The organism is Mucilaginibacter rubeus (assembly GCF_014643835.1).
Lineage (GTDB): Bacteria > Bacteroidota > Bacteroidia > Sphingobacteriales > Sphingobacteriaceae > Mucilaginibacter > Mucilaginibacter rubeus.
The window spans coordinates 115,343-173,013 of the sequence record NZ_BMKD01000004.1 but is presented as its reverse complement, the minus strand read 5'-3'; the positions used below and the strand labels follow the sequence as shown (position 1 = coordinate 173,013).

The 57,671-nt window shown below is 39.8% G+C and carries 54 protein-coding genes (2 of these 54 running past the window's edge); 39 read left to right on the top strand and 15 right to left on the bottom strand.

Annotated features, from left to right (window positions below; translation table 11 throughout):
* The 29 genes from rplJ to IEX80_RS14515 all read left to right on the top strand — a co-directional run.
* Positions 1–513: the 3' portion of a 50S ribosomal protein L10 gene (gene rplJ / locus IEX80_RS14655; RefSeq protein WP_090528670.1), read on the top strand. Its footprint begins 6 nt before the window's first position; 513 of the gene's 519 nt are visible here — the last part of the coding sequence; its start codon lies beyond the left edge, outside the window; it ends in the stop codon at positions 511–513.
* Positions 514–577: 64 nt separating this feature from the next.
* Complete coding sequence (gene rplL, locus IEX80_RS14650; RefSeq protein ID WP_022833154.1) at positions 578–961, top strand: 50S ribosomal protein L7/L12; 384 nt, start codon at positions 578–580, stop codon at positions 959–961.
* 193 nt (positions 962–1,154) lie between these two features.
* Positions 1,155–4,958 (top strand): DNA-directed RNA polymerase subunit beta, encoded by a 3,804-nt coding sequence (gene rpoB, locus IEX80_RS14645; protein ID WP_188833330.1) that lies wholly within the window; start codon positions 1,155–1,157, stop codon positions 4,956–4,958.
* Between the two features lie 145 nt (positions 4,959–5,103).
* Positions 5,104–9,393: a DNA-directed RNA polymerase subunit beta' gene (gene rpoC, locus IEX80_RS14640; RefSeq protein WP_188833329.1), complete on the top strand. Its 4,290-nt coding sequence runs from the start codon at positions 5,104–5,106 to the stop codon at positions 9,391–9,393.
* A 225-nt stretch (positions 9,394–9,618) separates the two neighbouring features.
* Positions 9,619–9,930: a DUF3467 domain-containing protein gene (locus tag IEX80_RS14635; RefSeq protein ID WP_090528662.1), complete on the top strand. Its 312-nt coding sequence runs from the start codon at positions 9,619–9,621 to the stop codon at positions 9,928–9,930.
* A 160-nt stretch (positions 9,931–10,090) separates the two neighbouring features.
* Complete coding sequence (locus IEX80_RS14630; protein WP_090528659.1) at positions 10,091–10,912, top strand: polysaccharide biosynthesis/export family protein; 822 nt, start codon at positions 10,091–10,093, stop codon at positions 10,910–10,912.
* Positions 10,913–10,921: 9 nt separating this feature from the next.
* Positions 10,922–13,321: a GumC family protein gene (locus IEX80_RS14625; protein WP_188833328.1), complete on the top strand. Its 2,400-nt coding sequence runs from the start codon at positions 10,922–10,924 to the stop codon at positions 13,319–13,321.
* 87 nt (positions 13,322–13,408) lie between these two features.
* Positions 13,409–14,650, top strand: a complete 1,242-nt coding sequence (locus IEX80_RS14620; protein ID WP_090528652.1) for an acyltransferase family protein — start codon at positions 13,409–13,411, stop codon at positions 14,648–14,650.
* Positions 14,651–14,677: 27 nt separating this feature from the next.
* On the top strand, positions 14,678–15,448 hold the full coding sequence (rfbF, locus tag IEX80_RS14615) for a glucose-1-phosphate cytidylyltransferase (RefSeq protein WP_090528649.1): 771 nt from the start codon (positions 14,678–14,680) through the stop codon (positions 15,446–15,448).
* Positions 15,449–15,489: 41 nt separating this feature from the next.
* Positions 15,490–16,566: a CDP-glucose 4,6-dehydratase gene (gene rfbG / locus IEX80_RS14610; RefSeq protein WP_090528646.1), complete on the top strand. Its 1,077-nt coding sequence runs from the start codon at positions 15,490–15,492 to the stop codon at positions 16,564–16,566.
* 31 nt (positions 16,567–16,597) lie between these two features.
* Complete coding sequence (gene rfbC / locus IEX80_RS14605) at positions 16,598–17,131, top strand: dTDP-4-dehydrorhamnose 3,5-epimerase (protein WP_090528643.1); 534 nt, start codon at positions 16,598–16,600, stop codon at positions 17,129–17,131.
* A 12-nt stretch (positions 17,132–17,143) separates the two neighbouring features.
* Entirely contained in the window at positions 17,144–18,061 is a 918-nt protein-coding gene (locus tag IEX80_RS14600) for an NAD-dependent epimerase/dehydratase family protein (RefSeq protein ID WP_188833327.1), read from the top strand.
* A gap of 99 nt (positions 18,062–18,160) precedes the next feature.
* Complete coding sequence (locus tag IEX80_RS14595) at positions 18,161–18,757, top strand: acyltransferase (protein WP_167516050.1); 597 nt, start codon at positions 18,161–18,163, stop codon at positions 18,755–18,757.
* A 106-nt stretch (positions 18,758–18,863) separates the two neighbouring features.
* Entirely contained in the window at positions 18,864–19,769 is a 906-nt protein-coding gene (locus tag IEX80_RS14590; protein ID WP_090528633.1) for a glycosyltransferase family 2 protein, read from the top strand.
* Between the two features lie 62 nt (positions 19,770–19,831).
* Entirely contained in the window at positions 19,832–21,259 is a 1,428-nt protein-coding gene (locus IEX80_RS14585) for an oligosaccharide flippase family protein (protein ID WP_090528630.1), read from the top strand.
* 575 nt (positions 21,260–21,834) lie between these two features.
* Positions 21,835–22,515, top strand: a complete 681-nt coding sequence (locus IEX80_RS14580; protein ID WP_139159983.1) for a hypothetical protein — start codon at positions 21,835–21,837, stop codon at positions 22,513–22,515.
* Positions 22,512–23,606, top strand: coding sequence for a glycosyltransferase family 4 protein (locus IEX80_RS14575; protein ID WP_188833326.1), 1,095 nt, complete (start codon positions 22,512–22,514; stop codon positions 23,604–23,606). The genes IEX80_RS14580 and IEX80_RS14575 overlap by 4 nt, the downstream gene beginning before the upstream one ends.
* 208 nt (positions 23,607–23,814) lie before the next feature.
* Positions 23,815–24,531, top strand: a complete 717-nt coding sequence (locus IEX80_RS14570; protein ID WP_188833325.1) for an acylneuraminate cytidylyltransferase family protein — start codon at positions 23,815–23,817, stop codon at positions 24,529–24,531.
* A gap of 62 nt (positions 24,532–24,593) precedes the next feature.
* Positions 24,594–25,511, top strand: a complete 918-nt coding sequence (locus IEX80_RS14565) for a phosphoglycerate dehydrogenase (RefSeq protein ID WP_188833324.1) — start codon at positions 24,594–24,596, stop codon at positions 25,509–25,511.
* Positions 25,512–25,519: 8 nt separating this feature from the next.
* Complete coding sequence (locus tag IEX80_RS14560; RefSeq protein ID WP_090528616.1) at positions 25,520–26,512, top strand: Gfo/Idh/MocA family protein; 993 nt, start codon at positions 25,520–25,522, stop codon at positions 26,510–26,512.
* A gap of 30 nt (positions 26,513–26,542) precedes the next feature.
* Complete coding sequence (locus IEX80_RS14555; protein ID WP_176628050.1) at positions 26,543–27,148, top strand: D-sedoheptulose-7-phosphate isomerase; 606 nt, start codon at positions 26,543–26,545, stop codon at positions 27,146–27,148.
* A gap of 9 nt (positions 27,149–27,157) precedes the next feature.
* Positions 27,158–27,919 (top strand): SDR family NAD(P)-dependent oxidoreductase, encoded by a 762-nt coding sequence (locus IEX80_RS14550; RefSeq protein ID WP_188833323.1) that lies wholly within the window; start codon positions 27,158–27,160, stop codon positions 27,917–27,919.
* Positions 27,912–28,976 carry an AroB-related putative sugar phosphate phospholyase (cyclizing) gene (locus IEX80_RS14545; protein WP_188833322.1) on the top strand — a complete coding sequence of 355 codons (1,065 nt, stop codon included), beginning with the start codon at positions 27,912–27,914 and terminating at the stop codon, positions 28,974–28,976. The genes IEX80_RS14550 and IEX80_RS14545 overlap by 8 nt, the downstream gene beginning before the upstream one ends.
* 7 nt (positions 28,977–28,983) lie before the next feature.
* Positions 28,984–29,436, top strand: a complete 453-nt coding sequence (locus tag IEX80_RS14540) for a NanQ anomerase/TabA/YiaL family protein (RefSeq protein ID WP_090528604.1) — start codon at positions 28,984–28,986, stop codon at positions 29,434–29,436.
* Between the two features lie 84 nt (positions 29,437–29,520).
* Positions 29,521–30,195: a cyclase family protein gene (locus IEX80_RS14535; RefSeq protein ID WP_188833321.1), complete on the top strand. Its 675-nt coding sequence runs from the start codon at positions 29,521–29,523 to the stop codon at positions 30,193–30,195.
* A gap of 35 nt (positions 30,196–30,230) precedes the next feature.
* A complete protein-coding gene (locus IEX80_RS14530; protein ID WP_090528598.1) occupies positions 30,231–31,076 on the top strand; it encodes a 6-hydroxymethylpterin diphosphokinase MptE-like protein in 846 nt (281 codons plus the stop codon).
* A 187-nt stretch (positions 31,077–31,263) separates the two neighbouring features.
* Positions 31,264–32,010: a WecB/TagA/CpsF family glycosyltransferase gene (locus IEX80_RS14525; RefSeq protein ID WP_090528594.1), complete on the top strand. Its 747-nt coding sequence runs from the start codon at positions 31,264–31,266 to the stop codon at positions 32,008–32,010.
* Positions 32,011–32,113: 103 nt separating this feature from the next.
* On the top strand, positions 32,114–33,229 hold the full coding sequence (gmd, locus tag IEX80_RS14520; RefSeq protein ID WP_090528591.1) for a GDP-mannose 4,6-dehydratase: 1,116 nt from the start codon (positions 32,114–32,116) through the stop codon (positions 33,227–33,229).
* 1 nt (position 33,230) lies between these two features.
* Positions 33,231–34,175, top strand: a complete 945-nt coding sequence (locus IEX80_RS14515) for a GDP-L-fucose synthase family protein (RefSeq protein WP_090528588.1) — start codon at positions 33,231–33,233, stop codon at positions 34,173–34,175.
* 202 nt (positions 34,176–34,377) lie between these two features.
* Here the strand turns inward: IEX80_RS14515 and IEX80_RS14510 are convergent, their stop codons facing one another.
* Positions 34,378–35,772 carry an endo-1,4-beta-xylanase gene (locus IEX80_RS14510; RefSeq protein ID WP_188833320.1) on the bottom strand — a complete coding sequence of 465 codons (1,395 nt, stop codon included), beginning with the start codon at positions 35,770–35,772 and terminating at the stop codon, positions 34,378–34,380.
* A gap of 408 nt (positions 35,773–36,180) precedes the next feature.
* Between IEX80_RS14510 and rfbC (IEX80_RS14505) the strand changes: the two genes are divergently transcribed.
* Both rfbC (IEX80_RS14505) and rfbD read left to right on the top strand, forming a co-directional pair.
* On the top strand, positions 36,181–36,735 hold the full coding sequence (rfbC, locus tag IEX80_RS14505; RefSeq protein WP_090528581.1) for a dTDP-4-dehydrorhamnose 3,5-epimerase: 555 nt from the start codon (positions 36,181–36,183) through the stop codon (positions 36,733–36,735).
* A 40-nt stretch (positions 36,736–36,775) separates the two neighbouring features.
* Complete coding sequence (gene rfbD / locus IEX80_RS14500; protein WP_090528578.1) at positions 36,776–37,639, top strand: dTDP-4-dehydrorhamnose reductase; 864 nt, start codon at positions 36,776–36,778, stop codon at positions 37,637–37,639.
* Between the two features lie 76 nt (positions 37,640–37,715).
* Here the strand turns inward: rfbD and cysN are convergent, their stop codons facing one another.
* A complete protein-coding gene (gene cysN, locus IEX80_RS14495; RefSeq protein ID WP_090528575.1) occupies positions 37,716–39,002 on the bottom strand; it encodes a sulfate adenylyltransferase subunit CysN in 1,287 nt (428 codons plus the stop codon).
* Between the two features lie 10 nt (positions 39,003–39,012).
* Positions 39,013–39,918, bottom strand: coding sequence for a sulfate adenylyltransferase subunit CysD (gene cysD, locus IEX80_RS14490; protein ID WP_090528572.1), 906 nt, complete (start codon positions 39,916–39,918; stop codon positions 39,013–39,015).
* A 305-nt stretch (positions 39,919–40,223) separates the two neighbouring features.
* Here cysD and rfbA point away from each other — a divergent pair, with 305 nt between their 5' ends.
* On the top strand, positions 40,224–41,087 hold the full coding sequence (rfbA, locus tag IEX80_RS14485) for a glucose-1-phosphate thymidylyltransferase RfbA (protein WP_188833319.1): 864 nt from the start codon (positions 40,224–40,226) through the stop codon (positions 41,085–41,087).
* A gap of 5 nt (positions 41,088–41,092) precedes the next feature.
* Here the strand turns inward: rfbA and miaA are convergent, their stop codons facing one another.
* The 8 genes from miaA to IEX80_RS14445 all read right to left on the bottom strand — a co-directional run bounded on the left by miaA (position 41,093) and on the right by IEX80_RS14445 (position 49,029).
* On the bottom strand, positions 41,093–42,016 hold the full coding sequence (miaA, locus tag IEX80_RS14480; RefSeq protein WP_308421693.1) for a tRNA (adenosine(37)-N6)-dimethylallyltransferase MiaA: 924 nt from the start codon (positions 42,014–42,016) through the stop codon (positions 41,093–41,095).
* Positions 42,017–42,052: 36 nt separating this feature from the next.
* Positions 42,053–43,141 (bottom strand): mannose-1-phosphate guanylyltransferase, encoded by a 1,089-nt coding sequence (locus tag IEX80_RS14475; protein ID WP_188833318.1) that lies wholly within the window; start codon positions 43,139–43,141, stop codon positions 42,053–42,055.
* Positions 43,142–43,245: 104 nt separating this feature from the next.
* On the bottom strand, positions 43,246–43,905 hold the full coding sequence (locus tag IEX80_RS14470) for an IS1096 element passenger TnpR family protein (protein ID WP_188833317.1): 660 nt from the start codon (positions 43,903–43,905) through the stop codon (positions 43,246–43,248).
* A gap of 41 nt (positions 43,906–43,946) precedes the next feature.
* Positions 43,947–45,359 carry a CCA tRNA nucleotidyltransferase gene (locus IEX80_RS14465; RefSeq protein WP_176628057.1) on the bottom strand — a complete coding sequence of 471 codons (1,413 nt, stop codon included), beginning with the start codon at positions 45,357–45,359 and terminating at the stop codon, positions 43,947–43,949.
* A gap of 336 nt (positions 45,360–45,695) precedes the next feature.
* The gene (locus IEX80_RS14460) at positions 45,696–46,265 is read right to left on the bottom strand and encodes an L-threonylcarbamoyladenylate synthase (protein WP_188833316.1); all 570 of its coding nucleotides are present in this window, start codon (positions 46,263–46,265) and stop codon (positions 45,696–45,698) included.
* Positions 46,258–47,382, bottom strand: a complete 1,125-nt coding sequence (locus tag IEX80_RS14455) for a glycosyltransferase family 4 protein (protein WP_188833315.1) — start codon at positions 47,380–47,382, stop codon at positions 46,258–46,260. The genes IEX80_RS14460 and IEX80_RS14455 overlap by 8 nt, the downstream gene beginning before the upstream one ends.
* A 141-nt stretch (positions 47,383–47,523) precedes the next feature.
* Positions 47,524–48,339, bottom strand: coding sequence for a 2,3,4,5-tetrahydropyridine-2,6-dicarboxylate N-succinyltransferase (locus IEX80_RS14450; protein ID WP_090528546.1), 816 nt, complete (start codon positions 48,337–48,339; stop codon positions 47,524–47,526).
* Positions 48,340–48,606: 267 nt separating this feature from the next.
* Positions 48,607–49,029 (bottom strand): hypothetical protein, encoded by a 423-nt coding sequence (locus IEX80_RS14445; RefSeq protein WP_090528543.1) that lies wholly within the window; start codon positions 49,027–49,029, stop codon positions 48,607–48,609.
* 73 nt (positions 49,030–49,102) lie between these two features.
* Here IEX80_RS14445 and IEX80_RS14440 point away from each other — a divergent pair, with 73 nt between their 5' ends.
* The 4 genes from IEX80_RS14440 to IEX80_RS14425 all read left to right on the top strand — a co-directional run bounded on the left by IEX80_RS14440 (position 49,103) and on the right by IEX80_RS14425 (position 51,340).
* A complete protein-coding gene (locus IEX80_RS14440) occupies positions 49,103–49,276 on the top strand; it encodes a lysozyme (RefSeq protein WP_188833314.1) in 174 nt (57 codons plus the stop codon).
* A 429-nt stretch (positions 49,277–49,705) separates the two neighbouring features.
* Entirely contained in the window at positions 49,706–49,900 is a 195-nt protein-coding gene (locus IEX80_RS14435; RefSeq protein ID WP_090528540.1) for a hypothetical protein, read from the top strand.
* Positions 49,901–49,976: 76 nt separating this feature from the next.
* Positions 49,977–50,921 carry an ADP-ribosylglycohydrolase family protein gene (locus IEX80_RS14430; RefSeq protein WP_176628060.1) on the top strand — a complete coding sequence of 315 codons (945 nt, stop codon included), beginning with the start codon at positions 49,977–49,979 and terminating at the stop codon, positions 50,919–50,921.
* A gap of 5 nt (positions 50,922–50,926) precedes the next feature.
* On the top strand, positions 50,927–51,340 hold the full coding sequence (locus IEX80_RS14425; protein WP_091166679.1) for an RNA-binding S4 domain-containing protein: 414 nt from the start codon (positions 50,927–50,929) through the stop codon (positions 51,338–51,340).
* A 112-nt stretch (positions 51,341–51,452) separates the two neighbouring features.
* Here the strand turns inward: IEX80_RS14425 and IEX80_RS14420 are convergent, their stop codons facing one another.
* The gene (locus IEX80_RS14420) at positions 51,453–51,932 is read right to left on the bottom strand and encodes a nucleoside deaminase (RefSeq protein ID WP_090528535.1); all 480 of its coding nucleotides are present in this window, start codon (positions 51,930–51,932) and stop codon (positions 51,453–51,455) included.
* Positions 51,933–52,056: 124 nt separating this feature from the next.
* Entirely contained in the window at positions 52,057–52,650 is a 594-nt protein-coding gene (locus tag IEX80_RS14415; protein WP_090528531.1) for an OmpH/Skp family outer membrane protein, read from the bottom strand.
* A gap of 575 nt (positions 52,651–53,225) precedes the next feature.
* Between IEX80_RS14415 and gyrB the strand changes: the two genes are divergently transcribed.
* The 3 genes from gyrB (at position 53,226) to IEX80_RS14400 (ending at position 56,283) form a co-directional block, all read left to right on the top strand.
* Positions 53,226–55,184 (top strand): DNA topoisomerase (ATP-hydrolyzing) subunit B, encoded by a 1,959-nt coding sequence (gene gyrB / locus IEX80_RS14410; protein WP_090528528.1) that lies wholly within the window; start codon positions 53,226–53,228, stop codon positions 55,182–55,184.
* Between the two features lie 158 nt (positions 55,185–55,342).
* Positions 55,343–55,954, top strand: a complete 612-nt coding sequence (locus tag IEX80_RS14405) for a YdeI/OmpD-associated family protein (RefSeq protein ID WP_188833313.1) — start codon at positions 55,343–55,345, stop codon at positions 55,952–55,954.
* 32 nt (positions 55,955–55,986) lie between these two features.
* On the top strand, positions 55,987–56,283 hold the full coding sequence (locus tag IEX80_RS14400; RefSeq protein ID WP_188833312.1) for a YciI family protein: 297 nt from the start codon (positions 55,987–55,989) through the stop codon (positions 56,281–56,283).
* 2 nt (positions 56,284–56,285) lie between these two features.
* Here the strand turns inward: IEX80_RS14400 and IEX80_RS14395 are convergent, their stop codons facing one another.
* A complete protein-coding gene (locus IEX80_RS14395) occupies positions 56,286–57,371 on the bottom strand; it encodes an alpha/beta hydrolase (protein ID WP_188833311.1) in 1,086 nt (361 codons plus the stop codon).
* Between the two features lie 114 nt (positions 57,372–57,485).
* Positions 57,486–57,671: the 3' end of a monofunctional biosynthetic peptidoglycan transglycosylase gene (mtgA, locus tag IEX80_RS14390; RefSeq protein ID WP_188833523.1), read on the bottom strand. 486 nt of this gene lie beyond the right edge of the window; 186 of the gene's 672 nt are visible here — the last part of the coding sequence; its start codon lies off the right edge, out of view — the gene reads right to left on this strand; it ends in the stop codon at positions 57,486–57,488.

Below are 57,671 nucleotides of genomic sequence, written 5' to 3'. Positions count from 1 at the left end.
AAAGAAGAAAAATACGACCTTGTTGTAGCCCTAACTGAGCAAATCAAAGAGTATGGTAATTTTTATATCACTGATACCTCTGATTTAACTGTAGCCAAGATCAACAACATCCGCCGTAAATGTTTCGAAAACGACATTACGATGCAGGTAACCAAAAATAGCTTGATCAAAAAAGCTATGGAAGCTGCAGGCGGCGATTTCAGCCCTATATATGATGTATTAAAAGGTTCATCATCAATCCTTTTCTCAAAGTCAGCAACTGCTCCGGCAAAGTTGATCAAACAATTAAGGAAAACAGGTGAAAAACCAATTTTAAAAGCAGCTTATATTGATTCGGCAGTATTTATAGGTGATAACCAGTTAGATACTTTAACCAAACTGAAATCAAAAGAACAACTGATCGGCGAGATAGTTGGCTTACTACAATCACCTGCCAAAAACGTACTTTCTGCACTACAATCAGGCGGAACTACAATTGCAGGCCTTGTAAAAACATTACAGGAAAGAGGTTAACGAACGCCTCGCAAAAGTTCGACAATAACAAACAAAAAGCATTAAAAGTAAAAATTTAAATAAAATGGCGGATTTAAAAGCGTTTGCTGAACAGTTGGTAAACTTAACAGTAAAAGAAGTAAACGAATTAGCTCAAATATTAAAAGATGAGTATGGTATTGAGCCTGCTGCTGCTGCTGTAGCAGTTGCTGCTCCTGCTGCTGACGGTGGCGATGCTGCTCCAGCTGCTGCTGAGCAAACTGCATTTGACGTTATCCTGAAAGAAGCAGGTGGCGCTAAATTAGCAGTTGTTAAATTAGTAAAAGACTTAACTGGCCTTGGTTTGAAAGAAGCTAAAGATCTTGTTGACGGTGCACCAAAAGAACTTAAAACTGGTGTAACTAAAGAAGAAGCTGAATCTTTGAAAAAACAATTAGAAGAAGCCGGAGCAGTAGTTGAGGTTAAGTAATTTAACCTACTGAAATATAGCATCAAGACTCCGACCATAAACGGTCGGGGTCTATTGCTGTTTATAAAGGTTTTGAATTAGATGTGAGATATTAGATATGAGATTTGAGATTTTTCAAATCGCTATTTCATATCTCAGATCTCATGTCTCAAGTCTCACATCTACAAAAATTAATAACTAAAATTTAAATACCTTGGCAAACAATAATAATCAAAGAGTAAACTTTGCAACCAGTAGAAAGGTACTTGATTACCCTGATTTTCTGGATGTTCAGTTACAATCTTTCCAGGAATTTTTTCAATTGGAAACCACTTCCGACAACCGTTATAAAGAAGGGCTGTTTAAAGTGTTTGCCGAAAACTTTCCTATTTCAGATTCAAGAAACATCTTTGTCCTGGAGTTTCTTGACTACTTTATTGATCCGCCCCGTTATGATATACAAGAGTGTATCGAACGCGGATTAACTTACAGCGTACCATTAAAAGCAAAGCTTCGCCTGTCATGTAATGATGAGGAGCACGAAGATTTTGAAACAATTGTACAGGACGTGTACCTGGGTACTATCCCATATATGACGCCAAAAGGTACATTTGTTATTAATGGTGCCGAGCGTGTAATTGTATCACAGTTACACCGTTCGCCAGGTGTGTTCTTTGGTCAGAGCCGCCATACCAACGGTACAAAATTATACTCGGCCCGTGTTATTCCTTTCAAAGGTTCATGGATTGAGTTTGCTACAGACGTTAACAACGTGATGTATGCTTACATTGACCGTAAAAAGAAATTCCCGGTTACTACGTTGCTTCGCGCCATTGGTTATGACTCTGATAAAGATATATTAGAGCTGTTTGAACTGGCCGACGAGGTTAAAGTAAGCAAATCAGGCCTTAAGAAATATATTGGCCGTAAGCTTGCTGCAAGGGTACTTAAAACATGGATCGAAGACTTTGTGGATGAAGATACCGGTGAGGTAGTTTCTATCCCTCGTAATGAGATTATCCTTGAGCGTGAAACCTTACTGGAAGACGACCATATTGATATGATCATTGACTCGGGTGTTAAAACCATTATCCTTAACAAGGAAGACGCTTCAACCAGCGGTGATTATACTATTATATACAATACCTTACAGAAAGATACTTCCAACTCTGAGAAGGAAGCGGTTGAACATATCTACCGCCAGTTACGTAACGCTGAACCACCTGATGAAGAAACAGCTCGTGGTATCATCGATCGTTTATTCTTTTCAGATAAAAGATATGACCTGGGTGATGTGGGCCGGTACCGCATCAACCGTAAATTGAAACTGAGCACTTCGGAAGAAACTAAAGTTTTAACCAAGCAGGATATCATCGCGATTGTTAAATATCTGATCAAATTAATCAACTCAAAAGCTGAGGTGGATGATATCGATCACTTGTCAAACCGTCGTGTGCGTACCGTTGGTGAGCAGCTTTATGCTCAGTTTGGCGTAGGTTTGGCACGTATGGCCCGTACCATTCGTGAGCGTATGAACATCCGTGACAACGAGGTGTTCACACCAACCGACCTGATCAACGCACGTACATTATCATCTGTGATCAACTCGTTCTTCGGAACAAACCAGTTATCACAGTTCATGGACCAAACCAATCCACTGGCAGAGATCACGCACAAGCGTCGTCTGTCAGCCTTAGGCCCCGGCGGTCTGTCGCGTGAGCGTGCAGGCTTCGAGGTTCGTGACGTTCACTATACCCACTACGGTAGGTTGTGTACTATCGAAACTCCCGAAGGTCCGAACATTGGTTTGATTTCATCACTTTGCGTACACGCTAAGATCAACAACTTAGGCTTTATCGAAACTCCGTACAAACGTGTAGTTGACGGTAAAGTTATGGTTGATGAGCCGGTTATCTATTTATCTGCTGAAGATGAAGACGGTAAAACCATTGGCCAGGCAAACGCGGTATATGATGACAAAGGTGAGTTTGAATTGCCACGTGTAAAAGCACGTTTCGAAGGTGACTTCCCGGTTATCGAGCCAGAGCGTCTGGATTTGATGGACATCGCTCCAAACCAGATTACTTCAATTGCGGCTTCGCTGATTCCGTTCTTAGAGCATGATGACGCCAACCGTGCATTGATGGGTTCAAACATGCAACGCCAGGCCGTACCATTGTTGCGCCCTGAAGCGCCAATTGTTGGTACTGGTTTGGAAGGTCGTGTTGCAAAAGACTCCCGTACCCTGATCAACGCCGAAGGCGATGGTGTGGTTGAGTACGTTGATGCTAACGAAATCCGTATTAAATATGACCGTAACGAACTTGATCGTTTGATCTCGTTTGAAGGAGATAGCAAAAGCTACCGATTAACCAAGTTTAAGAAAACCAACCAAAGCACCACCATGAACCTTAAGCCTATTGTTAAAAAAGGCCAGAGGGTTGAAAAAGGTGAAGTACTTTGCGAAGGTTACGCTACCCAGAATGGCGAGCTTGCATTGGGCCGTAACCTTAAAGTAGCGTTCATGCCTTGGCAGGGATATAACTTTGAGGATGCGATTGTAATCTCTGAGCGTGTTGTTTCACAAGATATCTTTACTTCAATCCACGTTGAAGAGTTCGAGCTTGAAGTTCGTGATACTAAACGTGGTGAGGAAGAGTTAACACCAGATATCCCTAACGTATCAGAAGAAGCTACTAAAGACCTTGACGAAGACGGTATCATCCGTGTAGGTGCCGAGGTTAAAGAAGGCGACATCCTGATTGGTAAGATCACCCCTAAAGGTGAGTCAGACCCATCACCGGAAGAAAAACTGTTACGCGCTATCTTCGGTGATAAAGCCGGCGACGTTAAAGATGCTTCATTGAAAACCCCGCCGTCAATTGCCGGTGTTGTTATTGATACCAAATTGTTCTCTCGTGCTAAGAAAACTTCAAAAGCTGAAGAAAAAGCACAGTTAGAGAAATTGGATAACAAGCATGATAAAGCTGTAAAAGATCTGAAAAATACCTTGATCGAAAAGTTATTTGAGATTGTTAACGGTAAAACTTCGCAAGGTGTTTATAACGTTTATAAAGAGTTACAGGTTCCTAAAGGTGTTAAATTCACCCAAAAAATATTAGTTGAGCTTAATTACGATAACATTAACCCAACTAAATGGACTACTGATGACGATAAAAACGATCAGATCAAGATCCTTCTTCATAACTTCAACATTAAGTACAATGAAGAGTTGGGTGCTTACCGTCGTGATAAATTCGCTATCAGTGTGGGTGATGAGCTTCCATCAGGCATCGTGCAAATGGCTAAAGTTTATATCGCTAAAAAGCGTAAGCTTAAAGTAGGTGATAAAATGGCGGGTCGTCACGGTAACAAAGGTATCGTTGCACGTATTGTACGTGACGAAGACATGCCTTTCCTTGAAGACGGAACACCGGTTGATATTGTGTTGAACCCACTGGGTGTACCTTCACGTATGAACTTGGGCCAGATCTATGAAACCGTATTAGGCTGGGCCGGTAAAGAGCTTGGTGTTAAATTTGCTACTCCAATCTTCGACGGTGCAAGCCATGAAGAAGTGGAAGAGTGGATTAAGAAAGCCAACTTACCAGAATCAGGCCGTACTTACTTATACAATGGTTTAACAGGTGATCGTTTTGATCAGCAAACTACTGTAGGTATTATCTACATGCTGAAATTAGGTCACATGGTTGATGATAAGATGCACGCCCGTTCAATCGGTCCGTACTCATTGATCACTCAGCAACCATTGGGCGGTAAAGCACAATTCGGTGGCCAGCGTTTTGGTGAGATGGAGGTTTGGGCACTGGAAGCATTTGGTGCATCAAACATCCTGCAGGAGATATTAACCGTTAAATCGGATGATGTTATCGGCCGCGCCAAAACATATGAGGCTATTGTTAAAGGTGAAAACCTGCCAACGCCATCAGTTCCTGAATCATTCAATGTATTGGTTCACGAGTTACGCGGCTTAGGTTTGGATATCACCTTAGAATAAGGTAAAAGGATAAAGGTGAAAGGTAAAAGATTATGTCCCTTACCTTTCACCCTTTAAAAGTCATTAGATAACAGGAGAAGGAATCGGCAGAAAAGGAAAACCTTTCGCCCTTCGCCTTTCACCTTTAACCTACAAAAAAAGAGATATGTCTTACAAAAAGGATAATAAAATCAAAAGTAACTTTACCACCATTACCATCAGTTTAGCCTCTCCAGAGTCTATCCTTGAGCGTTCAAGCGGTGAAGTTTTAAAGCCGGAAACCATTAACTACCGTACTTACAAACCCGAGCGTGATGGTTTGTTCTGCGAGCGTATTTTTGGTCCGGTTAAGGATTATGAGTGCCATTGCGGTAAATACAAACGTATCCGTTACAAAGGTATCGTGTGCGACCGTTGCGGTGTTGAAGTAACCGAAAAGAAAGTACGTCGTGAGCGTATGGGCCACATCAACCTGGTGGTGCCTGTTGCACACATCTGGTACTTCCGCTCATTGCCAAACAAAATTGGTTATTTATTAGGCTTGCCTACAAAAAGGCTCGACCTTATTATATACTACGAGCGTTACGTAGTTATCCAACCGGGTATTAAAGAAGCAGACGGAATCAACAAAATGGATTTCCTTACTGAAGAAGAATACCTTGACGTATTGGATACCCTTCCAAAAGAAAACCAGTACCTTGACGATAAAGATCCTCAGAAATTTGTTGCCAAAATGGGTGCCGAGGCTTTGGAAGAGTTATTAAAACGCCTCGACCTTGACGAATTATCATTCAGCTTGCGTCACCAGGCAGCAAACGAAACTTCTCAGCAACGTAAAAACGAAGCCTTAAAACGTTTACAGGTTGTTGAAGCTTTCCGTGATGCAAAAACCAGGATCGAGAATAACCCTGAGTGGATGATTGTTAAGATTGTTCCGGTTATCCCGCCTGAGTTGCGTCCGTTGGTACCACTGGAAGGTGGCCGTTTCGCTACTTCAGATTTGAACGACCTTTACCGTCGTGTTATTATCCGTAACAATCGTTTAAAACGTTTGATTGAGATTAAAGCACCAGAGGTGATTTTACGTAACGAAAAACGTATGTTGCAGGAAGCTGTGGATTCGTTATTCGATAACTCACGTAAAGTTAACGCGGTAAAAACTGAAGGTAACCGTGCTTTGAAATCACTTTCAGACATCCTGAAAGGTAAGCAAGGCCGTTTCCGTCAGAACTTATTAGGTAAACGTGTGGATTACTCTGCCCGTTCGGTAATTGTTGTAGGTCCTAACCTTAAATTACACGAGTGCGGTTTACCAAAAGATATGGCTGCCGAGCTGTTTAAACCATTTATCATCCGTAAAATGATTGAGCGTGGTGTGGTTAAAACAGTAAAATCTGCCAAAAAAATTGTTGACCGTAAAGACCCATTAGTTTGGGATATTTTGGAAAACGTATTGAAGGGACACCCTGTATTACTAAACCGTGCGCCTACGTTGCACAGGTTAGGTATCCAGTCGTTCCAGCCAAAACTGGTTGAAGGTAAAGCGATCCAATTGCACCCATTAACCTGTACAGCATTCAACGCGGATTTTGACGGTGACCAGATGGCCGTTCACGTACCACTTGGTAACGCGGCAATTTTGGAAGCCCAAATCCTGATGCTTGCTTCGCACAACATCCTTAACCCTGCTAATGGTACGCCTATTACTGTACCATCTCAGGACATGGTGCTTGGTTTGTACTACATAACCAAAGGCCGTAAAACTGATGAAACACGTGTGGTTAAAGGACAAGGTTTAACTTTTTACTCTGCAGAAGAAGTAATTATCGCTTATAACGAGAAAAAACTTGATCTGCATGCGTTTATTAAAGTTAAAGCTTTAGTTAAAGAGCGCGATGGCAAAATCGTAAACAAAATTATTGATACCACTGTAGGTCGTGTGTTGTTTAACCAGCATGTACCAACCGAGGTAGGTTATATCAATGAACTGCTTACCAAAAAATCACTTCGTGATATCATTGGTGAAGTAGTAAAAATCACCGGTATGGCGCGTGCTGCCCAGTTCCTTGACGATATTAAGGAATTAGGATTTAAAATGGCGTTCCAGGGTGGTTTATCATTTAACCTGAAGGATATCAATATCCCTGCAGAAAAAGTAACCCTGATTGATACTGCTTCTAAACAGGTTGATGAGGTGATGAACAACTATAACATGGGTTTCATTACCAACAACGAGCGCTACAACCAGATCATCGATATCTGGACACGTATCAACAACCGCTTAACTGCTAACGTGATGGACATCCTGAGCAACGATAACCAGGGCTTCAACTCTGTTTACATGATGCTTGACTCAGGTGCCCGTGGTTCTAAAGAGCAGATCCGTCAGCTTGCAGGTATGCGTGGTTTGATGGCTAAACCTCAAAAATCAGGTTCAGGTGGTGAGATCATCGAAAACCCGATCCTTTCAAACTTTAAAGAAGGTTTGTCGGTATTGGAGTACTTCATCTCTACCCACGGTGCCCGTAAAGGTTTGGCGGATACGGCGTTGAAAACAGCGGATGCTGGTTACTTAACACGTAGGTTGCATGACGTTGCCCAGGATATGATTGTTGGTGAGGTTGATTGCGGTACTTTAAGAGGTATCTACACAACTGCACTGAAAGATAACGAGGACATTGTTGAGCCTTTATATGACCGTATTTTAGGTCGTACCACTTTACATGATGTTCATGACCCTATTACTAACGAACTGTTAGCAGTGGCTGGTCAGGACATTACCGAAGAGGTTGCCAAAAAGATCGAGAATTCACCGTTAGAAGGTATCGAGATCCGTTCGGTATTAACCTGCGAAAGTAAACGTGGTGTATGTGCATTGTGCTACGGCCGTAACCTTGCAAGCGGTAAACGCGTGCAAAAAGGCGAGGCTGTTGGTGTAATTGCTGCACAGTCAATCGGTGAGCCGGGTACACAGTTAACACTTCGTACATTCCACGTGGGTGGTACCGCGTCAAACATCGCTGCTGAATCTCAGATCAACGCTAAGTTTGATGGTATCATCGAGTTTGAGAACGTACGTACCGTTACTTATGAAACTGCCGAAGACGGCGCTGTTGATGTGGTATTAGGCCGTTCGGGCGAGTTCCGTATTATCGAAGCAGGAAGCAATAAAGTAATTGTTACTAATAATATTCCATACGGTTCATACCTGTATGTAAAAGATGGCAGCAAGATTACCAAAGGCGACCGTATCTGTTCATGGGATCCGTACAACGCGGTAATTATCTCTGAATTTGCGGGTATTGCTCAGTTTGATGCTGTATTGGAAGGCATCACTTTCCGGGAAGAAAGTGACGAGCAAACCGGTCACCGCGAAAAAGTGATCATCGATACCAGGGATAAAACTAAAAACCCGGCTATCCAGATCACAGATAATAAAGGTAACATCATTAAAGGATACAACATTCCGGTAGGTGCACACATCGCTGTTGATGAAGGCGACAGGTTACAAACTGGTCAGGTTATTGCTAAAATCCCACGTTCAACCGGTAAAACACGAGATATTACAGGTGGTTTACCACGTGTAACCGAGTTATTTGAAGCACGTAACCCTTCAAACCCTGCTGTAGTGACTGAAATTGATGGTGTGGTAACTTTAGGTGGTGTTAAACGTGGTAATCGCGAAATCACCATCGAGTCGAAGGATGGCCAGATTAAAAAATACCTTGTACCGCTTTCAAAACACATCCTTGTACAGGATAATGACTTTGTTAAAGCCGGTATGCCATTGTCTGACGGCTCAATTTCACCTTCAGACATCCTTGCTATCAAAGGCCCTGCCGCAGTACAAGAGTACCTTGTTAACGGTATCCAGGAAGTTTACCGCTTACAGGGTGTGAAGATCAATGATAAGCACTTTGAGGTTATCGTTCACCAGATGATGCAGAAAGTTCAGATCGAAGACGCGGGCGATACCCGTTTCTTAGAACGTGAAGCTGTTGACGGCTGGGATTTTATGAACGAGAACGACGAGATTTATGACAAGAAAGTTGTTGTTGACCCAGGCGATTCAACTACATTGAAAGCTGGGCAGATAGTTTCATTACGCCGCTTACGCGATGAAAACTCAGTATTGAAACGCCGCGACCTTAAATTGGTTGAGGTACGTGACGCAATCCCTGCAACGTCAAGTCCGATACTGCAAGGTATCACCAGGGCATCGTTAGGTACGAAGTCGTTTATCTCGGCAGCGTCGTTCCAGGAAACTACCAAAGTACTGAACGAAGCAGCTATCGCAGGTAAAAAAGACAATATGCTTGGCCTGAAAGAAAACGTTATCGTAGGTCACTTAATACCTTCAGGTACCGGTTTACGCGAGTATGAAAATATCCGTGTAGGCTCACAGGAAGAATTTGACCGCCTGATGGCTTCGAAAGCAGAAGAGTTGGAAGCTTAATTTTCAACTGTTTAAATATTTTATTGAGCCTCCCGGTTTCCGGGAGGCTTTTTTTATAACTTTTTTTAAAATTGTTAAAACAAAGGTAAAACATCTCTGTTCTACGTTCGACCTTGCGCAAGGTCACAATGGGGTTGATCCATGTTATCGAAAGTAAAACAAGGCTCAATAATCACCTCAAAAAAAGGCTGTTTATGGAGAACGTCTTTTTGTTATTTTAGTAGCATGGAAGAACAAAATGAAAATCAGCTCAACATTGAGCTTTCAGAAGAAATTGCAGAAGGTATCTACTCAAACCTGGCTATCATTACTCATTCAAACTCTGAGTTTGTATTGGATTTTATCCGGGTAATGCCAGGCGTACCCAAAGCCAGGGTAAAATCGCGGATCATATTAACCCCCGAGCATGCCAAACGCCTTCTTTCGGCCCTGGAAGATAACATTGAAAAGTATGAAGCCATTAACGGCCGCATCAAAGTACAGCCTGATCATCCAGGTTTCCCTATGAATTTTGGCGGTACAATGGGGCAAGCATAATTGATAATATTATATTAAAATGCCATTTTGGTTAAGGAAAAGTTATGCTTATGCCTTGTTTGTGAAAAATTTAATAATAATGTGTTGTTTTTGAGAAAAAAGTGTATATATTGCAACGTTTTACAACTTACACCTATAAAGACATGAATTCCTAAGTTCTATGAGAAAATCCCATATTGTAAATTCATTTTTAGTTCTGTTCATTTTATTCATTTCTGCAGGGCTGCTTTCTTGCAATTCGGCCAAAAAGGTAAAATATTTTCAAGATCTTGCTGACTCCGGTCAGATGAAAACGATCTCTAAAGCAGATTATCAACCTCCGGTAATTCAACCCGATGATATCCTAACAATTGTTGTGCAGACTATCGATCCTCAAAATACTGCAGCTATTAATGTTGGCAATCTTCCGTTTCCAAGTACAGGCACCTCATTAAATCCTACAAGTTTGTCGAGTGTTAGTCAGCAACCATCGTTAGGTATTTTAGTTGATAAAGATGGTTTTATTACCATTCCAATACTCGGAAAAATCAAAGTTGCCGGCTATACTACATCTGAAGCTACTGAAGTAATAAAGGCGGAGGCCATAAAATATTACAAAGAGCCAACAGTAATAGTGCGTTATGCAAATTTCAAAGTAAGTGTAACTGGGGAAGTACTCAAACCAGGAATGTATGTTTTACCAAATGAAAAGGTAAGTGTGCTCGACGCTATCGCTTTGGCAGGTGATTTAACAATTTTCGCAAAAAGGGATAACGTATTATTAATACGTGAAAATAAAGATGGTACTAAAACTCCATATCGTTTTAATCTGAAAAAAAGCGACATAATGAGTTCTCCTTACTTTTATCTGCATCAAAATGACATAATTTATGTAGAACCCGGACCAGGTAAAGTTTCAACAACCGATGCTTCACAAGCAAGATATTACACCTTAGTTGGGTCCTTACTGTCAGTACTAATCGTTTTATTTACAAGAAAATAATATTCAGGAATGAATTTAAATAACCAAAGTCTTGAAAAACCTCAGGAAGAAGTAGGTATTGATTATAAGAAATACATTGCAAGGGTTATCACAAACTGGCCGCTGTTTTTGATTTGTATAGTGGTGTTTGGAGCTGTGGGATTAGTTTACAAAAGATATGCCACTCCTAATTATAAAGTTAATGCTTTAATGATAGTTGAGCCCGAAGATAAAACAGGGGGAGGCGGTTCTGCGGCAGGCGGCTTAAGTAATTTAACTGATATATCATCTTTATTCGGTATCCCTAATAACGCCGAAAATGAAGTTCAGATATTGAACTCAAGGCACATCGTAAGCAACGTAGTAAAGGCGTTGAATTTAAACGTTGTAATTAGATTAAATGGGAGAATTAAGAAAACCGAGCTTTTTGACGAAGCTCCTTTCACGATTGATGTTACCAATAAACGCGATTCTATTGATCTCAGAAGGTATAATGTAACAGTTAAAAATGATTTGATACATATACACAACAGCGTTGAAGATATTGATATAAATGCTAAGTATGGTCAGAAAGTAAGTTTACCGCAATATGATATTGTTTTCAATCCGACAGGAAACCCGGTAGACAAGATCGGTTACGTTGTGGATATTGCGTCTGTCGAATCTTCTGTTGAAGCTCTATCTAAAGGTGTACAGGTAAGTTTGTCCAGTAAAACGACCACTACGATCAATCTATCTTTAGATTATCCCAATTCAAAAAAGGGTGAGGCCATCTTGAATAAGATGATGGAGATTTATCTGAAAGCCAACAGGGATAATAAAGTTCAGATTGCTGATAGTACCCTTACATTTATTGACGAACGGTTAGAATTGGTAGGCAAGCAATTGCAAGGAGTAGAACAGAGTTTTGAGCAATTCCGAAAAACAAATAAGATTGCCGATGTTGATGAACAATCAAAAGCTTTGATAGGATCTGCAAGCGATTTCCAAAAACAGATCAGTGCACTTGATGTACAAATTTCGGTAGTTCAGGATTTGTTGAAGTTTCTGAATAATCCAAATAACAAAAAGGTTATCCCTGTTACAGCGTTAGGATCTGATAATCAAACTATCTCTGATGTTGTAGGGCGCTATAATGAATTGTTGCTTGATCGTGATCGCCAAAGTTTGGCAAGCACCGAAAAAAACCCTTATATACAAGCTCTTGATAGTCAAATTGAGAGCCTACGCCTTATCGTACTGAAAAATATCAATTCGTACTTAAAAGGGTTAACCGTAAGCAGAGCCAATCTCCAAAATCAAAGCAATAGTTCTTTAAATAAAATAGAAAATGTGCCCGCCCAGGCAAGAATATTCTTAGATTATACAAGACAGCAAACAGTTAAGCAGGACCTGTATGTTTACTTATTGCAAAAACGGGAAGAAACAGCAATATCTAAAACATCAACCATTTCAACAGCAAGGGTAGTAGACCCGGCTAAAAGCAGCTATGAGCCTGATAAATCAAAAATATCACTGGTTTTTGTATTGTGTTTAATAATGGGCTTTGTTTGTCCGTTAGTTTTTCTGGGGATAAGAGAAATGTTGAACGTCAAAATTATTTCCAAATATGACGTTGAGGAACATACTAAAATACCGGTTGTTGGAGAAATTAGCCACAATGACGAAGAACAATCGTTAGTGGTTACCAATAAATCAAGATCTATCATTTCCGAACAGTTTAGAGGATTGAGAACAAATTCTCAGTTTCTATTAAATGCTGACAAACCACAGGTAATAATGGTAACATCAAGCATGAGTGGTGAAGGGAAGTCATTTATATCATTGAACCTGGGTAGTGTATTGGCTCTGAGTGGCAAAAAGGTTGTTTTTATAGAGTTGGATTTACGTAAACCAAAGCTGTCTCAAAACATAGGGATTGATAATAGCTACGGGTTTACGAATTACGCTATATCAAACACGGTTGAAGTTGACGCAATTATTAAACCTACATGGTTTAGCGAAGATTGTTTCATCATTAGTTCAGGCGCCATTCCTCCAAACCCGTCCGAATTACTACTCAGCGCCAAGCTTGGTACTATGATTGAAGAATTAAAGAAAAAATTTGATTATATAATTATAGATAGCGCCCCAGTAGGTTTGGTTTCTGATGCATTGTTAATTGAGAAATATGCCGACCTCACTTTGTATATAGTACGGCAGCGTTATACTTTAAAAGCTCAATTAGGTCTTATAAATGATCTTGTTGTATCAAATAAAATGAAAAAAGCTTATTTGGTCATTAATGATATCGAGACTAAGAAAGGCGGGTACTATGGTTACGGGTACGGCTACGGGTACGGCTATGGTTACGGTTATGGCTATGGTGATTATATAGATCAGGGAAACTCAAAAAAGGGCTTTTTTGACTTCATCAAGAAGAAGAAATAGCATTATGAGATCAACTATTTAGTTGATCTCATAATACTATCTAACAATAATCAGCATCGAATTATTGATAACTAAAATTTATTTTTTATGGCAGGGAATAGGTATGAGCAGCTTGATTCACTAAGAGGGATTGCGAGTTCTCAGGTTTTTTTGATGCATTTGCTATCGATCTCATCGGTATTCTTTGCGGCTACTTACTGGGGAGTGCCCGATGCGGGCACTATGTATAGCACCTCAAAGTGGGCATATATCCTTACCTATACTCCGTTAGCGTTCTTTAAAGCTGGTAATGAAGCCGTTGTTTTTTTTTTCATACTAAGCGGGTTTGTTTTATCAGGAACACTATTTAACAGAGTTAATTATCTGCTATTTAAGCAATATTTAGTAAAGAGATTTTTTAGATTATGGGTGCCTTTTATTATCGTTATTGTACTCTCAATAATTTTAAGAAAGCTTTTTTACACCCCGGGTATTAGCAGCCACCCTGAAATTAGCTTTTGGTTTAAAAAAATGTGGGAGCACCCTGTTTCTGTAATCAATTTTATTAAATTTCTTTTTTTACAAGGCGGTACGCACAATGTTGATACTACATTGTGGAGTTTAATAATTGAAATAAAGATATCTATATTATTGCCGCTTTTTATTTTATTGATGGACCGGCTCAATAATGGATATAAAAACGCGGTGTTTTTAATAGTAGTAATCTTAGTATCGCATTTTTCTTTTTCTTTATTAAGCGATAACCCCAAGATTATCTATGATGCAAAAGTTTTACATTATGTGTCTCCTTTTATTTTGGGCGCTTACTTAAATAAGTATCTGAAATTTTGGGTTAATAAAATAAATAACTACTCAAATTTATCTGCCTGTGTTTTGTTCTTTATTATGGTTATTCTTTATTGTATTGATGGGCTAAAGCATTTTATTGAACCGGTGCCTGCCCTGTATTACATAGTTGATAGCATAAGTTATGAGGTGCAAATGTTTGCAAGTTTGGCCTTTATCATCTTGTCATTTCATAGTTTGTTTCAACGGAGGTTATTACATTCTATTTGGCTTCGATTAGGCCAGATATCATATAGCCTTTACCTGATTCATCCCTTACTATTATTAAGTGTTACTTATTTGCTGTTGCAAAAATGGCAACTGTTTGAAATATGGGTGTTGCTTATACCATTAACACTGGGCTTGTCATATGTGTTTTATAGATATGTGGAAACCCCGATAAATGATTACGGTAGAGAATTAGCCAAAAAGTTAAAGGGAAAGAAAGCAGAAGTGGATAATAAAAAAAAAACTGAGGAACAAGTTAAAATTAAAGCCATATAAACAATTTATAATATTAAATAATTAAGCATGAAAGTAGTAATATTAGCTGGTGGATTAGGAACCCGATTATCAGAAGAAACGATACTTAAGCCAAAACCAATGGTTGAAATCGGGGGTATGCCAATATTATGGCATATAATGAAAATTTATTCTCACTACGGGTTTACAGACTTTGTTGTTTGCCTCGGTTATAAAGGCTACTTGATAAAGGAATATTTTGCCAATTATTACCTGCATAAATCCAACGTAACAATCAACCTGGCAAATAACGATGTAAAGGTTCACGATACCCAAGCTGAGCCATGGAATATTACATTGGTTGATACCGGTTTAGAAACAATGACAGGTGGCCGTTTAAAACGTGTAAAAGAATACCTAAACGGCGAACCATTTATGCTAACCTATGGTGACGGTGTTGCCGACATCGATGTAAACGAACTGGTAGCTTTTCATGAATCTCACGGCAAATTAATAACGCTCACTTCTGTACAACCCGAAGGCCGTTTTGGGTTGATAAACTTTGATGATAGCCAAAAGATTTTGTCGTTCCAGGAGAAACCGAAAGGCGATGGAGGATGGAGTAATGGTGGTTTCTTTGTTTGTCAGCCTGAAGTTATCGATTATCTTGAAGATGATACTACAATATTTGAACGGGCACCACTCGAGAATCTTGCGAAAGACGGCCAATTGTTCGCCTACAAACATCACGGTTTCTGGAAACCTATGGATACCGTGAGAGATAAAGCGCAACTCGAAGAAATGATTGCTTCAGGTACTGCCTCATGGATTAAATGGTAGTTTTTTCTATAATAGATAAGTACTTATACTAAAAATACACTATGGAAAATTTGTTTAACGGCTTTTATAAAAACAGAAGAGTGCTTGTAACCGGGCACACTGGTTTTAAAGGTTCGTGGTTATGCTTAGTACTTAATAGGTTAGGTGCCAAAGTTTACGGTTATTCGCTGCCTTCTCCAACAACTCCGAGTTTGTTTTCTATCGCTCGTGTGAACGAACTTGTAACTTCTGAAATAAATGACATCAGGAATTATAACGCCCTTGCGAAATTTATGGATGAGGTGAAACCTGAAGTTGTTATACATATGGCTGCTCAACCCCTGGTCAGAGAATCATATAAAAACCCTGTAGAAACTTACGAGGTTAACGTGATGGGCACCGTAAATCTTTTACAAGCTATAAGGAACACAAAAAGTGTAAAAGCGGTAGTAAATGTAACCACTGATAAATGCTATGAAAATAAAGAATGGGTTTGGGGATACAGAGAAGATGAACCGATGGGCGGCTATGATCCATATTCAAATAGCAAAGGTTGCTCGGAATTAGTGACATCATCTTTTAGAAATTCTTTTTTCAATCCGGAGGCATATAGTCAACATGGAGTTGGCCTGGCATCTGGCAGGGCTGGGAATGTGATTGGCGGCGGCGATTGGGCAGTTGATCGTTTAATACCTGATTTTATTCGTGCTATCACTAATAACGAAAAAGTTGTAATAAGAAACCCTAATGCCATTAGGCCATGGCAACATGTTCTTGAGCCGCTTTCAGGTTATTTAACGTTAGCCGAAAAATTGTATCAGGATGGTGTTAAGTACGCTGAAGGATGGAATTTTGGCCCTGATGACTCTGACGCGAAGAACGTAGGCTGGATAATTGATAAGATATGTTCGCTATGGGGTGATGGTGCTCAGTTTGGATTGGACACCGGCAATAACCCACACGAAGCCAATTATTTAAAACTGGATTGCTCAAAAGCCAAAACTTTGCTCGGATGGTATCCTAAATGGGGAATAGAAACCGCGTTAGGAAATATCGTTGAGTGGACCAAGGCTTACCGCGATAATTTGGATATGAAAGAGGTTAGCTATAAACAAATTGAGCGCTATTTTTTAGGTTAAGTGTATAATAGTTTTATATAATAATAGAAAAATGATATTTACCGAAACAAAATTAAAAGGAGCTTACATAATTGACCTTTCTTTAAGGCAGGATGACCGTGGTTTTTTTGCCCGCGCATTTTGTGCTGATGAGTTTAAAAAGATGGGATTGAAATATAACATGGTTCAAAGCAACCTTTCTAAATCAATACACAAAAACACACTCAGGGGGATGCATTTCCAAATTGACGGCGCTGAAGAAGCCAAACTTATACGCTGTATAAGAGGCGCCATAACTGATGTTATTATTGATATCCGCCCTGAATCAGCTACTTATTGCGAACATATATCGGTTGAATTAACCGGAGATAATTACAAGATGATATATGTACCTGAAGGATTTGCACACGGGTATCTAACAAATGAGGATAATTCTGAGATCTTTTACCAGGTTTCAAACTTCTATACTCCTGGCAGCGAAAGGGGCATAAGGTGGAATGATCCGTTATTTGGTATTAACTGGGGCATAACCAATCCGATAATTTCTGAAAAAGATAATTCTCATCCTGATTTTATAAAAAAATAATCAAGCATACCTATGAAAGTACTTATAAGCGGAGGCGGAGGCTATATCGGATCAAATTTATTAAATAAAATAATTGACAAAAGCGAAGCGGTAGGGGTATTGGGTAGAAAAAACAATCTTTCTGTTCAGTCAGAAAAAATTGTTTTTTATGAGGCGGACATTACGCAGCCAATAAAAATAGAACTTAAGCATCAATATGACGTGTTTATCCATTTGGCTGCCGCGAATGATATTGATTCTTTGGATCCTAAAACAGCTATGCTCACTACAGTATTGGGTACTAAATACTGTCTTGATCTGTGTAAGGCCAACGGCATAAACAAGTTCATTTACTTTTCAACTTTCCAGGTATATGGAAAGGTAAGTGGAGTAATGAATGAAGAAACGGTGCTTGAGCCTGTAAATGATTATGCTATAACCCACATGCAGGCCGAAGATTATGTTAAGATGTTTAGCCGGACAACTTCAATAAAGCACATTATTGTGAGGCCTACTAATATTTATGGTGCCCCGGTTAATAAAGATATTGATAGATGGACACTTGTACCTAATTGTTTTTGCAAAGAAGCGGTTGAAAAGAAGACCATCACATTAATGAGTTCCGGAAAGCAAACAAGAGATTTTATCGATTTGAATGATCTATCAAACGTTACTATTATGCTCTGCGAATCATTTGCTGATTATGAAAATACAATCGTTAATGGAGCATCCGGAAACAATTTTACCATAGTTGAGATCGCTGGAATAGTAAAAGAGATTTATGAGGATAAGTACAATGAAGAGTGCAAACTGGTAATAAAATCTGATCAGCCTTTAGAAGCAAACGAGGTTTCGATAAGTACGGATATGATTACAAAATCGGGATTCAGTTTGTCCGGTAAAGAATCTATCAGAGCCGAAATTTCGAGGATATTTGATCTGCTTAAATAACGTATTGCCTGGTTACAAATTAACATTTAAAATTCAGTTCTATTAACGTAACAATGTATGTTGCACAAGATTTTCCGATATCTCAAGACATTAATCAAAATGGATTATTTTTCCAGGTTAATGTTAATCAGAAGAACATATCGTCACGTTTTTACACAATTTTATTTAAAGTTTTTTTTTAACGGTGTTGGCAAAAAGGCCATAGTTTTTAAGCAAAATATATTAGTATTTGCTAAAGGAATTACATTAGGAAATAATGCAATTCTTTTACCTAACAGCCGGATAGAACTTTTGCCACGTTATGCGGGAGTGGAATTTGAACCTAAGTTAGTTTTAGGTGATAATTCTCAAATTCATCCAAACTGCCATATTACCTGTGCAGATTCAATAGTTATCGGTAACGATGTAATTGTCACATCAAACGTAACGATTACTGATATAATACATCCGCATGATGATATTAACATTCCGATAAATAAAACTAAACTCAAAACCTTTCCGGTAAAGTTGGGTGATCAAACTTATGTTTATAACAACTCGGTTATACTTCCGGGCACCGAAACAGGCAGGCATTGTGTAATTGCCGCTAATAGCGTTGTAAGTGGAAAGTATCCTGATTACTGTGTGATTGCTGGAGCACCTGCCAAAATCATAAAAAAATATAATGCAGAATCGGGTTTATGGGAAAAAGTTTAACCGTGTTTACAAGCCGCAGAAGTTGCTTAATACAATCTTTGTTTGGCTTTAATAATATTTAATGTTTGTTTCAAAATATCCTTATTAATAATAGAAAAATTATTTTATGAATAAAATCCTTGTTGTTACAACGGCTCATGATGAAGATTATCAATTTGACCAGTGGTGCAGTTTTTATAATGAGTTTAAAGATGAAGTGTATGAACACGTAATTGTTGATAACGGTTCAAAACCCGGCTATAAAAAGAAAGTTAGGGACTATTACACAAATTCAACAATTATTGAGCTTGAGAAAGATGGTGGTGTAGCAGGTGGCTTCAATGCCGGGATAAAATATGCCATGACCCGGGATTGTACGCACATCATTTTTATAATTCAGGATATGTACCTTCCAAAGGGCAGCCTTACCCGTATGGCTGAAATAATGGAAGAAAAGCCTGAATATGGAGTTATATGCCCGGTGATTTTTTATGAAAAAAGATCGCCCATAATTCGCGAATACGGAGGTGAGATTTCAACTAAGGATTTTGTGATAAAGAAACATTATGTAGGATCTAAACTTGATGCTTCTATCCCGGCTTATAAAGAGGTGACTTTTGTTTGTGGAGGAATGTATATGGTTAAAAAGGAGTTTTGGGAAAAAGTTGGTCTTTACGATGAGAAGATATTTTTATACGGCGACGAAACAGATGTATTTTACCGGGCAGTCAAACATGGTATTAAGATAGCGGTTACCACTGATGTTCATTGCTGGCATGAACATATATGGAAAGATGGCGCAGGTGAAAAAGGAAGGCGGTTCCCATCAAATGAAGCGTTGTTTTATACCGCACGTAATTATTTCTATCTGATTAAGAAACATGGAACCGCCAAAAACCTGGTATATGGCATTGGCAAGCAATTATGGATGCTTCCTAAGTTTGTATACAGGTACATTTTCAGAGATTATTTTCCTGATAAGGTTGGTGTATATATAAAAGGGCTAATGGTAGGGTTGTTTAAAAAGATATAGTGAATAGGTAAGGCGATGATCCATCCCATTTTTACAGCCTGAAAAAAGATTTTAATTTGATAATGGTTAGTTTAGTAGCGAAGTTTAAAAAAGTAGGTACCTTAAAAGTTGTAAAAAACTTTAGCGAGTTGGTTTTTGGTAACCTGGTTTATCAGGTTTTTAACCTTCTGAGCTTAATTTATATAGCCCGGAGATTAAAATCAGAAGGCTTTGGTGAATTTAGTTACCTACTTGTGCAGGGACAGTTATTTGCTACCATAGCTTCTATCGGGATTAAGAATATTTTAATTCGGAATATAGCCAGAGATCTGAATCAATCAAATACAATTTTTTGGGCTGGTATTTACCTGCAGGGTATCGGATTTATTGGGTCTATTATTTTATTAGGCCTGTACAGCTGGTTGGTATCTCCTTATGATGCATTTACGTTTGTTATTTTAAGTATTAATATAATGTCGTTGAACTTTTGGGATACTTCTGAAGCTGTTTATATGGCTCATCAGAGAATGCTTTATCCCGGAGTGTTAAAATCAATAACATTAGCCATTTGGGTAGTTTTCATTTTTGTCATAAGTAATAAATTGTTTACTTATCAAACTATGTTTATCACCTACACTATAGTGTTGTTTATAAACATAGTGGTTGCCTACTTTGCGTTAAAACAAGCTAAATTGTTAGATAACAAAATAGTTGATTTTGCGGCGACAGTGAAAAACATTTTTGGTCAGGCTTTGCCATACTTTATACTAATCGTGGTAAATCTTCCGATAAACTTTTTGGCAAACAACTTTTTGAAAATAAATAGTAGTAATGCTGAGTTAGGATACTTTAATACAAGCAACAGGCTTACACAGCCCGTAAAATTAATTACAACTCTTGCACTTTCTTCTTTTTTTCCTAACGTAAGCGTGTTATGGGTTAACAATGCCGAACGTTTTAAAGATAAGATTCAGCAATTGATGCCATTGTTTATTAATATTTTATTGCTGATATGCGTGTTCTTTTCAATTTTCAGCAAGGAGATAATCCTCATTGTATTCGGAAAGGACTATCTGCCCGCTATTTTTATTTTTAAATATCAAATTTGGTTTGTTTTCTTATTTACTATCCAGGGTTTGGTCGGAACACTTTGGATGGCAGCAGATAAACAAAGGATTTTGTCGATATGCGGTATAGCGAACGCTATATTATGTACTCCTGTATTGTGGTTTGGGTCGTACTATGGGGCAAAAGGCGAAGCGCTGGCATATTTTTTATCATATTTGATTATTACGCCATTATTGTTTTTGGTTTTCTACAGATCATTGAAGCTAACGTTTTCAGTTATGATAAAGCCTTCAATAGCTTCACTTGCGGTAATAGCTATTGGTATATTTATACCAGATAATAGCTTGATCTTAAGAATAGGAGTATGTGCTTTGATATTCTTTGTTATACTGTACTTTAATAATAGTAGCATTAAAGCTTTTTTTAAACGTGAAAATCAATAACTGTGGTTAGTTTTTTTAATATAATAATGCGTAGATGGCAGTGTTGGGGGTTAAACGGTAAATAGATGAAATTAAAAACTATTTTTCTTTCGCTTATACTTTTTATGGGATCGGGCTATTTCAGGTTGATCTTTTTTAGCGTGAATGTTATTGCCGTAAGTCAGGCGCTGGTTATAATTTATTTATTTGGTACTGTGTTAGCCAATTTGAATAAGTTAAAACTTACCATTTTTCAAAGGCCGATTTTTTTTATACTTGGTTGTGTTTTTATCAGCGCGTTCAATGCTATAATGTTTCATGATCAGGATTTCGCGACTACTTTTCTCGAGCAGCGGTTCATGTACTTTTATTTATTATATTTTTATCTGTTGGTAACAAAGCCGGATATAGATATGATGTATAACACCATATTGATCCTGGCATCACTGGTTTCTTTGATAGTAATCATACAGGTAATAGTTTATCCAATTGAAATTGTAAATAGTTCCAATTTTCTCGTTGAAAGATCAACCGTTCGATTCAGAATCGACGGGCAGGAATACATATATCTGGGACTGTTTTTCCTGATTGACAGAATGATCCGCCAGGGATTTAAGGTGTTTCAATTCGCATTAGTTATTCTTTTAACGGCAGGCTTGTTTTTACAGGGGTCGCGCTATATATTGTTTGCTTGTGCCGTTGGTATATTCCTTTTATTTATCAACTCTAAAGAAAAAGCAAGGGCGATTGTGGTAATGTTCCTTTTATTTGTCGCAGCTATTTTCTTAATCCCAACTAAGTATTATGAAGAGATAACGGCTTTAACGGCCGATCAGATACATCAGGGCGATAGCTACATCAGGGTAAAGGCCGCCAATTATTTCTTGTTTAATTTCTCTGATAATATTTCGGAGGTATTGTTTGGAAATGGACAGTATGATGCCAGTTCGGCATATGGCGCCAAAGTAACGCGATTAGGTGCATCTGAAGGGTATTTTTTATCCGATGTAGGTTTCATAGGAGATTATGCACGCTTTGGACTAATTTATCTGTGTGTATATTTTTCCCTGATATACAAAACCATGCGAAAGTCAAAGAAAACAACGGAGTTTTTTTTCTTAATAACAATACTCTTAATGAGTTTACTCAGCTGGCCATTTTCTTATGCTGCGGGCGTTATCTGCTTTTCAATCTGTCTTTATATAGTCAATGAAAAAGCCCGGTTAAAAAAGATAATGTTAAATAGTCAGGCAGAAACGCAACTTATTAAATCATGAAGGTAGCTGTATTTGCATTAAATTATAAAAACAACTATTCTGGAGGGCGAATCCACGCGCTGATGATGGCGCATGGCTTTGCTGCAAACGGTTATACGGTTGATTATTATACCAATTTAGCGCCGGTGTTTTTTGATGATTTTAACATTTACCCCGGAAGCGGAAATTTGCACTTAAAAGTGAGTAAGTATTTTAATTTTCCGCGTGTAAATAATTATGACTTATTACTGGTTGTTCCGCACCTGGCTTCAAAAAAATCTATCGTGTTTGATAGGTTCTTTTTCTATCCAACTGTTAAGAAGTTTCAACGTGCTTCCAAATGTCAGTTGTGGTTTCTTGATTTCGAAAGTCCAAACTGGATTAATAAACTAACCCCGCAAAGCAGGCCGGAGAGTGCTTATAAATATAGCAATAAGATTTTGCCATCAGTTGATGCAATACTGTCAACTACGAAGGAAGGAACAAAGTATGCTGAAGAATATTATGCCCGATTTAATCCTAACTTAAGTTTTAAACAACTGTATCTGAGTATTAACTCAAAGGTTGCAGATGGTTTTATCGATACTCAAAAAAGAAACCAGGTTATTTATTTCGGACGTTTTGGAGAAAAGCACAAAAACTCAAATGTGCTTAACGATATTATAAATGCTTTACCTGCCGGGTATATTTTACTTGTTATTGGTAATCCGGCAAAATTAAATCCGGAGATATATCAGGATTTGATCAATCAGGCAAAAGAAAACAGTATCGAGTTGGTTTTTAAATCAGGCATTTCTGAGTCCGAAAAATATAAGCATTTAGCGTCGTCAAAACTATTAATCTACAGTTCGTCATTTGAAGGGTATGGTTTACCACCTATAGAGGCACAGTACGTTGGAACGCCGGCGTTATGTTCTGATATTCCGGTATTGAGAGAAGTAAATAAGGGAGCTGAGTTTATCAACTTTGATGATAAAGAAGCATTAACCGCCAAAATTAATAGCATGTTAAACACAAACTATGACAAAGACAAGCTTAAAGCAAGTGTAAGTTCTTTTGCTGAGTTTGATAATTATGTTAAAAATATAAAATATTTAGTTGATTCAATTTAAGATAGAATACATTGTAGAAATGCCGGGTAGTAAAAGGGCAGCTGAAAAATTTTGAATTAATAAACGGCAACCCCATGGTATTATACACTATTAAAGCTGCGAAGGCATCAATAGTTGTTGCTAAAAGTTTAATCGCGATAAAGCAACAATCAAAAAAAGGATAATCTGATTTAAAAGTCAGTCGTTAATAATATTATAATCTCATTCTATGAAATTAGGAAAAGTAATAGCTCATATCCCCGCAAGAGGGGGAAGTAAAAGGGTACAGTCAAAAAACCTTAGGTACATGGATGGTAAACCAATGATTGCCTATAGCATTGAAAGTGCTTTAAGTTGCAACCTATTGGATGAGGTTTATGTGAACACCGATGATGATTCACTTGCGGCAATAGCTGAAAGTTTAAATTGTAAAGTATACCGGCGCCCCGCATTATTGGGTGGTGACGACGCAACCGGCGAAGATTTTACTTATGATTTTATTAATGCTAAAAATCCGGATACACTGGTGCTTATTAATCCTGTTTGTCCTCTGATCCGGGAAGCTGATATCCAAGGTGCGCTCGAGGCATATTCGGCATCAGATGCAGACACCCTTATTGGATGTACACAAACACAAATGCAGTCATTTGTTGATAATGAACCGATAAACATTGTAGTTGACGGCCCGCTTGCCCCGTCGCAGAATAATAGGGTGATTACAATATGTAATTGGGCTGTAACTATATGGAACGCAAATGTTTTTAGAAAACTATACGAAAACAACCGAAGCGGATATTTTGGGGTGAACAGGCTTTTTTGGCCGCTTGACCCATTGGTAGCTGTGAAGGTAAGCGAGGAAAAAGATTTCAGGCTTGCCGAGGCGCTATTAATTGCCAGGAAATATCAGTCAACCCAAAATGCAACGCCCAAGTACTGGAGCAAGTAATTAAGGACACCATTGCATTTTGTCAACATAACAATTGTAATAAAAGAACGATAATTTATACTATGAAAATATTAACCTCGCCCTCGTCTTTTGGCCAAGTTGGAAATGAACCTGTAGAGTTGCTTCTCCAAAATGGTTATGAAGTAATCAATAACCCTTACGGAAGAAAGCTAACAGAAGATGAAGTTATAGAGTTGGCTGCAGACTGCATTGGTATAGTAGCCGGTGTAGAACCACTTACCGCCAGGGTAATGGATGCACTGCCTAAGTTGAAATGTATCAGCCGCGTTGGAATAGGCATGGATAGCGTAGATTTAAAATACGCAGCCGAAAAAGGGATTATTGTAACCAATACCCCCGATGGCCCAACCAGGGCAGTTGCAGAATTGACACTGGCTATGACACTGTCATTATTGCGAAAAATACCACAGGCTCATGCTGATCTTAAAAATAAAGTATGGAAAAAGCAGGTAGGCAACCTTTTTCTTAATAAAGTTGTTGGAGTTGTAGGTTTAGGACGTATTGGTAAACTGGTATCGCAACTGTTCAGGGGGATAGGGAACCCGGTAATTGGTTATGACCCTTACGCTGATGCTGCTTGGGCAACAGATAACGGAGTTGAATTGGTTGATTTTGATACATTGTTAACCAAAGCCGATGTCGTTACAGTTCATGTACCAGGCAATGAAGACGGATCTGCGGTAATAGGTGCTAAAGAGATTGATTTGATGAAAACAGGCGCGTTCCTGGTAAATATATCCCGCGGTGGTATTGTTGATGAAGAAGCTTTATATAATGCCCTTGCAGCTAATAAATTAACCGGAGCAGCTATTGACGTTTTCTCTTCTGAGCCATATTCGGGCCCTTTATGCGATCTGGATAATGTAGTGCTTACCCCTCACCTTGGTTCATACGCCGAAGAAGGAAAACTATTAATGGAAATTGACGCTGTTAAAAACTTAATTAACGCACTAAAATAATACATACTATGAATTACAAAATTGGTATAATAGGTTATGGTGTAATGGGAAAAATCCGGCACCAGGCTATCGATGAAATTAAAAAAGGCGTTGTAGTAGCTGTATCTGAGCCCAATGGAGAAACTGAAATAAAAGGTATCCCCAATATCAGCCATGAGGAAATTATAAATCATGCAGATATAGATGCGATCATAGTTTGCACCCCCAACTTTTTAAACAAAGATTTAACCATACGGGCCCTGAATGCCGGAAAGCATGTTTTTTGCGAAAAACCACCCGCTTTTACCGGTGCTGATATATTAGAGATACAAAAAGCCGAAGCAGCCAGCGGCAAAAAATTGATGTACGGTTTTAATCACCGTCATCATGACAGCGTTATGCATATCAAAAAGCTGATTGACAGCGGTGAATATGGAAAAGTATTATGGTTGCGTGGCCGTTACGGAAAAAGTGTAACCAGCGATTATTTTAACCAATGGAGGGCTAAAAAGGAATTAGCCGGCGGTGGTATCTTAATGGATCAGGGTATTCATATGCTTGATTTGTTCCTGTACCTCTCAGGTGATTTTGATGTTGTTAAAGCTGAGGTTTCAAACCTTTATTGGCACATGGATGTTGAGGATAACGCTTTTGTGATCCTTAAAGAATCGGCAACGGGCAAAGTAGCTTCATTACACTCTACCATGTCGCAATGGCGCCATTTGTTTTCGTTAGAGATATTCCTTGAAAAAGGTTATATGGTATTAAACGGGCTTATAACATCATCAATGTCATATGGCGAAGAAACACTCTCCATTGCCAAAAACAGGTCGACGGCGCCTGCGGCTACCTGGAAAGATGAAATAGTAACCAAGTATGTTGATAACAACAGCTGGCGTTACGAAATGGATCATTTTTTTGATTCAATTACTGCTGATAAGCCGATAGCCATCGGTAATTCGGAGGATGCTTACAAACTCATGCGTATCATAGATAAAGTATACGAACAAAAAGAATTTTAATTAGTAACAATAAGATAAAAATCTATTACAATGGAAAGACAAGAGAAAGTTAAAAACTACCTGGGTGATTATATCGCCCGTTTGACTGATATTTTAAATAAAATTGAAGTTGCAAAACTTGAGCAGGTAATTACTGCTATGATCACTGCTTTTAAAAACGGCAATACCATTTATGTTGTTGGTAATGGCGGGAGCGCCGCTACAGCATCTCACATGCAGGCCGACTTCAGGTTCTTTGTTCGTTATTTCTCAAAGTTCCGCCCTAAGATTATCGCTTTAACCGATAACGTACCTATGATTACCGCAATAGGTAATGACAATAACTTTGACGATGTTTTTGTTGAGCAAATGCGCGGTCAGTTTGTTTCAGGCGATATTTTGATCGCTATATCGGCAAGTGGAAATTCACCAAATTTGGTTAAAGCTGCTGAGTTTGCTAATGAATTAGGCGGTACTACAATTGCATTCGTAGGCTTTTTGGGTGGAAAATTAAATGAAATATCATCTATACCACTGTATACACCAAATCCTAAAGGAGATTACGGCCCGATTGAAGATGTGCATATGATCTTAAATCATATAATAGTAAACTACCTTTCAACCGACGAGGAGTTTTTAGCACTTACTGCTAACTAATTATTCTTTATGGATAGCATATCTAACATAAAGATTGATCTGACTGGTAAAGTGGCACTTATAACCGGCGGTACAAGGGGCATTGGCAACGCGATAGCCGAACGCTTTCTTGAAGCCGGTTGTTCTGTAATTTTAACCGGAACTAATGCTTCCGAAATAGAGCGTTTAAATAATGAAAATACCGTTAAGAGGATCAGTTATTTACAGCTTGATTTCACCCGTCCTGAATCAGTTGAAAGGTTTTTGTTGAAACTGAATGAATTAGATAAGATAGATGTGCTTATCAATAATGCGGGGATTAACAAGGTTGCGCTCAACGTGGATACTACCGATGCCGATTTTGATTTGCTGCATAATGTTAATGTAAAGGGACCGTACGTGCTTTGCCGTGAAGTTAGCAAACTGATGAAAAAAAACGGTTATGGCCGCATTGTTAATATCACCTCTATCTGGAGCACTATTACCAGGCCGGGGCGTTCTGTTTACACCACCAATAAAAATGCCATTGTTGGGCTTACCAAAACGTTGGCAATTGAATTGGGTAAGTATGATATCCTGGTAAATGCAGTTGGGCCCGGTTTTACGCTTACGGAGCTTACAGCTACCACAAACTCGGCCGAAGATTTGAAAAAACTAACTGAAGTTATCCCTATGAACAGGATGGCTCAACCTGTAGAAATTGCTAACGTTGTACTTTTTTTAAGCAGCAATTTAAATAGTTATTTAACAGGTCAAAATATAATTGTTGACGGAGGATATACCAATGTATAATTTTAAAATAAAATCAATTGTTCACGATTACGGTGTTCAGTTTATAGATGATACGCAAGGAGTTTTACTTAAGGAACTTAAAGAAGGCGACGTAATTATCATTGATAACAAAATAAAGGAGCTATATAAAGATCTGCTTCAGCCGGTACTTGATTTGTATTGGCACATTGGCATTGATGCCTCCGAAAAAGTTAAGAGTTACCAGGGGGTGATGCCTATAATTGAAAGCCTGATAGATAATGGTTTCAGAAAAAATCATAGGTTGGTTGCCATTGGCGGCGGTATAACCCAGGATGCTACAGCGTTTATAGCGTCAATCATGTACCGTGGGGTTGATTGGTATTTTTTCCCAACATCATTACTTGCCCAGGGCGATAGCTGCATAGGAAGTAAAACCTCTATCAATTTTAATCAATATAAAAATCAGCTGGGAGGTTTTTATCCGCCTAACCAAATATTTATTAACCTTGAATTTTTAGATACCCTTTCATTGTGGGATTTGAAATCAGGAATGGGCGAAATGTGTCACTATTTCATTGTATCGGGCGAAGAGGATTTTACAAGGTTTAAAAATGAATATGCGCAGGCCCTAACAGATAAAAAAGTTTTAGCCGGTATAATTAACAGAAGCCTGGAAATAAAGAAGGGCTACATTGAGCGGGATGAATTTGACAAAAACGAGCGCCTTGTATTTAATTACGGTCATTCATTCGGGCATGCTATCGAATCATTAACTAATTATCGGATACCTCACGGAATTGCTGTAAGTTACGGTATGGATATGGCCAATTTTGTATCAGTAAAGCTTGGATACATTGATAATTCGGTGCGTCAAAACATAAGGGAGTTATTAAAACAAGTGTGGGAGGGAACTTCTATTACTGATATCTCGCTTGATAAATTTACGGTAGCATTAAGCAAAGACAAAAAGAACGTAGGTAAAACATTGGGCTTGATCCTTAATAAAGGTTACGGCAAAATATTCAAAGATTTAAGGCCGATGGATGAACAATTTGTTGGATGGCTAAACGAGTATTTTACAAACGAATTAAACTAATTATACAATGATAGTTGATAAATTAAAGAATATTGATACATATAAAGGCATTTCTGAGGATATATATGCTGGTCTTCAATATTTACAAAACGCCACTCCGGATATTGAAGTTGGTGTTTATAAAATTAACGATAACGTAAAAGCGATTGTTAGCGAATATAATACCGTTGAAAACTTTGAAAGGGGATATGAAGCTCATAAACACGTTATTGACATTCAATATCCTATAAGGGGCCTTGAAAGGGTTAAATGGTCGCCAATTGAAGGTATGAATGTAAATATTCCGTATAGTGAAGAGCATGACCGTACCTTCTATAAAGATCCATCAAGCCAGGGTACTCATGTTGATATAGGGAACGGAATATTTGCTATAATGTTTCCCGAAGACGGACACGGCCCTCAGCATTACGTTAATCAGCCAGAGTTTATTAAAAAAATTACTATTAAGGTAGCTATTTAGCGTGTTGGTAATCTGTTAACAGGTGCTATATATTAATCAACATTGTTGCTGCCCAAATTTCATGTTTAAAATAAATCTATCCCTATGAATATCCGCCTTTCACATATTATCTCACAAAATACGCCGTCGTACGGAAATAAGGATCGCATATTTATAAGGGATAATTCGTCAATTTTAAAAGGTGAAACAGCAAACACAGCTTGCTGGATATTTTCAAATAACCATATAGGTACCCATATCGATTCGCCTTTTCATTTTTGCCAGGACGGAAAAAAGACTTTTGAAATACCCCTGGAAGAATATTTTTATAAAAACGTTGTTACGGTAGAAATCCTTTGCAGCGAGGCAAAATTGATAAACATCAGTGATTTTGAAAATTTACCACCAATTAATAAAAATGTTGAGCTTTTGCTGATACGTACTGGATTTGAAAATTACAGGAATGACGATAAGTACTGGAACGATAACCCTGGGTTGGCGCCGGAACTGGCAGATTACTTCAGAACCGAATACCCTGAACTAAGATGTGTAGGCTTTGATTTTATATCCCTTACTTCATGGAAGTTCCGACCACAGGGAAGGGAAAGCCACAGGCAGTTTCTTTGCCCGGGCGGCGATAAGAAAAGTATTCTTGTAATAGAGGATATGGCGTTAAACGAAGCGTATCATGAATTTGAATGGGTAATTGTAGCCCCTTTATTTGTGGAAGATGGAAATGGTGGTGCTGTAACAGTTTTGGCAAAAAAGCGGGAATCTTAAGCACTGAAAAAATAATTACAGCTTGATCAAACATTATGGCATTAGGAAATATTAAACGTTTATTAACCCTGAAAAGGAGCGATGTTACCCTATCACGGATAAGTAAAGCGATTTGGAGAAGGATTGCTGATATACCTCAAAAAGTTATTTGGGCTGCCCCTTTTCCATTCACAAAAGCAAACAGGAGCGGTATTGAGCAATTTAAAAATATACATGCCGGTAAACGGTGTTTTTTAATTGCCAATGGCCCAAGTTTGAAGCATATCGATTTTTCACTATTGAAAAATGAATATACTATAGGCTTAAACCGGATTTATTTAATGGAAAAAGAAACTGGTTTTTCGCCTACATATTTAGCATGTATCGATATAGAAGCCCAGTTATCTCAATTTATTGATGACTATGATAATTTACAGTTGCCATGTTTTTTCAATTGGGATTATAGACACAAGTTTTCAAAAAGAAAAAATCAATACTTTATAAAAGATAAATTAACACCTGAATTTTCTACAAATATCGCCAGGCAAGGATATGGTACCGGCCAGTCAGTTACTTATATGGCAATGCAGCTGGCGTTTTATATGGGGTTTAACGAGCTATATATTATAGGAAAAGATCACTCATATAATACCAATGCGAAATCAGGGGCAACTATTAAAAGTACAGGAAAAGAAGACAATCATTTTATAAAAGGGTATTATAAACCTGGAATGACATGGTTTGCGCCGGATTTGCAAAGCGAAGAATTTGCCTATAAATTGTCTCGGAAGGCGTTTGAGCAAGATGGACGGATAATTAAGGATGCCACAATTGGCGGGAATTTGCAAATATTTGAAAAAATTGATTTTTACTCATTATTTCCCTCAAGAAATAAAGGATAACACCTTACGGGGCATAAGTAGTTAACAGATTTATTACATTGGTAATTGCAAAAAAGATAATTTATCGTAAATTACAGTGCTTTAATTTCAATATTTTCCATGTTTTAAATTAAATTTGTTAAAAGTTTAATCAAAAAAGGCGGCCTTTAGTAATAAAAAATATTAGCTGCATGAAAATAAATACCATATGAAAAATATATTCAACACTATAAGTTGTCTTGGCTATACTGTTTATGCTGACTCATTGAATAAGGTTTCTATAAAAGAGAAAGCCTTAATTTCAACCATTAATCAATATTCATATTGTATTGCTAAAGAAGATGTTGATTTTAAAGAATCTCTTAAAAAATCTGAAATACTGCTGCCCGACGGTGTTGCTATTGTTTGGGCTACAAGATTGCTGACCGGGAAACGAATAAAGAAAATTGCAGGAGCCGATATACATAGCTATTTGTTAAATGAGGCAAATTTGAATAATGGTTCATGTTTCTATCTCGGTGCAACAGATGAAACTTTAGGAAAAATCATAAAGCGGGTAAATGATGAGTATCCTAATATTAAAGTTGGGTCATATTCGCCCCCGTATAAACCGCAATTTAGCGACAGCGATAATAAGGAAATGCTTAAAGCCATAAATGATTTTAAGCCGGATGTACTATTTGTTGGTATGACAGCCCCAAAACAGGAAAAATGGGCCTATGCTTTAAAAGATCAAATTGATGCAAATGTAATTTGCTCGATAGGGGCAGTATTTGATTTTTATGCAGGAACAGTAAAACGACCAGGTAAGCTTGCAATTAACCTGGGAATGGAATGGCTGCTGAGATTATTGAAGGAGCCAAGGCGCTTATGGAGACGTTACTTATATTATGGGCCGATTTTTTTGTACGAAATATTTATGATCAAATTTAAAAGGAGGGTTATTCCTTCGTAGCCGGCTTCTTTTTGCTTAACTGTTTAATTTTAAGTAATAGTTGCCTAACAGAAATTATTTGAAATAGAGGTTCCGTTTGTAGTATTTAATAAAAGAAAATATAATGAAGAAAATTGCTTTAATCACAGGGATAACAGGCCAGGACGGTGCCTATCTAACCGAACTACTATTGTCAAAAGGATACGTGGTACACGGTATAAAACGCCGCAGCTCGTTATTTAATACAGATAGGATTGACCATTTATATCAGGATCCGCACGATGATAATAAAAATATGATCCTACATTATGGTGATCTTAGCGACAGTACTAACCTTATCCGCATTATTCAGCAAGTACAGCCCGATGAGATCTATAATCTTGGGGCTATGTCGCATGTTAAGGTTAGCTTTGATACTCCCGAGTATACAGCTAATGCTGATGGTATTGGTACTTTAAGATTGCTTGAAGCAATCCGGATTTTAGGGCTTGAAAAGAAAACCAAGATATACCAGGCTTCAACATCTGAACTTTATGGACTGGTACAAGCAGTTCCTCAATCAGAAACCACTCCATTTTACCCTCGTTCTCCGTATGCAGTTGCAAAAATGTATGCGTATTGGATAACTGTAAACTATAGGGAAGCTTACGGAATTTACGCCTGCAACGGTATTTTATTTAATCATGAAAGCCCATTGCGTGGTGAAACTTTTGTGACCCGTAAAATTACCCGCGCAACTGCAAAAATTGCTATGGGGTTACAGGATAAATTATTTCTGGGCAATTTGGATGCTCAAAGGGACTGGGGACATGCTAAGGATTATGTGGAGGCCATGTACCTTATATTACAGCAGGAAGTTGCTGAAGACTATGTTATCGCCACTGGGGTAACTACCAGGGTTCGCGAATTTGTAAGGCTGGCATTTGCCGAAGTTGGTATCGAGATTGAATTTAAAGGTGAAGGTGTTAACGAAGTTGGATATGTTGTTAGCTGTAATAACCCTGATTTTCAGATCGAAATTGGTAAGGAAGTAGTAGCGGTCGACAAAGCGTATTTCCGCCCGACAGAAGTTGATTTACTTATCGGCGATCCAACAAAATCTAAAACAAAATTAGGTTGGGCTCCTAAATATGACCTGCAGGGATTGGTTAAAGAAATGGTTGCGGCTGATGTGGATTTATTCAGAAGGGAAAAGTTATTGAAAGAATCAGGATACAGCATTAAAAACCAATTTGAATAATATGGATAAATCAAGTAAAATATACATCGCCGGTCACAGGGGGATGGTTGGTTCAGCCATTCAGCGAAAGCTCGAAAAGGAGGGTTTTACTAACTTTGTTACCCGTAGTTCATCTGCACTTGATCTAAGAGACCAAAAAGCGGTAGCTGATTTTTTTGAACAGGAAAAACCAGATTACGTTTTTTTGGCTGCAGCAAAAGTAGGAGGTATTGTAGCCAATAATGTTTACCGCGCCGAGTTTTTGTACGATAATCTGCAAATACAAAACAACATCATCCATCAATCATACTTGAATGATGTAAAAAAGCTGATGTTTCTTGGTTCAAGTTGTATTTATCCTAAACTTGCTCCTCAACCATTAAAAGAAGATTACTTATTAACGGGTTTGTTGGAAGAAACGAATGAGCCTTATGCAGTTGCAAAAATTGCCGGAATAAAGATGTGCGATGCATACAGGGCTCAATATGGCTGTAATTACATATCAGTTATGCCTACAAATTTATACGGGTTTAATGATAATTACCATCCTCAAAATTCGCATGTTTTGCCGGCACTGATACGTAGGTTTCATGAAGCCAAAGAGCAGGAAGCGCCGTTTGTAACCATTTGGGGAACGGGTTCTCCGAAACGGGAATTTTTATTTGCCGATGACCTTGCCGAAGCATGCTATTATTTAATGGAGAACTATAATGAACCCGGTCTTGTTAACATTGGCACGGGTGAGGATATATCTATAAAAGATTTGGCATTGCTTGTTAAAAAAATTATCGGTTATGAAGGAGAGATTACGTTCGATGTTTCTAAACCAGATGGTACACCAAGAAAATTAATGGATGTAACCAAGTTGAGTGAAGCTGGGTGGAAATATCATACCGGCCTGGAAGATGGAATTAAATTTGCTTACCAGGATTTTTTGAGCAAAGAGGGTGAATTTGCTCAACGTTAAATGATTCCGTTTTATAACGCGCTTTAACTATATGCCGCTTGCGGCAGTTATTTCAAAAAAAAGTTTGCCTTTTTACAAGGCAAACTTTTTTTTGAAGATTTTGGGCTTTCGGGGCTCCCCATTAGGATGGCGATTATATAATAATGTCTCCAAAATTTGCTAAAACGCCTCACGAAACCGTGAGGCGTTTTGAGGTAATAAGTTATTTAGATATGAGTTGCCGGGCAGCATTAACCATAGCGGCAACCGCTGGTTTAGGCTTCAAATTATCATCTAATATATTGGCGTGCATCTTGCCAAGGGGATTTCCTGTTAATTTATTTTTGTATTGGGTATTTGTTGAGCTGGTTGGGTCCCATTCGCCCCATAATATTATAGCATCACATTTTTGGGCCTTGATGCAGGCTGAAATTACGCCGGCAAATAATTTTCCCTGCTTATCAAAGTCAAACTGGTTTGGTGAACCGATAATTGTTGGCCTGAATAAAGGTGGGTCAACTGGTGATGTAGTTGACATAATTGCGTCTAACTCAGTTATTTCGCTTGTAAGGCCAATAGCTGCAAACCTGTCCATGTTTTCAGTTAACTCGCTAAATGGATGGTTATATCCCTGATACAAATGAGTTTGGAAACCCACGCCATTAATAGGAACGCCTTTATCTTTTAGTTGTTTAACGATATTAAACCATCTGTCCATTTTAAAACCTTTGTATTCAACGTTAAATTCGGTCCAATAAAGTTTCGCTGTAGGATCAGCTTCGTGCGCCCATTCAAATGCTAATTGAATATAATCAGTAGGGTCATTTGAACCGGGCTTGTGAATTACATTCCATATTGGTAAGTTACTTCTAAGTCCGTTTGGCAACGAATATTTTGGATTAAAATCGGGGCTGTCACTCATCGATTCATTGACAATGGCCCATGAAAGCACGGCTCCCGGATATTTATCCCTATAATGGCGCATTACAGCCTGGATATGATTTTTTAGGATATTTTTAAGCTCATCAGGCGTAAAGTTTCCTTTTTTTACCCAATCAGGCACATACCACCACACAGGGCTTTGCATTTGTATTTTGGCGCCATGCGCTACAGCAAAGTCTGCAACTTCATCAATGCCCCTAAAATCATACTGGCCATTTTTGAGTTCCACATGATGAAACCAGGCAGGCACGGTATACAAATTAAAATACTGGTTAATTTGTGTTAAGAAGTTCGCCGGACGCGGAGCTGCGAGTTCAACATCTTCGTTCCCCAAAAAATCGCCAAAATAAATGCCTTTTTTAATTAAAAGTTTTTTCAGGGTGCTGGGATCTGAACTATCCTGAATATCCTCTTTTTTTGCCAGGCTTGCAATGGCATTGCGGATAGGTTTTTGTTCTGGTTGTTTTTGTTCTGGTTGCTTTTGTTCCTGTGTGGTTGCACTTAATTTGTCATCCTTTGAGTTAACCTCGTTGTCTGCTGATTTTAATTCAGGGTCAGCTACTGTGCGCTGTTGTTGAACCTCTCGCTCTTTGAAATAGAGATTGATACAGAAGAACAACAAAAAAAGACTAAGTAATGAGATAATTATGTGGGAACGATATTTATTTATTTGCATGCTATCAATTAATTATTTGTTAATCCTTTTTCTTTTGTAAATGCCTTTATTTAAGACGTAATAAACGATTTTTGTATGAATTAATTATGAATGTTATTTAAGTATTTCGTGCAATCCACTGTAGCCTGATTAAGAAGAAGGTGCAAATTAACGTAACTTGAATTACTTTTTTTAACATTTGCGGCTGCATAATTTTGCTATAATGAGAAACTTAAGTTTTTTGCCATCGTAAGAAGTATAACTATTATTGATGTAACCAGGGTTTTATTTAAGCCGTTAAAAGACTTTTTGAATGATTATCGGCTTTGATTATAGATCTATTAGTTAATATTGCATAAATTTTAATGTGTTTTGTCAATTATATCAAATTATAATGACCACACATTACTGTGTTTATAAGGGAAACATATGACTATAATACCAACCCCGCTTGAGGGATGTTTATTAATAAAACCACGTATTTTTAATGATGACCGCGGTTATTTTTTTGAATCGTTTAATCAACAGCGGTTTGCTGATGCTACGGGCTTCAATGTCAATTTTGTACAGGATAATCAATCCTATTCAACTAAAGGTGTATTACGTGGCCTGCACTTGCAAAAAGGTCGGTTTTCGCAAGCTAAGTTGGTTAGGGTAACCAAAGGCGAAGTATTAGACGTAGCTGTCGACCTGCGCAAGGGATCGGCAACTTATGGGCAATATCATGGAGTGCATTTAACCGAACAGAATAACGAGCAATTTTTTATTCCCCGTGGATTTGCCCATGGCTTTATTGTATTGAGCGATGAAGCTGTATTCCAGTATAAATGTGATAACTACTATAACAAAGAGTCAGAAAGTGGTCTGCATTATGCCGATCCTGATTTAAATATTGATTGGCAGCTCAGCGGGAGCGATGTGCTGGTATCGGACAAAGACCTTGAACTGCCCTTTTTAAAGGATGCTCCTGATTTTGGGTTCTAATTTTTATCCTGGTTTAATCAAAAAATAACACTTCTAAAAAATGCAAAATATCATCGTATTTGGAGCATCAGGACAATTGGGTAACTGCTTAAAGAAAGTTGCAGGCGAAAGGAAAATAGATTATATCCATTTCCTGCCCGAAGAAGAGGCAGACATTTTGCGGGACGATTTGCTCGATATTGTTTTTGAAAAATATAAACCAACGTTTGCTATCAATTGCGCTGCTTATACCGCTGTTGATAAAGCGGAAGACGAAGTTGACCTGGCCCGGGCGATCAATAAAACCGGGGCCGCAAATCTTGCCAGGCATTGTAAAGCATATGGTGCTACCCTTGTGCAGATCTCAACTGATTTTATTTTTAAGGGAGACGTGGCATTGCCACTCACAGAAGAAGCCATTGCTGAGCCTATCAGTGTATATGGCCTTACCAAACTGGAGGGAGAACAGGCAATTGCGGAAATTCTTGATGAACACTATACAATTCGTACAAGCTGGCTATACTCCGAGTATGGCAACAATTTTGTAAAAACCATGCTAAGGCTTGGGGCCGACCGTGATGAGCTTAAGGTGATTGCAGACCAGGTGGGCACACCCACATATGCTATTGACCTGGCAGAAGCAATTTTAACTATCATAACAGCTGGCAAAAAAGCATATGGTATTTATCATTACAGCAATGAAGGGGTAACCTCATGGTATGACTTTGCCAAAGGCATCTTTGATATTTCAGGTACTGATGTTAAAGTACTCCCAATACGCACATCAGAATATCCAACGAATGCGCAACGACCGGCATATTCGGTACTGGATAAGGCTAAGATCAAAGCTACGTTTAATATAGAGATCCCTTACTGGCGCGACAGCTTAAAAGCTTGTATTAAAAAATTGGCTGCCGCACAATAAACAATGAGTTTTAAAAAAAATAAAATGCCAGGCTTTTCTTACAAACCTGGCATTTTTTAGTTTTTCCCCAAATAGCTTACAGGAATGTCCCAGCTGCTACCGTTTCATTAGTTGATTCATCAACCAGGATCAATGAGCCGGTAATACGGTTTTTGCGATACTCGTCAAACACTACGGGTTGAGTGGTGCGTAAACGGATCTTCACCATTTCGTTCATCTTAATATCAGTATTTTCTTCCTGCTTTTCAAGCGTATTGATATCAAGTTTATAATAAACTTCCTTAATGATCGACATTACCTCGCGGGTGGTGGTTTTGAGGTGATATTTAGCACCTGGGCGCGGGCTGCGGGTTGCCATCCAGCAAATCATGGCGTCAAGGTCCTGGCTCACCTGCGGTTCGCTGTCATCTTTTACAATCATATCGCCGCGGCTTACATCAATATCATCCTCCAAAGTAATGGAAACCGACATTGGTGCAAAAGCTTCCTCAACCGGACCCGAATAGGTATCGATAGATTTTATAGCCGATGTTAGCCCTGACGGCAATACAGTGATCTTATCGCCAGGCCTGAAAATGCCGCCTGCTATCCGGCCGGCATAACCGCGGTAATCATGATATTCAGCCGCATGAGGACGGATCACTGTTTGCACCGGGAAGCGGGCATCAGAGTGGTTTTCATCACTGGCAATATGAATAGTCTCCAGTGTATGTAACAGGCTTTCGCCTTTGTACCATGGCATGTTTTCCGAATCGTTAACCACATTGTCACCAGCTAAAGCACTGATAGGTACAAAACGGATATCGGTGACATCAATTTTTGCTGCAAAAGCTTCATATTGTTCAACTACTTTGTTAAAAGCCTCTTCGCTGTAATCAACCAAGTCCATTTTGTTTACACAAACAATAATGTGTGGTATTTTTAATAGTGATGCAATAAACGAGTGGCGGCAGGTTTGCTCAACCACACCTTTGCGGGCATCAATAAGCACCAGGGCAAGGTTTGCGGTTGAAGCGCCGGTAACCATGTTGCGGGTATACTGGATATGGCCGGGGGTATCGGCTATAATAAATTTACGTTTGGGTGTGGCAAAATAGCGATAGGCCACGTCAATGGTAATGCCCTGCTCACGCTCCGAACGTAAACCATCAGTTAATAATGAAAGATCAACATGCTGAAGCCCTTTTCGTTCGCTCGATTGTTTTACAGCCTCCATCTGGTCTTCAAAGATGGATTTCGAATCGTATAGCAAGCGTCCTATAAGGGTGCTTTTCCCATCGTCAACACTACCTGCTGTAGTAAAACGTAATAATTCCATTGTGGTGGTATGTTTTGCTCCGGGCTTGACTGCCTGAAGGCTCATTGAATCAAATTTAAAAATAACCTTGTTTTTTCCTGTCTTCCATTGAGGTATCCGAGCGTTTATCGTCACTTCGGTTACCGCGTTCGGTGCTGCGGGTTGCTGATACTTCAGCAACTATCTTCTCCAGTGTATCGGCGTCTGATTCGATACCGCCGGTGATGGTGATATCGCCCAGGGTACGAAAACGCATGAGTTTGTTTTCGATAGTTTCACCCTCCCTAAGCTGTAAGAATTCTGAAGCAGGCAGCCAGGTATTATCGCGGTAAACCGCGTTACGCTGATGTGCAAAGTATAATGAAGGTATGGCTATATTTTCTTGCAGAATGTAGTTCCAGATATCCATTTCGGTCCAGTTACTGATCGGGAACACACGGAAGTGTTCGCCCATGCGCTTGCGGCCGTTAAAGATATTCCAGAGCTCGGGGCGTTGGTTTTTAGGATCCCACTGGCCAAACTCATCGCGGTGACTGAAGAAACGTTCTTTAGCACGGGCCTTTTCTTCATCACGGCGCGCACCGCCGATAGCGGCATCAATCTTATTGCTTTCGATGGTATCAAGCAGGGTTACTATCTGCAATTCGTTGCGGCTGGCGTTGATACCGCTTTCCTCAACTGCGCGGCCTTTGTTAATTGATTCCTGAACTGAGCCTACAATAAGTTGTACGCCAAGGTTTTCAACCAGCTTATCCCTAAACTCCATAGTTTCGGGAAAGTTATGACCGGTATCAATATGGATTAGGGGCATTGGGATTTTAGCGGGCCAGAATGCCTTTTTTGCCAGGTGTGTTACAACAATAGAGTCTTTCCCGCCCGAAAACAGGATGGCAGGACGATCAAATTGTGCAACCACTTCCCTGATAACGTAAATGGCCTCTGATTCTAATTCCTGCAGATGAGTAAGATAATATTTATGCATGTTAACAATGAAAATCCGCTAAATCCACCTAAATAGTAGTTTTTAACGTTCAAACTGCAATAATAACAATTTTATGCTAATGTTGAGGGTATTAAATGGATTTTGCTTTTGAAAAAGGCTTGTTGCCTGGTACATGGTTTATGTTCAAAATAATCAGATAAAATATAAGTTTGCATATTGAACAATAAATACCAACTTTATACCTGATAGCATTGTTCAACAGTATAATAATGGGCCCTGATATTACGGAAGCATTATTATATACTAACTTTGGGACGTTTACTTAAAAATTAGTATAATCAAATATGAAAGGCATTATTTTAGCAGGAGGGTCAGGCACCCGGCTTTATCCTATAACCAGGGCAATCAGTAAGCAACTGATGCCTATTTATGATAAGCCTATGATATACTACCCGCTATCGGTTTTGATACAGGCGGATATCAAAGAAATTCTGATCATTACTACAGCCGAAGATAATCCCGGTTTTAAGCGGTTATTGGGCGATGGTACAGAGTTAGGCTGTAAATTTGAATATGCTATACAGGAAAAGCCTAATGGCCTCGCCCAGGCTTTTGTTATTGGCGAGCAATTTATAGGCGATGATAAAGTAGCTTTGATATTGGGCGATAATATATTTTATGGTACCGGATTTAACGAATTGATCCGCAGTTTTAATGATGTAGATGGCGCAGCTATTTTTGCCTATCATGTGGCCGATCCTGAACGTTACGGTGTGGTTGAGTTTGATGCCGAATTCAGGGCCTTGTCAATTGAGGAGAAACCTTTGCAGCCAAAATCGAAATTTGCAGTACCCGGCCTTTATTTTTATGATAATTCGGTAATTCAAATAGCTAAAGATCTTGAACCCTCACCCCGCGGTGAGTATGAAATTACCGATGTTAACAAGTTTTACCTTGAACAGGGTAACCTGCATGTTGGCGTTATGGATAAGGGAACAGCCTGGTTAGATACGGGTACGTTTGATTCATTGAGCGACGCTACCGAATATGTGCGCGTGATCGAAAAACGCCAGTCAACAAAAATCGGGTGTATTGAGGAGGTTGCTTACCGCCGTGGGTTTATCAATGACGATCAGTTGCGGCTGTTAGTTAACAAGTATATCAAAAGTGGTTACGGCAAATATTTACAAAGCCTGCTGCCGCAATAAAATAATTATGCGGAAGTTTCAATGGCTTTGACCATCTGGTCAATAACATCGGGAACACCGGCATCAAACCAAACAAAATCTTTATCTTTTCTGAACCAGGTAAGCTGCCTTTTGGCAAAGCGCCTGGTATTTTGTTTTATAAGCAGCAGGGCTTCATCGAGGCTGGTTTTACCATCGAAGTAATCAAATAGCTCTGAATAACCCACTGTATTTAAAGCATTAAGCTCCCGGTAGGGCAGGAGGCTTTTTACTTCTTGAATAAGGCCTTGTTTAACCATCAGATCGACGCGAAGGTTTATACGCTCATATAGTTTTTCGCGGGGCATATCAAGTGCCAGTTTGATAATATTAAAAGGTCTTTTATTTACAGTAGCGTTGCGGTAAGATGAAAATGGTTTACCTGAGGTTTCAAATACTTCCAACGCCCTGATGATACGCTGAGGATTATTAAGGTCGACCTGGGTATAATAATCCGGGTCGACCTGTTGTAAGTGTTTTTGTAATGTTGTAATTCCTTCCCTTTCCAGTTGTTGGTTTAGTTTTTCACGTACTGAAATATCAGCTACGGGCAAGTCATCAAAGCCTTCACAAATAGCTTTAATGTACAAACCTGATCCTCCCGCCAGGATCACCTTATCATGTACTTTAAAAAGTTCATCTAAAAGCGCAAGCCCCTGTTTTTCAAAATCGCCAACAGAAAAACTTTCGGATATGGAGTGCGAATTGATAAAGTAGTGTTTGGCCGCAGCCAACTCGCTTTCATCAGGTTTGGCAGTACCAATACTCATCTCCCTGAAAAATTGTCTCGAATCGGCAGAAACCACCACAGTATTGAAATGCTGCGCCAACTTAATAGCTGCAGCTGTTTTCCCTACTGCAGTGGGGCCGGCAACTACAATGAGGGTTTTATTACCCTGCGTCATGTTCATAAGCCTAAGCTTTACTCATATCAAAAATGTCGGTAACTAAATATACTTCGTCCCGAACTTATTTTTTACATCAGCCACAACCTGCTTGATGTTTTGTTCCTGGTCGCGGGGGCAAATGAGCAGGGAATTGTTCGATTCTACCACGATATAATCATGCAGCCCCTGCAATATTACCAGTTTTTCGCCCGGCACGTTTACCATGCAGTTTGAAGAGTCATACATGATCACTTTTTCGGCAGGGATAACGGCATTACCTACATAATCCTTTTCGGCAAGGTCATATATTGATGCCCAGGTACCCAGATCGCTCCACCCAAAATCCGAAGGTAATACATACACATTATCTGCTTTTTCCATAATGCCGTAATCTATCGAGATATTGACGCATTGCTGGTATACATTGTGAACGTGAGGTTTCTCTTTATCCGAATTGTACACCGGCTTCGCATCAGCAAATATTTCGTGCATTTCGGGCAGGTACTGGCTAAAGGCCTTAACAATAGTTTTGGCCGACCAAACAAAGATACCGGCGTTCCATAAAAAGTCGCCGCTTTGAATAAAGGTTTTAGCTATTTCAAGGGTTGGTTTTTCGGTAAAGGTTTTTACTTTATGAAACTCATCATTGATAACGTTATCAGTGTATTGGATATATCCGTAACCGGTATCGGGCCTTGATGGTTTAATGCCCAGGGTTATCAGGTAGTCATTTGAAGCGGCGGTTTGCAATGATTTTTCAATAGCGGCAACAAAAGCATCTTCATCCAGGATCTGCTGATCGGAAGGGGCCACAACAATGGCGGCATCGGGGTTAAGACTTTCAATTTTAAAACAGCCATAGGCAACACAAGGTGCGGTGTTTCGCATTACCGGTTCGGTAAGGATCTGCTGATCCTCCATATCTGGCAATTGTTGTTTTACAAGTTTGGTGTAGTTTTCGTTAGTAACAACGTAAATATTTTCTTTGGGGCAAACTTTCAGGAAACGTTCGTAGGTGTTTTGTATTAAGGTTTTACCGGTACCGAGTATATCGATAAACTGTTTGGGGTGCGATGTACGGCTTATCGGCCAAAAGCGGCTTCCAATTCCTCCGGCCATAATTATGGCATAGTAATTTTTGTTATTCATTGATAAATGGGGGTAAATTATTATGAGCTGGTTAAAGTATCAAAACAAGTGAGACGGCCAAACATAAAAAACGAGTATATAAATTATATACTCGTTTTTTGTGATTAATAATCGTCGCTACTGCTACGGCCGGGCCTTTCATCATCATCAAAGCCTTCGTCATCGCTAAATTCATTGCCGAATTCATCTTCCTCCTCTTCTTCTTCGCCGCCGCTGTGTTTTTCTTCCGGCAGATCATCGGTATCTGTAACTTCCGAAAAATCTTCGGCATCCTCCGGGTTAAAGGCCATTTCGTTCAAAAAGTCGAAGTCTTCGGTAACAGGCGGTAAAACGGTAGCATTAAATGCATTGCCAAATTGTTTAGGCGCTTCGCCAACTGATTTTACAACGGCAGGGTAAGTAGTGCCCGGTGTTTCATCTAAAATGATCTTCATCAGTTCCACATGAAAATCAAACGGGCGGTCGAAATTGAATGTATAGTAAAATTTTTGGTGCGGATCATCAATAAAACTCAATAGCTTTACTTTATTCATTAATGATACACCACGGTCAATACGCCTTTGGTTAGGCAGGTAAGTTATTTCTTCACCTTTAGTCCACTGATCATTGCTGATATAAAATGATGAAGGAAATTCCGGATTATAACCGGTTGACTGATGAATTGCGCGGTGAAGATCTTCGAAAGTTTGATTTGATTTTACATCAATTTCTCTCGTAACGTCATCGTAGTCTTCAAAAGTAACCCTGAACCTGTATACTGCCATTGCTTATTGTAGATTTTGGACAAAAATAATAATGTTTTAATTTAATTTGGGGTAGTCACAACTTTTAAGCCAATTTCAAGGCCCTTGCTTATTGTAAAGCTTAACGCGGCCTCACGATTGTTAGGAATTTCGCCTTCCAATATGGCTTCGCGGATCTGATTTTTGATTATTCCCACCTCGCGGCCTTCTTTTATACCGAACATGGTCATGATATCGTTACCGGTAACCGGCGGTTGCCAGTTACGGATGCTGTCGCGTTCTTCAACATCTTTTAATTTTTGTTGAACAAGCTCAAAATTGTTACGATATTTTTTAACCTTATATTCATTTTTGGTGGTGATGTCTGCTTTACACAACAACATGAGTGCTTCAATATCGTCTCCTGCCTCAAAAAGCAAACGCCTCACTGCCGAATCGGTAACTATGGATTGTGAAAGTACGATGGGCCTTAAATGCAGCTGCACCAACTTTTGAACCTGCTTCATTTTTTCATTAAGCGGCAGCTTAAGCTGGGTGAAGATCTTGGGCACCATGCGTGCGCCCCGGTCTTCATGACCATGAAAAGTCCAGCCGTGGCCGGGCTCAAAACGTTTGGTGGCGGGTTTGGCTATGTCATGCAGTATAGCAGCCCAGCGTAACCACAGGTCGTCGGTAGTTTCACAGATATTATCGAGCACCTGCAGCGTATGGTAAAAGTTATCCTTATGGCCTTTACCATCTACATAGTCAACCCCGTAAAGGGCTACCATTTGCGGGAAGATCTTATGCAGCAGTCCGGTATCAAACAGGTAATTAAAACCTATTGATGGCACCGGCGACAGGATGATCTTGTTCAGTTCATCGGTAATGCGCTCCTGCGATATGATGCTGATCCTGTCGGCAGTGGTTTTAATGGCTTCAACAGCGATATCATCAATCCTGAAATTAAGCTGGGTAGCAAACCTGATGGCCCGCATCATGCGCAGCGGATCATCAGAAAATGTTTCGTTAGGATTAAGCGGTGTGCGGATCAGCTTGTTTTGCAGGTCGGCAATGCCGTTAAAGGGATCAAGTAACTCGCCAAAAGTATCCGGGTGGAGGGAAATGGCCAGCGCGTTGATGGTAAAATCGCGGCGTTTCTGGTCGTCTTCCAAAGTGCCGTTCTCCACAATTGGCTTGCGCGAGTCGCGGCGGTACGATTCCTTGCGGGCGCCAACAAACTCTATCTCCAGATCGCGGTATTTGAGCGAGGCGGTACCGAAGTTTTTATAAACCGCCAGTTTAACTTTAAGTGTATTGGCAACAATTTCGGCAAAGGCTATCCCGTTGCCAATAATCACGATATCAATATCTTTCGACGGGCGGTTCAGGAAAATATCGCGCACAAAACCACCTATAGCATAGGCCTGTACATTTTGTTCGCCCGCCAAACGGGATATAACAGAAAATACGGGATGCCTGAGGTGTTGTTGCATAGTTGGATGCTTAAAAACGCTAATAAGGGTACAAAGGTAAGATTAATTGGTAAAATGCCCCGGTTAAGTCGAAAGTCTTAAGTCCTAAGTATTTTACCACTTAATAAACAAAACTTTCAGACTTCAGACTTTGAACCTCATACTTCCGGCTTTCTGCACGACAGGGGGTTAACAGGGTTAACACAATTTTAATTATTTTGATTTAAATAATTGATAGTCAGTATATTAAATATGTAGAGGGGTTACACAAAATATTTTCCAAAAATGTTTCTGTTAAAAGATATTTTCAAAAACACCTTTTTAACTAATCACTAATCTCCAACCTCTAATTTCGCGTTAACGACGCAAAAACTCAAACCGCCCATCAGGGGCCAACCTCATGATGGTTGACGGTGTTTTGATCTCCTTGCTGTGCTGCTCTAAATCAACAACATAATCAACACCGTCAATAATTTCCTGGTCTATTTGCGAAAAATATTGCGGCGAGGGCTTGCCGCTAATATTAGCTGATGTTGACACCAAAGGTTTGCGTAAACGCTGGATCAGCTGTTGGCAAAAAGGCGTGTCTTTTACAACCCTGACCCCCACACTGCCATCGGCGGCAATTAATGCCGGAGAAATGTTTTTGGCGCCCGGCATTACCAGTGTTAAAGGGTTTTCTGCGTATTCAATCAGTTCAAAGGCCAGCGGGTTTACTTCACTGATATAGCTTTCGAGCTTGTTTTCGGTATCCAGCAAAATGATCATGCTTTTGGCCTCATCGCGCTGTTTCAGGCGGTAGATCTTTTGAATGGCTTCGGTGTTGGCGGCGTCACAGCCTATGCCCCAAATGGTATCGGTAGGGTAAAGGATGATGCCACCCTCTTGTACAATTTTAAAAGCCTTGGCTACTTCGTCTCTAAGCATGGTTCAAAATATTTTGGTAAAGCTGCATTAATTGCCGGCTTAGTTTATCATCGGTAAAATTAGCTGCGTGAGCGCGGCCTTTGGTTATCATGGTTTGCCTTAATCTATCATCACTAAGCACCTGGTTTAGTTTTTCGGCAAGTCCAGCATCATCATCAGGGTTCACATAAAGGCTGCCCGGCCCGCCTGCTTCTTCAAGGCAGGAGCCTGTTGCTGCTATAACCGGCGTGCCACAGTTTAAAGCTTCTAACACCGGTATGCCAAATCCTTCGTACCGTGACGGGTAAACAAATACCGATGCCAGCTGATAAACAGCAGGTAACTCTGCAAAGGTAACGTCTTTTAAAAATATTACCCGGTGGTTTAAGTTATTAGCTGTTATATATGTTTTAACCAATTCTGTGTATCGGGTTTCTTTGCCAATTACTACCAGTGTTATGTCATCCACATTTTTTAACGCCTTAATGGTTAGCAGCAGGTTTTTGCGTTCCTCAATAGTGCCAACACTCAAAATAAAGCGGTTGGGTAGCTTATATTTTTCTTTTACAGCCGATTTTTGCGCGGCGGTTTGTTCAATTGCAAATGAAGGGTCACATCCCTGGTAAATAACTTCTATTTTTTGGGGGGCGGTGCTGAGCAGGTCGACAAGGTCATCCTTTGTTTTTTGGCTTATGGCGATAATTTGATCCGCGACGCGGCAGGCATGTTTAACCTTAGCGAGGTAAATACGGTAATTAACTGCACCAAAATGTTTCGGATAACGCATGAAGATGAGGTCATGCATGGTGACAACCGACTTAATGCCGGTATGTTCGATTCCCGAAGGCAACTCGTGACTTAAACCATGGTACACTTCAATACCATCACGTTTTAAATCTTTGATAATTCCTTTACTACGCCACCATGAAGTGAACCATTTGCTTTTTGGGGTAACTGTGCGAATGCTGGGATAATCGCCAATAAAATTAAGCCGCGGATTGGCTTTGGCCTTTGGCGTATATAAATATAAAAGGTTGGATAGATTGAGCGACGCTATGCCTTTAATTAACCAGCGGCTGTAATTACCCAAGCCGGTATTATTGTAAAAAGCCCGTTTAGCATCGTATCCTATCTTCATGTTTTAGATATGAGATGTGAGATATGAGACGTGAGAAATGCTGCATTCTCAGAGGAATATAGCAGATGTGAAATAAAGGTATTGCCGGAATCTTTACCATGCAAAATCTCATATCTCACATCTGATATCTCATATCTATAATTATACCGCTACGTTGTTTTCACGCAGGGCGTCATTTAATGACGTTTTTTTGTCGGTTGATTCCTTGCGGGTGCCGATGATGAGGGCGCAAGGCACCTGGTATTCGCCGGCAGCAAACTTTTTGGTATATGAACCCGGAATTACCACCGAGCGGGCAGGTACGCGGCCTTTATATTCAACCGGGGTGCTGTGGGTAACATCGATGATTTTGGTTGATGCGGTTAATACCACGTTTGCACCTAATACAGCTTCATGTTCAACATGTACGCCCTCAACAACAATGGCACGTGAACCAATAAAGCAGTTATCTTCAATAATAACCGGGGCAGCCTGTAGCGGTTCTAAAACACCACCAATACCAACACCACCGCTTAAGTGTACATGTTTGCCAATCTGCGCACATGAGCCTACAGTAGCCCAGGTATCAACCATGGTGCCTTCATCAACATAAGCGCCAATATTTACGTACGATGGCATCATGATAACACCTTTGGCCAGGTGGGCACCGTAGCGGGCAATACCATGAGGTACCACGCGAACGCCGGTTTGCTTGTAATCCGTTTTGAGTTTCATTTTGTCATGAAAAACAAAAGGGCCGGTTTTAATTTCTTCCATCTGCCTGGTCGGGAAATACAAAACAACCGCCTTTTTAATCCACTCATTTACATGCCAGCGTGTGCCAATGGGTTCGGCCACACGGATCTCGCCTTTGTCCAAACGGTCAATAACGGTTTCAATGGCGTTGGTGTATTCATTATAGTTCAGCAGGTTCCTGTCTTCCCAGGCCTCTTCAATCAGTTTTTTAAGATCTTGCATTGGTGAAATTAAACTTTTGGCAAATTAAAGGATTTTTTACTTTTATGCTGTTTTGATGCCTTCATGGCCATAAAGGGACAAAACAGGGACAAAATTGATTACCTTATATTAATGTTTTTTGAGTTATGAATTTATTTACTTGCACACTTCCGAAGAAGATTAGCAGGGACAAAGATAATAAAAAGTGGTTTGTTCGCTACTCCATTACTTATAATGGCGAAAAAACAGAATACCCTAAAGAGTATAGTGAAAATTCACCCCGGAATTTCAATAAGTCTCCAATTCGATTGCTTTGGTAGAATCCCAACCTTTCTTTTTAAAAAGTCTTTTGCTTAAAAGTAGTCCTAAAGACAAACCTAAAACTACTCCTGATACGCTGAACGGCAAAACGAAATTGACAGGGTTTTTCAATATAGCAAATTGGTAAAAGATTGCTACACCAACAAGCAAATAAGAAATGATGGTCGATATTGAAACCCCGATTTTTTTAGGCCGGGGAACGAAATAAGCAGTAAGTACTATCAGAACAAAACACAGAATGAAAAACACAAGGAAATGATACATTGCATCAGTAACAATGTTTTTAGCCATAAAATCATTTAAAGGGTTGGCGTATGCTAATGCAGATATCAGGCCAGTAAAAATTAAAAAGGCAAATAAAACTCCTAAAATCGTTTTAAAGATATTCATCCTGTAGGTTCGGTTATCAAAGATAAAAATACTTCGGTCTAATATTTATTAATGTGAAATTGATAAAGAAGGCTTGAGATTCATTAAGAATGAAGAAGGTGTAGTTTTACATGCTTACAAAGATATTGTAGGTGTTTGGACTATCTGTATAGGCTGTACTTATTATCCGAACAGTAAACCAGTAAAAGAAGGTGATATCATCACTCAAATCCAATGTGATGACCTTTTTTTGAATGTTTGCGTATAATATTTTGACTTACAGAGCCTTGTTTTACACACATTTATACAATATCCGGACAATCGATGGGTAGCTATATAAAAAACATTAAGTAAGCCTTAATTTTATGTAAACGGAAACCAACGTTTAAACTAATTAGGTGTCAAAGCCTTCCGGACAGCGAGTGTCGGGGAGGCTTACTTTTTTTATTTCAACGGGCGCTTATAGGTATAATTCCGGGGTTGGTATAATAGATTTTTGGGTAAATAACTTGATTTTAAAAGAGCGTTTATTTATTGTTATTTGTTAATGTTGTTGGTAAATAAGTTTATAAAACAGTAAACATTAGCACTTTACTTATCGTATAACTGCTTATTATATCAATCTGTTAGCTTAGCTGAATATTGGTATAATTGTTTTAACCTTTTAATTTATTGCTGTTAACAAATTATTCCCAATATGACCCCTTTAGTACTATTTGCAGTTATTTTGCTTTCGGTGGCACTGCTGCTTATCTTAAGCGTTTTGTTTTTTAGTTTACTCAAATACATCCAAAGGCGCTATTATCCACACTGGAAATTTCCGGATTATGTTAGTGTTGGTTATGCCGAATACCTTTATCATAAGTTCATTAAAAAAGACCTGCCCAAGTAAATTGTAAAAACGAAGTTTTGCGGTTGTTGATTTGCCAGCATATTAAAAAATGTTGTGTTAATTAGCCCTTGTGACTGTGAATCGTAATTTTTATAAAGACGTATTATTTGGTGTAGCCGTTGGCGACGCACTGGGTGTTCCTGTTGAATTTAAATCGCGGGAAGACATTGCTAAAAAGCCGGTAACTGATATGACCGGTTTCGGTACTTATGGACAGCCGCCGGGTACATGGTCGGACGATAGTTCGTTGACTTTTTGTCTCGCCGATGTTTTAGCAGATGGTTATAGTTTGCAAAAAATTGCCGATAGTTTTGTTAACTGGTTATATAACGAACAATGGACTGCGCGCGGAGAGGTGTTTGACGTAGGCATGGCAACCCGAGTTGCTATTGAACGGGTTTTACACAAAGTACGGCCCGATCTGGCCGGTGAGTTCGATGAATCATCAAATGGCAATGGTTCGTTAATGCGGATTCTGCCTCTACTATTTTACATAAAAGATAAGCCTGTAAAAGAGCGTTTTGCCATCGCAAAAGAGGTATCATCTATAACACATGGACATGTGCGTTCAGTAATAGCTTGTTTTTATTACCTGGAGTTTGCCCGTAGCTTGCTGGCAAATAATGATCCTGAATCTGTTTATCAGAAAGTAAAGACTGAAGTGTCTTCGTTTTTAGAGGGAACAACTATTAACCCTGATGAAATAGCCTTGTTTGACAGGTTATTGAAAGGCGATATTTACATGCTGCCTGTAACTGAAATACAAAGTAGCGGGTACGTACTGCATACTCTTGAAGCGGCAATTTGGTGTTTGTTAACCACAACGAACTATAGCGAAGCCGTATTAAAATCTGTAAATTTGGGCCTTGATACCGATACCACCGCAGCGGTAACAGGTGGATTGGCTGGTTTAATTTATGGTTTTGAAAGTATTCCGGAACATTGGGTACTTATGCTTGCCCGGAAAAATGATATTGATGCATTGGCCGAACGCCTGGCCAGTAAATATAAAAGCAATTGAATGTTATGGCCGAAAAAGAGAAACTGAGAATAGATAAATACCTGTGGGCCATCCGCGTGTTTAAAACACGTACGCTGGCTTCTGATGCCTGTAAGGCCGGCCGCATCAAGCTGGACGGTAAAAACATCAAGCCGTCATACGAGGTGAAAATTGGCGATGTTTACCAGGTAGCAAAGGGCATTGAACGCAAGGTTGTAAAAGTAACCGGCTTGTTGGAAAACCGGGTAGACGCCAAAACGGCTGTCAATTTTTACGAGGATATAACTCCTGTTGAACAAACCCAGGCCTTTAAATCAATGTTTCATGCCCCGATACTGAAGCGTGATCGTGGCACGGGCCGCCCCACTAAGGCCGACAGGCGCGAGATTGATGACCTGAAAGATAATTTTTTTGAAGAGCAGGAGGAAAACCAGGATTAAGCAGATTTTAGGGATTGATGGATTTTGATTTGCAAATGAGAATCAAAGTCCTGCCCATCTGATAAATCCTACAAATCCGGGTTCAGACAAAATGTCCTCCCCCAAATCCCGGTCAATAATGATCTTTATGCTCGGTTGTTTCCCAAAGTTTAAAGGCGGTTAACGCTTCATCACGAAGGATTTGGACAAAAGGGAGCTTGCGTTTTTCCATGGTACAGCCCAGTTCATCATAAATAAAATGATCGTCGAAACCTATCGCGGCCGCATCGGCTTTGGTATTGGCGTAATAAATTTTATCGATACGGGCCCAGTAAATGGCACCCAGGCACATGGGGCATGGTTCGCAGCTGGTATAAATTTCGCAGCCTGATAAATTATAGGTTCCCAGTTCCTGGCAGGCCAGACGGATCACCGAGACTTCGGCGTGTGCGGTAGGGTCATTAGTGGGCACAACACGGTTGGCGCTGCGGGCTATGATCATGCCGTCCTTAACAATTACGGCCCCAAAAGGCCCGCCCATTCCGCGCTTTACATTGTCTTCGGCCAACTCAATGGCTATGCGCATAAATTTTTCGTGTGCCGTATTTTCCATATTGTCCTAAATTAAAAAACCTCAACCGAAGTTGAGGTTTTAATTTGAAAATGTGTCAATTTGAATATTTGAAAATGACTTGTAATTTTCAAATTACTACATCATCAAATTTTCAAATCGTATATTATTTTTTGTCTTTAGCGTAAGCTTCGTTAAGGCGTTTGGCAACGTCAACGGTAACATCTAAAGATGGATCACCATACAATACGGTTGGATTGGCTTTTGAATAGGTTAACACCAGTTTGTAGCCTTTTTCTTTAGCATAACCTTTTACAAAGTCGGCAATTTTATCATACAGCTTAGCATTTTCAGAGGCTTGCTCGTTTTGGAATTCGGCACCTGCATTTTGAGAGTAGCCCTGTAATTCCTGTTGTTTACGCTGTAACTGTTGCTCAGTAGCCTGGCGCTGATCGGCAGGCATAGTAGCCTGATTTTTCTGGTACTCGGCAACCTGGCGCTGAAAAGCCTGACCGCGGTTTTGCAGATCGGTTTGTGATGCTTTGCCTTTTTCTTCAAGGCGTTTTGACATATCCTTAAAGTAATCGTACTTGTTTAATAGAGAATCGGAGTTTACATAAACAATAGTTTCTTTATCAGGAGTTGCTGTGGTTGCAGCAGCCGGTTTATCGGCGGTTTTATTTTGAGTACAGGCCGCAACGCTACCTGCAATTGCTAATCCTAAAGTAAGTTTGGTTAAAACTGAAGCACTGGTTTTCATTCTGTCAATCTGAAAATTATTATAAAATTTTGACAAAGATAATCTTTCATTGCAAGTATCCTAATCGGATGTGCAGATAATCAGATGTGCAGATTTCAGAACGCGAATGTGTAGATGATGTTTGTTGCGGCAGTCCGTTATTTGAAAACGAAGATTTTTTTCACGCTAAGGCGCTAATGCCGCAAAGGTTGGTTTGCCTCAAAGGTTTTTATGGTCTGTAAATTTGCATTAGGGATAGTAGCGGATACCGGCCTGAGGGTAATGCCTGCAGGCGTATGAGCGGATAGCCCGGCCGCAGGCAACGCCATTAATGATTTTGAATATCGGATTTTTGATTTCGGAACTTATGAATTGGATTCTTTAAAATTATTAATGCATTGCCAGGGTTGGAAATACAACAAATTCTATAAATCCTTTAAATTCTATAAAATTCGAGTTCAGACAAAGTATTCTGACAATTCTAAAATCCTGTAAATTCTGATTCAGACAACTCTCCACAACAGTACTTTTATCCACAAATAATCGTTAATACGGGGTATTTTTTGTAATTTTGAAGATTGTTTCATTAAATAAATATGAGCGAAGAAATTCAGGATAAATCCAATTATTCAGCAGATAACATACAGGTTTTAGAAGGTTTAGAGGCGGTGCGCAAGCGTCCGTCGATGTACATTGGCGATACAGGTGTTAAAGGCTTGCACCACCTTGTATATGAAGTAGTTGATAACTCTATCGACGAAGCCCTTGCCGGTTATTGCGATGATATAAAAGTTACTATACATGTTGGCAATTCCATAACCGTATCAGATAACGGTCGTGGTATCCCTACGGGTATCAATACAAAAGAGGGTAAATCGGCGCTTGAAATTGTAATGACCGTTTTGCACGCCGGTGGTAAATTTGATAAGGATACTTATAAAGTATCCGGCGGTTTACACGGTGTGGGTGTGAGTTGCGTTAACGCATTATCAACCCATGTGAAGACCCTTGTGCACCGTGAAGGCAAAATCTTTACCCAGGAATACGAACGCGGCAAGCCGATGTTTGACGTTAAGGAAATTGGCGTATCTGATAAAACAGGTACTATTCAAACCTTTCAACCCGATCCGGAGATTTTTACTACAACTACCGAGTATAAATATGATACGCTTGCTGCCCGTTTGCGTGAACTGTCGTTCCTGAACAAAGGCATTCGCCTGAGTTTAACCGATGAGCGTGAAACCCAGGAAGATGGTACTTTCCGTAGCGAAGAGTTTTTCTCAGAAGGTGGTTTGCGCGAGTTTGTTAAGTTTTTGGACGGAACACGTACATCGATCATCCCCGAGCCCATTTATGTAGATGGTAATAAGGGGGGCATCCCGGTTGAGCTTGCCCTCCAGTATAATGATACATACAGCGAGAATGTTTTTTCGTACGTAAATAACATTAACACCATTGAGGGTGGTACGCACGTAGCGGGCTTCCGTCGCGGTTTAACCCGTACCTTAAAGGCTTATGCCGATAAAGAGGGCTTGCTGAAAAACGTAAAAGTTGAGATCAGCGGCGATGACTTCCGCGAAGGATTAACTGCCATTATATCAGTAAAAGTTCAGGAGCCTCAGTTTGAAGGCCAAACCAAAAGTAAGTTGGGTAACAACGAGGTAATGGGCGCGGTTGACGTAGCTGTGGGTGAAATTTTGGGTAACTTTTTGGAGGAAAATCCTAAAGAAGCCCGCCTGATTGTAAATAAAGTAATCCTTGCCGCTACCGCCCGTGCCGCCGCCCGTAAAGCGCGCGAAATGGTGCAGCGCAAGAGTGTGATGACAGGCTCGGGATTGCCGGGTAAGCTGTCTGATTGTGCCAATAGCGATCCAACCCTTTGTGAGTTATTCCTTGTCGAAGGTGACTCGGCGGGTGGTACCGCCAAACAGGGCCGTAACCGTGAGTATCAGGCTATTTTACCATTACGTGGTAAGATCCTGAACGTGGAGAAAGCCATGGAGCATAAAATTTACGAAAACGAGGAGATCAAGAACATGTTTACCGGTTTGGGCGTAAGCCGCGGTACGCCTGAAGATGATAAAGCCCTTAACTTAAGCAAGCTCCGTTACCATAAGATCATCATCATGACGGATGCCGACGTGGACGGTTCGCACATTACCACGCTGATCCTTACCTTCTTCTTCCGTTACATGAAGGAGCTGGTTGAGGCCGGTTATGTATATATTGCTTCGCCGCCGCTTTACCAGGTTAAAAAAGGTAAGGAGTATGAATACTGCTGGAACGACGTACAGCGCGATGCCGCTATTCAGCGCCTTAAAGGTGCCGGCAAGGAAGACAGTGTGCACGTGCAGCGCTATAAAGGTTTGGGTGAGATGAACGATATCCAGCTTTGGGATACTACCATGAACCCGGCAACCCGTACGCTTAAACGCGCTACCATTGAAAACGCCGCCGAGTGCGACCATACCTTCAGTATGCTGATGGGTGATGAAGTTGCCCCACGCCGCGAGTTCATTGAGCGCAACGCTAAATACGCTAAAATAGATTCGTAAGCCCCCCGACCCCTGAAGGGGAGAGATGGTTGATACAATTTTTAAGGCCCGCTTCTTTTTGAAGCGGGCCTTTTTTGCAGGAGCTTGTCCGCGCTTGGTTTTGGTAGGGCGTATTTAAATCCATTTTGCCGGAGTTATTGTAATCGCTAACTTTAATTATGGAACATTACGATAATCGGGTTGATGCCTACATCGAAAAATCGCCCGAATTTGCAAAGCCAATTTTAAACTATCTGAGAGCTGTGGTGCATGAAGCCTCGCCTATGATAATTGAAACCATGAAATGGAGCATGCCTTTTTTTGATTATAAAGGTGTGGTTTGCAATATGGCCGCTTTTAAACAACATTGCTCATTTGGTTTTTGGAAGGCATCGTTATTATACGACCCACAAAAGGTATTAAGCCTGGCCGATCAGGCTGCAGGTAGCTTCGGCCGCCTGACCAGTATTGATGGCCTTCCTCCAAAGGAAATACTTATAGCGTTTATACAGCAGGCGATGGTCCTAAATGAAGATAATAAACCCAGGCCGGCTTCCCAAAAGAAGTCGCCCGCCCAACGCGACGAGCTGGTAGTACCTGACTACTTCGTGAAATTTTTAGAAGCTCATCCGCAAGCCTGGTTAAACCTTAACCAATTCAGCTACTCGCAGAAAAAGGAGTATATTGAATGGATAACCGAAGCCAAAACCGAGGCCACCCGCCTTAAGCGTATGGAAACCGCCGCTGAGTGGCTTACTGAGGGTAAATCAAGGCACTGGAAGTACAAATAAATTCCAAATACCGAATATTAAACTTAACGCTTATGTTTTTCATCGATCTTAAGTATATCGCCCCTCTTGAAGAGATTGATGCTTATATGGAGGTCCATCTGAAGCATCTTAATAAATATTATGATGAAAAGGTATTTGTTGTTTGGGGGCCTAAGGTGCCGCGCACGGGTGGAGCTATCCTGGCCTTTGCGGGCTCAAGGGAGCAAATAGAGAAGATCATTACCGAAGATCCCTTTTACAAGCATAACCTTGCTGAATTTACCGTCACCGAGTTCTTGACTCCTGTGTATCATCCAGATTTAACGGCACTGCTGGACGGTGCGGAATAGGTTTAGTTTATTTTATCCAGCCGGGTTGGTTTTTCATTTGGAAAGCTGAACACCATGTAAATTTTGTTGCCTTCTGTATGGAAAGTAATATCGGCCCGTTCATTTTCGTACATAAAGAATGATGCTTTTGCATATGGTATAATTACCATAGGTATTGCATCATTTTGGACGAAATATAGTTTGCCTTCAGCAACATAAGTCTTGAATTTGTTTTTTTCATCGCCTGCTATCTGGTAATTACCTTCATATTGTTCCAATTGCTTTGCAGGTATATTAATAGCCTTATGCTGTTTGCAATAAGCAAATTTTATTGCGTTTTGCATTACTTGCGCCAATGCTGCCCCATGCCCGGCATTTGGGGTGATCGCGGTAGCAATATCAAGCCCTTTACAATGCTGGTTTTCCATGTAGATTTTAAAATCCTGAATGTTTTTGCTGGTTAAGAGCTCAAAAGAACCTACGCCTAAAAATACCCTGCAGTTAATGTCATGATTATTGGCGAAGTATTTTTTAGCCGAAGGGATCAGTTCACTGCCGCTGTTGCCCGGAGCGCCTATGAAAATCATGTTAAACAGGTTGGGGTGCTCAAACAATACCATGGTAGTGAACATGCCACCAAACGAATAACCGTATAGTGCTTTATTATCGCTTACACGATACTTGCTTTGTATAAAAGGAATTACTTCCTGCTCAATAAATGATATGAACTTTGGTCCGCCGGTTGCGGGGTTCAGGTCGCGGCTTCGCTGGTTTGGGCGGCTGCCGTAACCAATGCCTACAATGAGTGCTTCGGTGGTTTCATAATCCTGCCGGAGCATGTTGAAGCAGTTCATGGCAACGGTCATGTTCCAGTCGCCATCGGTCATGTATAATACCGGGTATTTGGTTTTAGTAGTATCATAACCCGGAGGAAAATGTACGTAGATGGTATAATCTTCGCCAATAACTGTTGAGTGATAGTCCCATTGCACCATGTCTTTGTCCGTAAAGGGGGCGGGGGTATCGCTTTTAACCTGCGCGGCAGCAATGTTTGCGAAAAAGATAAAAGCAAGCAGACAGAGGTTGGTCTTGATACTTTGTTTCAACATGGCGTGTGGTTATATAAATTAAGATAGTCTTAATTTACAAATGGTTACAGCGTTGCTGAAATAAAAAAGGAATACCGGGAGAGGAATTTTCATTCCCCCTTTAGGGGGCTGGGGCTAAAAATCCAGCGGCCCCAGCCTTTTCATATTTTTCATAATAAGGTATTGCCTGTGCTTTAAATATTTGGTTGGGTTGGTGGCCGACCATTTTAGCGGGCTTGGGAAAATCACCGCTATGGCGGCGGCTTCCTGCCGGGTTAAATCGGAGGCCGGTTTGTGAAAATAAGCCTGCGAAGCAGCCTC

Bases quoted from the DNA above. Each gene is read 5' to 3' on its own strand.
- IEX80_RS14620 (WP_090528652.1), top strand. From the start codon at position 13,409: ATGGCAGGGAATAGGTATGAGCAGCTTGATTCACTAAGAGGGATTGCG.
- IEX80_RS14475 (WP_188833318.1), bottom strand. From the start codon at position 43,141: ATGAATAACAAAAATTACTATGCCATAATTATGGCCGGAGGAATTGGA.
- IEX80_RS14465 (WP_176628057.1), bottom strand. From the start codon at position 45,359: ATGCAACAACACCTCAGGCATCCCGTATTTTCTGTTATATCCCGTTTG.
- IEX80_RS14580 (WP_139159983.1), top strand. From the start codon at position 21,835: ATGATCCGCCAGGGATTTAAGGTGTTTCAATTCGCATTAGTTATTCTT.
- IEX80_RS14420 (WP_090528535.1), bottom strand. From the start codon at position 51,932: ATGGAAAATACGGCACACGAAAAATTTATGCGCATAGCCATTGAGTTG.
- rfbA (WP_188833319.1), top strand. From the start codon at position 40,224: ATGAAAGGCATTATTTTAGCAGGAGGGTCAGGCACCCGGCTTTATCCT.
- rplL (WP_022833154.1), top strand. From the start codon at position 578: ATGGCGGATTTAAAAGCGTTTGCTGAACAGTTGGTAAACTTAACAGTA.
- IEX80_RS14600 (WP_188833327.1), top strand. From the start codon at position 17,144: ATGAAAGTACTTATAAGCGGAGGCGGAGGCTATATCGGATCAAATTTA.
- IEX80_RS14470 (WP_188833317.1), bottom strand. From the start codon at position 43,905: ATGGCAGTATACAGGTTCAGGGTTACTTTTGAAGACTACGATGACGTT.
- IEX80_RS14535 (WP_188833321.1), top strand. From the start codon at position 29,521: ATGAATATCCGCCTTTCACATATTATCTCACAAAATACGCCGTCGTAC.
- IEX80_RS14635 (WP_090528662.1), top strand. From the start codon at position 9,619: ATGGAAGAACAAAATGAAAATCAGCTCAACATTGAGCTTTCAGAAGAA.
- IEX80_RS14575 (WP_188833326.1), top strand. From the start codon at position 22,512: ATGAAGGTAGCTGTATTTGCATTAAATTATAAAAACAACTATTCTGGA.
- rfbG (WP_090528646.1), top strand. From the start codon at position 15,490: ATGGAAAATTTGTTTAACGGCTTTTATAAAAACAGAAGAGTGCTTGTA.
- IEX80_RS14630 (WP_090528659.1), top strand. From the start codon at position 10,091: ATGAGAAAATCCCATATTGTAAATTCATTTTTAGTTCTGTTCATTTTA.
- IEX80_RS14555 (WP_176628050.1), top strand. From the start codon at position 26,543: ATGGAAAGACAAGAGAAAGTTAAAAACTACCTGGGTGATTATATCGCC.
- IEX80_RS14570 (WP_188833325.1), top strand. From the start codon at position 23,815: ATGAAATTAGGAAAAGTAATAGCTCATATCCCCGCAAGAGGGGGAAGT.
- rfbC (WP_090528581.1), top strand. From the start codon at position 36,181: ATGACTATAATACCAACCCCGCTTGAGGGATGTTTATTAATAAAACCA.
- IEX80_RS14445 (WP_090528543.1), bottom strand. From the start codon at position 49,029: ATGAATATCTTTAAAACGATTTTAGGAGTTTTATTTGCCTTTTTAATT.
- IEX80_RS14585 (WP_090528630.1), top strand. From the start codon at position 19,832: ATGGTTAGTTTAGTAGCGAAGTTTAAAAAAGTAGGTACCTTAAAAGTT.
- rfbF (WP_090528649.1), top strand. From the start codon at position 14,678: ATGAAAGTAGTAATATTAGCTGGTGGATTAGGAACCCGATTATCAGAA.
- IEX80_RS14590 (WP_090528633.1), top strand. From the start codon at position 18,864: ATGAATAAAATCCTTGTTGTTACAACGGCTCATGATGAAGATTATCAA.
- IEX80_RS14455 (WP_188833315.1), bottom strand. From the start codon at position 47,382: ATGAAGATAGGATACGATGCTAAACGGGCTTTTTACAATAATACCGGC.
- IEX80_RS14545 (WP_188833322.1), top strand. From the start codon at position 27,912: ATGTATAATTTTAAAATAAAATCAATTGTTCACGATTACGGTGTTCAG.
- IEX80_RS14540 (WP_090528604.1), top strand. From the start codon at position 28,984: ATGATAGTTGATAAATTAAAGAATATTGATACATATAAAGGCATTTCT.
- IEX80_RS14415 (WP_090528531.1), bottom strand. From the start codon at position 52,650: ATGAAAACCAGTGCTTCAGTTTTAACCAAACTTACTTTAGGATTAGCA.
- IEX80_RS14400 (WP_188833312.1), top strand. From the start codon at position 55,987: ATGTTTTTCATCGATCTTAAGTATATCGCCCCTCTTGAAGAGATTGAT.
- rfbC (WP_090528643.1), top strand. From the start codon at position 16,598: ATGATATTTACCGAAACAAAATTAAAAGGAGCTTACATAATTGACCTT.
- gmd (WP_090528591.1), top strand. From the start codon at position 32,114: ATGAAGAAAATTGCTTTAATCACAGGGATAACAGGCCAGGACGGTGCC.
- IEX80_RS14405 (WP_188833313.1), top strand. From the start codon at position 55,343: ATGGAACATTACGATAATCGGGTTGATGCCTACATCGAAAAATCGCCC.
- IEX80_RS14565 (WP_188833324.1), top strand. From the start codon at position 24,594: ATGAAAATATTAACCTCGCCCTCGTCTTTTGGCCAAGTTGGAAATGAA.
- IEX80_RS14510 (WP_188833320.1), bottom strand. From the start codon at position 35,772: ATGCAAATAAATAAATATCGTTCCCACATAATTATCTCATTACTTAGT.
- rfbD (WP_090528578.1), top strand. From the start codon at position 36,776: ATGCAAAATATCATCGTATTTGGAGCATCAGGACAATTGGGTAACTGC.
- IEX80_RS14625 (WP_188833328.1), top strand. From the start codon at position 10,922: ATGAATTTAAATAACCAAAGTCTTGAAAAACCTCAGGAAGAAGTAGGT.
- cysD (WP_090528572.1), bottom strand. From the start codon at position 39,918: ATGCATAAATATTATCTTACTCATCTGCAGGAATTAGAATCAGAGGCC.
- IEX80_RS14595 (WP_167516050.1), top strand. From the start codon at position 18,161: ATGGATTATTTTTCCAGGTTAATGTTAATCAGAAGAACATATCGTCAC.
- IEX80_RS14525 (WP_090528594.1), top strand. From the start codon at position 31,264: ATGAAAAATATATTCAACACTATAAGTTGTCTTGGCTATACTGTTTAT.
- IEX80_RS14550 (WP_188833323.1), top strand. From the start codon at position 27,158: ATGGATAGCATATCTAACATAAAGATTGATCTGACTGGTAAAGTGGCA.
- IEX80_RS14530 (WP_090528598.1), top strand. From the start codon at position 30,231: ATGGCATTAGGAAATATTAAACGTTTATTAACCCTGAAAAGGAGCGAT.
- IEX80_RS14425 (WP_091166679.1), top strand. From the start codon at position 50,927: ATGGCCGAAAAAGAGAAACTGAGAATAGATAAATACCTGTGGGCCATC.
- IEX80_RS14435 (WP_090528540.1), top strand. From the start codon at position 49,706: ATGACCCCTTTAGTACTATTTGCAGTTATTTTGCTTTCGGTGGCACTG.
- cysN (WP_090528575.1), bottom strand. From the start codon at position 39,002: ATGAGCCTTCAGGCAGTCAAGCCCGGAGCAAAACATACCACCACAATG.
- miaA (WP_308421693.1), bottom strand. From the start codon at position 42,016: ATGAACATGACGCAGGGTAATAAAACCCTCATTGTAGTTGCCGGCCCC.
- IEX80_RS14460 (WP_188833316.1), bottom strand. From the start codon at position 46,265: ATGCTTAGAGACGAAGTAGCCAAGGCTTTTAAAATTGTACAAGAGGGT.
- IEX80_RS14395 (WP_188833311.1), bottom strand. From the start codon at position 57,371: ATGTTGAAACAAAGTATCAAGACCAACCTCTGTCTGCTTGCTTTTATC.
- IEX80_RS14560 (WP_090528616.1), top strand. From the start codon at position 25,520: ATGAATTACAAAATTGGTATAATAGGTTATGGTGTAATGGGAAAAATC.
- IEX80_RS14515 (WP_090528588.1), top strand. From the start codon at position 33,231: ATGGATAAATCAAGTAAAATATACATCGCCGGTCACAGGGGGATGGTT.
- IEX80_RS14450 (WP_090528546.1), bottom strand. From the start codon at position 48,339: ATGCAAGATCTTAAAAAACTGATTGAAGAGGCCTGGGAAGACAGGAAC.
- gyrB (WP_090528528.1), top strand. From the start codon at position 53,226: ATGAGCGAAGAAATTCAGGATAAATCCAATTATTCAGCAGATAACATA.
- rpoC (WP_188833329.1), top strand. From the start codon at position 5,104: ATGTCTTACAAAAAGGATAATAAAATCAAAAGTAACTTTACCACCATT.